48 protein-coding genes and 1 tRNA gene (2 of these 49 cut by a window edge) are annotated in these 56,938 nt (G+C 62.9%); 31 read left to right on the top strand and 18 right to left on the bottom strand.

Translation table 11 applies throughout. The features are described from left to right. The 7 genes from yfcF to PF66_RS03720 all read left to right on the top strand — a co-directional run. Positions 1 to 647: the 3' portion of a glutathione transferase gene (gene yfcF / locus PF66_RS03750; RefSeq protein ID WP_081009784.1), read on the top strand. It extends 7 nt beyond the left edge of the window; only the last 647 of its 654 coding nucleotides appear in the window; its start codon lies off the left edge, out of view; it ends in the stop codon at positions 645 to 647. Positions 648 to 894: 247 nt separating this feature from the next. Next, positions 895 to 2,241, top strand: a complete 1,347-nt coding sequence (locus PF66_RS03745) for a KamA family radical SAM protein (protein WP_054060151.1) — start codon at positions 895 to 897, stop codon at positions 2,239 to 2,241. 29 nt (positions 2,242 to 2,270) lie between these two features. Next, complete coding sequence (locus PF66_RS03740; RefSeq protein ID WP_239688068.1) at positions 2,271 to 3,335, top strand: Ldh family oxidoreductase; 1,065 nt, start codon at positions 2,271 to 2,273, stop codon at positions 3,333 to 3,335. Further along, positions 3,332 to 4,213, top strand: coding sequence for a branched-chain amino acid aminotransferase (locus PF66_RS03735; RefSeq protein ID WP_054061920.1), 882 nt, complete (start codon positions 3,332 to 3,334; stop codon positions 4,211 to 4,213). Before PF66_RS03740 ends, PF66_RS03735 begins: the two co-directional genes overlap by 4 nt. A 20-nt stretch (positions 4,214 to 4,233) precedes the next feature. After that, the gene (locus tag PF66_RS03730) at positions 4,234 to 4,983 is read left to right on the top strand and encodes a TauD/TfdA family dioxygenase (RefSeq protein WP_054060148.1); all 750 of its coding nucleotides are present in this window, start codon (positions 4,234 to 4,236) and stop codon (positions 4,981 to 4,983) included. A 71-nt stretch (positions 4,984 to 5,054) separates the two neighbouring features. After that, the gene (locus PF66_RS03725) at positions 5,055 to 6,023 is read left to right on the top strand and encodes a diiron oxygenase (RefSeq protein ID WP_054060147.1); all 969 of its coding nucleotides are present in this window, start codon (positions 5,055 to 5,057) and stop codon (positions 6,021 to 6,023) included. A gap of 13 nt (positions 6,024 to 6,036) precedes the next feature. Then, a complete protein-coding gene (locus PF66_RS03720; RefSeq protein ID WP_054060146.1) occupies positions 6,037 to 6,858 on the top strand; it encodes an N-acyl homoserine lactonase family protein in 822 nt (273 codons plus the stop codon). A 47-nt stretch (positions 6,859 to 6,905) separates the two neighbouring features. On the opposite strand, the gene PF66_RS03715 is transcribed toward PF66_RS03720, so the two are convergent. Then, on the bottom strand, positions 6,906 to 8,339 hold the full coding sequence (locus PF66_RS03715; protein ID WP_054060166.1) for a PLP-dependent aminotransferase family protein: 1,434 nt from the start codon (positions 8,337 to 8,339) through the stop codon (positions 6,906 to 6,908). Between the two features lie 700 nt (positions 8,340 to 9,039). Here PF66_RS03715 and PF66_RS03710 point away from each other — a divergent pair. Further along, positions 9,040 to 10,665, top strand: a complete 1,626-nt coding sequence (locus PF66_RS03710) for a methyl-accepting chemotaxis protein (protein WP_054061919.1) — start codon at positions 9,040 to 9,042, stop codon at positions 10,663 to 10,665. On the opposite strand, the gene PF66_RS03705 is transcribed toward PF66_RS03710, so the two are convergent. Together PF66_RS03705 and PF66_RS03700 are read right to left on the bottom strand one after the other, a co-directional pair. Next, positions 10,630 to 11,241, bottom strand: coding sequence for a DedA family protein (locus tag PF66_RS03705; RefSeq protein WP_054061918.1), 612 nt, complete (start codon positions 11,239 to 11,241; stop codon positions 10,630 to 10,632). The two genes, PF66_RS03710 and PF66_RS03705, sit on opposite strands and share 36 nt — an antisense overlap. A gap of 121 nt (positions 11,242 to 11,362) precedes the next feature. Beyond that, positions 11,363 to 12,211 carry an AraC family transcriptional regulator gene (locus tag PF66_RS03700; RefSeq protein WP_054061917.1) on the bottom strand — a complete coding sequence of 283 codons (849 nt, stop codon included), beginning with the start codon at positions 12,209 to 12,211 and terminating at the stop codon, positions 11,363 to 11,365. A gap of 147 nt (positions 12,212 to 12,358) precedes the next feature. Here PF66_RS03700 and PF66_RS03695 point away from each other — a divergent pair, with 147 nt between their 5' ends. Beyond that, positions 12,359 to 13,180 (top strand): alpha/beta fold hydrolase, encoded by an 822-nt coding sequence (locus PF66_RS03695; RefSeq protein WP_054060142.1) that lies wholly within the window; start codon positions 12,359 to 12,361, stop codon positions 13,178 to 13,180. A gap of 24 nt (positions 13,181 to 13,204) precedes the next feature. Here PF66_RS03695 and PF66_RS03690 read toward each other — a convergent pair whose 3' ends face one another. Further along, positions 13,205 to 14,110: a LysR family transcriptional regulator gene (locus tag PF66_RS03690; protein WP_054060141.1), complete on the bottom strand. Its 906-nt coding sequence runs from the start codon at positions 14,108 to 14,110 to the stop codon at positions 13,205 to 13,207. Positions 14,111 to 14,212: 102 nt separating this feature from the next. Between PF66_RS03690 and PF66_RS03685 the strand changes: the two genes are divergently transcribed. Further along, on the top strand, positions 14,213 to 15,421 hold the full coding sequence (locus PF66_RS03685; protein ID WP_054060140.1) for an aspartate aminotransferase family protein: 1,209 nt from the start codon (positions 14,213 to 14,215) through the stop codon (positions 15,419 to 15,421). Between the two features lie 276 nt (positions 15,422 to 15,697). On the opposite strand, the gene PF66_RS03680 is transcribed toward PF66_RS03685, so the two are convergent. After that, positions 15,698 to 16,402, bottom strand: coding sequence for a hypothetical protein (locus PF66_RS03680; RefSeq protein WP_054061916.1), 705 nt, complete (start codon positions 16,400 to 16,402; stop codon positions 15,698 to 15,700). Between the two features lie 350 nt (positions 16,403 to 16,752). On the opposite strand from PF66_RS03680, the gene bcsQ reads away from it, so the two are divergent. From bcsQ to PF66_RS03635, 9 genes are all read left to right on the top strand, one after another. Beyond that, complete coding sequence (gene bcsQ / locus PF66_RS03675) at positions 16,753 to 17,937, top strand: cellulose biosynthesis protein BcsQ (protein WP_054061915.1); 1,185 nt, start codon at positions 16,753 to 16,755, stop codon at positions 17,935 to 17,937. Then, positions 17,934 to 20,159, top strand: coding sequence for a UDP-forming cellulose synthase catalytic subunit (gene bcsA, locus PF66_RS03670; protein ID WP_054061914.1), 2,226 nt, complete (start codon positions 17,934 to 17,936; stop codon positions 20,157 to 20,159). Before bcsQ ends, bcsA begins: the two co-directional genes overlap by 4 nt. Further along, a complete protein-coding gene (gene bcsB, locus PF66_RS03665; RefSeq protein WP_054061913.1) occupies positions 20,156 to 22,492 on the top strand; it encodes a cellulose biosynthesis cyclic di-GMP-binding regulatory protein BcsB in 2,337 nt (778 codons plus the stop codon). The genes bcsA and bcsB overlap by 4 nt, the downstream gene beginning before the upstream one ends. Before the next feature lie 104 nt (positions 22,493 to 22,596). Then, complete coding sequence (bcsZ, locus tag PF66_RS03660) at positions 22,597 to 23,787, top strand: cellulose synthase complex periplasmic endoglucanase BcsZ (RefSeq protein ID WP_054061949.1); 1,191 nt, start codon at positions 22,597 to 22,599, stop codon at positions 23,785 to 23,787. Then, positions 23,769 to 27,686 carry a cellulose biosynthesis protein BcsC gene (locus PF66_RS03655; protein WP_054061912.1) on the top strand — a complete coding sequence of 1,306 codons (3,918 nt, stop codon included), beginning with the start codon at positions 23,769 to 23,771 and terminating at the stop codon, positions 27,684 to 27,686. The genes bcsZ and PF66_RS03655 overlap by 19 nt, the downstream gene beginning before the upstream one ends. Positions 27,687 to 27,704: 18 nt before the next feature. After that, positions 27,705 to 28,388 (top strand): SGNH/GDSL hydrolase family protein, encoded by a 684-nt coding sequence (locus PF66_RS03650; RefSeq protein ID WP_054057307.1) that lies wholly within the window; start codon positions 27,705 to 27,707, stop codon positions 28,386 to 28,388. After that, entirely contained in the window at positions 28,389 to 29,066 is a 678-nt protein-coding gene (locus PF66_RS03645; RefSeq protein ID WP_054061911.1) for a cell division protein FtsQ, read from the top strand. A gap of 19 nt (positions 29,067 to 29,085) precedes the next feature. After that, complete coding sequence (locus tag PF66_RS03640) at positions 29,086 to 30,501, top strand: MBOAT family O-acyltransferase (RefSeq protein ID WP_054061910.1); 1,416 nt, start codon at positions 29,086 to 29,088, stop codon at positions 30,499 to 30,501. Further along, positions 30,501 to 31,649, top strand: a complete 1,149-nt coding sequence (locus PF66_RS03635) for an alginate O-acetyltransferase AlgX-related protein (RefSeq protein ID WP_054061909.1) — start codon at positions 30,501 to 30,503, stop codon at positions 31,647 to 31,649. Before PF66_RS03640 ends, PF66_RS03635 begins: the two co-directional genes overlap by 1 nt. A gap of 16 nt (positions 31,650 to 31,665) precedes the next feature. On the opposite strand, the gene PF66_RS03630 is transcribed toward PF66_RS03635, so the two are convergent. After that, complete coding sequence (locus PF66_RS03630; protein ID WP_054061908.1) at positions 31,666 to 33,264, bottom strand: alkaline phosphatase D family protein; 1,599 nt, start codon at positions 33,262 to 33,264, stop codon at positions 31,666 to 31,668. Between the two features lie 326 nt (positions 33,265 to 33,590). On the opposite strand from PF66_RS03630, the gene PF66_RS03625 reads away from it, so the two are divergent. From PF66_RS03625 to PF66_RS03605, 5 genes are all read left to right on the top strand, one after another. Next, the gene (locus tag PF66_RS03625) at positions 33,591 to 33,998 is read left to right on the top strand and encodes an ExbD/TolR family protein (protein WP_054057302.1); all 408 of its coding nucleotides are present in this window, start codon (positions 33,591 to 33,593) and stop codon (positions 33,996 to 33,998) included. Positions 33,999 to 34,000: 2 nt separating this feature from the next. Then, on the top strand, positions 34,001 to 34,738 hold the full coding sequence (locus PF66_RS03620; RefSeq protein WP_054061907.1) for an energy transducer TonB family protein: 738 nt from the start codon (positions 34,001 to 34,003) through the stop codon (positions 34,736 to 34,738). Between the two features lie 24 nt (positions 34,739 to 34,762). Next, entirely contained in the window at positions 34,763 to 37,042 is a 2,280-nt protein-coding gene (locus tag PF66_RS03615; RefSeq protein ID WP_054057300.1) for a TonB-dependent receptor, read from the top strand. 34 nt (positions 37,043 to 37,076) lie between these two features. Then, positions 37,077 to 37,724: a MotA/TolQ/ExbB proton channel family protein gene (locus PF66_RS03610; RefSeq protein ID WP_054061906.1), complete on the top strand. Its 648-nt coding sequence runs from the start codon at positions 37,077 to 37,079 to the stop codon at positions 37,722 to 37,724. Between the two features lie 175 nt (positions 37,725 to 37,899). Then, positions 37,900 to 39,114 carry a phospholipase D-like domain-containing protein gene (locus PF66_RS03605; RefSeq protein ID WP_152972959.1) on the top strand — a complete coding sequence of 405 codons (1,215 nt, stop codon included), beginning with the start codon at positions 37,900 to 37,902 and terminating at the stop codon, positions 39,112 to 39,114. Positions 39,115 to 39,206: 92 nt separating this feature from the next. Here the strand turns inward: PF66_RS03605 and PF66_RS03600 are convergent, their stop codons facing one another. Beyond that, positions 39,207 to 40,604 (bottom strand): amino acid permease, encoded by a 1,398-nt coding sequence (locus PF66_RS03600; RefSeq protein ID WP_054057297.1) that lies wholly within the window; start codon positions 40,602 to 40,604, stop codon positions 39,207 to 39,209. Between the two features lie 368 nt (positions 40,605 to 40,972). On the opposite strand from PF66_RS03600, the gene PF66_RS03595 reads away from it, so the two are divergent. Beyond that, the gene (locus tag PF66_RS03595; RefSeq protein WP_054057296.1) at positions 40,973 to 41,758 is read left to right on the top strand and encodes a DeoR/GlpR family DNA-binding transcription regulator; all 786 of its coding nucleotides are present in this window, start codon (positions 40,973 to 40,975) and stop codon (positions 41,756 to 41,758) included. Positions 41,759 to 41,859: 101 nt separating this feature from the next. Further along, on the top strand, positions 41,860 to 42,408 hold the full coding sequence (locus tag PF66_RS03590) for a sterol desaturase family protein (RefSeq protein ID WP_054057295.1): 549 nt from the start codon (positions 41,860 to 41,862) through the stop codon (positions 42,406 to 42,408). Positions 42,409 to 42,461: 53 nt separating this feature from the next. Here PF66_RS03590 and PF66_RS03585 read toward each other — a convergent pair whose 3' ends face one another. The 5 genes from PF66_RS03585 to PF66_RS03565 form a co-directional block, all read right to left on the bottom strand. Further along, on the bottom strand, positions 42,462 to 42,683 hold the full coding sequence (locus PF66_RS03585; RefSeq protein WP_017904898.1) for a formate dehydrogenase subunit delta: 222 nt from the start codon (positions 42,681 to 42,683) through the stop codon (positions 42,462 to 42,464). Beyond that, complete coding sequence (gene fdhF / locus PF66_RS03580) at positions 42,680 to 45,568, bottom strand: formate dehydrogenase subunit alpha (protein WP_054061904.1); 2,889 nt, start codon at positions 45,566 to 45,568, stop codon at positions 42,680 to 42,682. Before fdhF ends, PF66_RS03585 begins: the two co-directional genes overlap by 4 nt. Beyond that, on the bottom strand, positions 45,565 to 47,127 hold the full coding sequence (locus PF66_RS03575) for a formate dehydrogenase beta subunit (RefSeq protein WP_193394185.1): 1,563 nt from the start codon (positions 47,125 to 47,127) through the stop codon (positions 45,565 to 45,567). Before PF66_RS03575 ends, fdhF begins: the two co-directional genes overlap by 4 nt. After that, positions 47,124 to 47,600, bottom strand: coding sequence for a formate dehydrogenase subunit gamma (locus tag PF66_RS03570; protein WP_054061902.1), 477 nt, complete (start codon positions 47,598 to 47,600; stop codon positions 47,124 to 47,126). Before PF66_RS03570 ends, PF66_RS03575 begins: the two co-directional genes overlap by 4 nt. Positions 47,601 to 48,029: 429 nt before the next feature. Beyond that, on the bottom strand, positions 48,030 to 49,097 hold the full coding sequence (locus PF66_RS03565) for a hypothetical protein (RefSeq protein ID WP_054057292.1): 1,068 nt from the start codon (positions 49,095 to 49,097) through the stop codon (positions 48,030 to 48,032). 859 nt (positions 49,098 to 49,956) lie between these two features. Between PF66_RS03565 and PF66_RS03560 the strand changes: the two genes are divergently transcribed. After that, positions 49,957 to 50,229, top strand: coding sequence for a DUF3077 domain-containing protein (locus PF66_RS03560; protein ID WP_054057291.1), 273 nt, complete (start codon positions 49,957 to 49,959; stop codon positions 50,227 to 50,229). Between the two features lie 418 nt (positions 50,230 to 50,647). On the opposite strand, the gene PF66_RS32585 is transcribed toward PF66_RS03560, so the two are convergent. From PF66_RS32585 to PF66_RS03540, 4 genes are all read right to left on the bottom strand, one after another. Next, on the bottom strand, positions 50,648 to 51,373 hold the full coding sequence (locus tag PF66_RS32585) for a hypothetical protein (RefSeq protein WP_152972958.1): 726 nt from the start codon (positions 51,371 to 51,373) through the stop codon (positions 50,648 to 50,650). A gap of 4 nt (positions 51,374 to 51,377) precedes the next feature. Continuing rightward, the gene (locus PF66_RS03550) at positions 51,378 to 52,160 is read right to left on the bottom strand and encodes a hypothetical protein (protein WP_054061900.1); all 783 of its coding nucleotides are present in this window, start codon (positions 52,158 to 52,160) and stop codon (positions 51,378 to 51,380) included. A gap of 327 nt (positions 52,161 to 52,487) precedes the next feature. Next, positions 52,488 to 52,889 (bottom strand): type II toxin-antitoxin system MqsA family antitoxin, encoded by a 402-nt coding sequence (locus tag PF66_RS03545; RefSeq protein ID WP_054057290.1) that lies wholly within the window; start codon positions 52,887 to 52,889, stop codon positions 52,488 to 52,490. Positions 52,890 to 52,891: 2 nt separating this feature from the next. Further along, positions 52,892 to 53,188, bottom strand: coding sequence for a type II toxin-antitoxin system MqsR family toxin (locus PF66_RS03540; protein ID WP_054061899.1), 297 nt, complete (start codon positions 53,186 to 53,188; stop codon positions 52,892 to 52,894). Positions 53,189 to 53,459: 271 nt separating this feature from the next. Here PF66_RS03540 and PF66_RS03535 point away from each other — a divergent pair, with 271 nt between their 5' ends. Together PF66_RS03535 and PF66_RS03530 are read left to right on the top strand one after the other, a co-directional pair. Then, complete coding sequence (locus tag PF66_RS03535) at positions 53,460 to 54,068, top strand: DUF6036 family nucleotidyltransferase (protein ID WP_054061898.1); 609 nt, start codon at positions 53,460 to 53,462, stop codon at positions 54,066 to 54,068. Next, on the top strand, positions 54,049 to 54,567 hold the full coding sequence (locus tag PF66_RS03530) for a hypothetical protein (RefSeq protein ID WP_054061897.1): 519 nt from the start codon (positions 54,049 to 54,051) through the stop codon (positions 54,565 to 54,567). The genes PF66_RS03535 and PF66_RS03530 overlap by 20 nt, the downstream gene beginning before the upstream one ends. Before the next feature lie 184 nt (positions 54,568 to 54,751). Here the strand turns inward: PF66_RS03530 and PF66_RS03525 are convergent, their stop codons facing one another. Together PF66_RS03525 and PF66_RS03520 are read right to left on the bottom strand one after the other, a co-directional pair. After that, complete coding sequence (locus PF66_RS03525; protein WP_054061896.1) at positions 54,752 to 55,081, bottom strand: hypothetical protein; 330 nt, start codon at positions 55,079 to 55,081, stop codon at positions 54,752 to 54,754. A 94-nt stretch (positions 55,082 to 55,175) separates the two neighbouring features. Further along, positions 55,176 to 55,260: transfer RNA gene (locus tag PF66_RS03520), tRNA-Leu, on the bottom strand. Between the two features lie 109 nt (positions 55,261 to 55,369). On the opposite strand from PF66_RS03520, the gene queA reads away from it, so the two are divergent. Both queA and tgt read left to right on the top strand, forming a co-directional pair. Next, positions 55,370 to 56,434 carry a tRNA preQ1(34) S-adenosylmethionine ribosyltransferase-isomerase QueA gene (queA, locus tag PF66_RS03515; RefSeq protein WP_054057287.1) on the top strand — a complete coding sequence of 355 codons (1,065 nt, stop codon included), beginning with the start codon at positions 55,370 to 55,372 and terminating at the stop codon, positions 56,432 to 56,434. 14 nt (positions 56,435 to 56,448) lie between these two features. Further along, positions 56,449 to 56,938 carry the start of a tRNA guanosine(34) transglycosylase Tgt gene (gene tgt / locus PF66_RS03510; RefSeq protein ID WP_162491332.1) on the top strand. It continues 626 nt past the right edge of the window, so the window shows 490 of its 1,116 coding nt (coding positions 1–490); it begins with the start codon at positions 56,449 to 56,451; its stop codon lies off the right edge, out of view.

Here is a 56,938-nt window from a genome sequence, read left to right as displayed (position 1 = left end):
AACAAAAATTAACTCTTCATGTCGGCGCCGATTTTGTCAGTGCTTTTGCCTTGTCGGCTTTTGTTGCACTGAAAGAAAAGGAACTTGCGTTTGATATCGTTACTGTCGATCTCAAGAAACGCGATAATTATCTGCCGGCCTATCGTGACCTGTCGCTGACCTGCAAGGTGCCGACCCTGGTGCACAACGGTTTCGCCCTGACCGAGTCGTCGGCCATCGCCGAGTATCTCGACGAGGCGTTTGCCGGCGCCGGCCATAAACAGGTTCTGCCCCGTGGTCTGCAGGAACGTGCCCGGGCCCGTCAACTGCAGGCCTGGCTGCGCAGCGACCTGCTGGTGATCCGCCAGGAGCGGCCGGCGGACCTGATCTACTTCGGTAAGCGCGATCAGCCTCTGTCCGACGCGGCAAAGGCCGCCGTAGAGCGCCTGTACCGGGTAGCAAGTACCTTCCTGGGCGACAGCGACGGCCATCTGTTCGGCGACTGGAGCATTGCCGATACCGACCTGGCGATCATGCTCAATCGCCTGCTGGCCAATGGTGACGAGATGCCCGAGCAACTGGCGGCCTATGTCCGTCGGCAATGGAGTCGCGCCAGTGTCCAGGCCTGGATCGGGCAGGAGCGCGTGGCGCCGTTGCCAGCGAACTGAACACGACCTGATCGATCCGTTGGGGACAATGATCGATCTTGCTCAATGCCGTGAAGATCCCAATAGGCACGAAGTTGCTGGCAGTGGCCAAAGACCTCTAATCAATAAAAACAAGTTGCCGCGTCATATGGCGCCAAGGGCAATGGGATTTGTTTTGTCTGTGATGGCTGGAGATATATCCGGCAAATCTGTCTGGTTCAAATTGATACATAGCTGAACTCATAACAGAATCTTCAGGAGCGCTGTCATGCAGGGACTGTCCGAACCGCAAAAGTATAAACCTTATAATTCAAGAACTATTCGCGATACGGTGTATTGGCAAAGACTGACTCCAGAATTGCAGGAAGCAATGACGGTCGTCTCCAAGGTCATGCCATTTCGCACCAACGATTATGTGCTCAGCACCCTGATCGACTGGAACAACATTCCGGATGATCCGATTTTCCGCATGACCTTTCCTCATCGCGACATGCTTCATCCCCATGAGTACGAGGCGCTCAAGGCCCTGATCGACGGTGATGACAGCGCGGCGGTCAAGCGCCAGGTGGAACAGGTGTGGCAGCGGATGAACCCGCATCCGGCAGGGCAACTGACCCACAACACCGTGACCCTGGACGGCAAGCCGTTGTCGGGTATCCAGCACAAGTATCGGGAAACCGTACTGTTCTTCCCCGGTGCCGGCCAGACCTGCCACGCCTACTGCACCTTCTGTTTCCGCTGGGCGCAGTTCATCGGCGAGGACGAACTCAAGTTCAACGCCCGCGAATCCCAGGAACTGGCGGCGTACCTGCGGGTGCATACCGAGGTGACGGACGTGCTGATCACCGGTGGTGACCCGCTGATCATGAACACCCGTTCCCTGGCCGAGTACATCGAGCCGCTGCTGGCACCGGACATGGCGCACATCAGAAGTATCCGACTGGGCACCAAGTCGGTGGCCTACTGGCCGCAGCGCTTTGTCACGGACAAGGATGCCGACGCGCTGATCGACCTGTTCAAGCGGGTGGTGGCCAGTGGCAAGAACCTGTCGGTGATGGGGCACTACAACCATCCGGTGGAGATCCGGCAGGACATGGCCCGTCAGGCCATCCAGCGGATCCGTTCGTCCGGAGCGACTCTGCGGATCCAGGCACCGCTGATTCGCCACATCAACGAAGACCCGGCCGACTGGGCGGCACTGTGGACCGAGGGGGTTCGCCTGGGCGCCATTCCCTACTACTTCTTCGTCGAGCGGGATACCGGCCCCAGCCACTACTTCGCGATGCCGCTGTATCGCGCCTTCGAGATCTACCAGTCGGCCTATCGCACGGTCTCCGGTCTGGCGCGCACGGTACGCGGGCCGTCGATGAGCACCTTCTACGGCAAGGTGGTGATCAACGGGATCGAGACCGTCGCGGGTGAGAAAGTCTTCGTCCTGCAGTTTCTCCAGGCCCGCAACCCGCAGTGGGTATTGCGCACCTTCTACGCCAAGTTCGACCCGCAGGCGACCTGGTTCGACGAACTGGTCCCGGCCTTCGGCGAAGAGTTCTTCTTCTTCCAGAACGACAGTGCCGCGCCACCGAAACTGATTCCCGTCGCGCTGGAAGCCGTTTGATCCCAAACCTATTCGATGGAATGAACACCATGATCTATCTGAATCCGCACACTGCCCGCCAGGTCTGTGCACAGGCGGTCAAGCGCCGTGGCGTGTCGACGGAGCACGCCAACTGGTTCGCCAATGCCCTGGTGGACACTTCGCTGATGGGTGTCGACACCCACGGCCTGCGCCTGTTCCCGCTGTACCTGCGGGAGCTGGACGAAGGCCGCAGCCATGCGATCCCGAACATCCAGGTGCAACGACGCAATGGTAACGTGATCATTCTCGATGCCGACCAGGCGCTGGGCACCGTGGCCGGCATGTATGCCGCCAAGCTGGCCGTGCAGGAGGCCCGCAGCAGTGGCATCGCCGCGGTGGGCGTCGGCAATTCCAACCACTTCGGCGCGGCGTCGGTCTACGGGCTGGAGATCGCCAACAGCGGCATGATCGGTATCGTCACCACCAGCGCTGCCGCGCGCATGGCACCGTTCAAGGGCAAGCAGCCAATGTTCGGTACCAACCCGATCTGCTTCACCGCACCGGCGGACGGACAACCGTTCGTGCTCGACATGGCAACCAGCCAGATCTCCTATTCCCAGGTCAAGCACTACCGCAAGCTCGGTCTGTCGCTGCCGCTGGGATGGGCGCTGGACAAGGACGGCAATGACACCGCCGAGCCCGATGAAGTGGTCTCTCTGTCGCCCCTGGGCGGCTACAAGGGTCAGGGCCTGGCGATGATGGTGCAGGTGCTCAGTTGCCTGCTGACCGGCATGCCACTGGATCACCAGCTGGATCATCTGGATACCGGCTCCTTCAGCAAGGGACGTCAGATCGGTCACTTCATGATCGCCCTGGATATCTCCGCCTTCACTGACCTGCGCAGCTTCCAGGCCAGCCTTGCCGGCTTGATGGAAACCATCCGCTCGACTCCGGCCCAGGCCGGCGAGCGTGTCCACGTGGCCGGTGATCCCCAGGCCCACACCCGGCGCAATCGTCTGATTGCCGGGATCCCTGCCTCCCAGGAGGAGGCGAGCGCATTGATGGCCGAGGCTCGGCTGTGTGGGCTGGAAGTGACCAGCGTCCTGATGAACACCGCGGAGGTGACGGTATGAGTGGCCCGGCAGCGATTCCTTTCGATCAACGCGACGGCTATATCTGGCTCGACGGCGAGTTCGTCGAGTGGAAGGCCGCGAAGATCCATGTGCTCACCCATGGGCTGCACTACGCCAGTACGGTCTACGAGGGCGAGCGCGTCTATGGCGGCAAGATTTTCCAGCTGCGTGCGCACTCCGAGCGCTTGTATCGCTCCGCGCAATTGATGGACTTCACCATTCCCTATGATCTGCAGACGCTGGAGGAGGCCAGTCATGCCCTGCTCGAACGCAACGGCGTGACCGATGGCTACCTGCGTCCGGTGGCCTGGCGCGGCAGTGAAATGATCTCGACGTCGGCCCGTTTCAACCGCGTGCACCTGGCGATTGCCTGCTGGCAGTGGCCGAGTTACTTCGACCCGGCGGCACGCATGGCCGGGATCAGGCTCAAGACGGCGCTCTGGCGGCGTCCGCCACCGAGCAGCAGCCCGTTCGAGGCCAAGGCCTCGGGGCAGTACATGATCGCGACCCTGAGCAAGCACGATGCCGAGAACAACGGCTACCACGACGCGTTGATGCTCGACTGGCGCGGGCATGTGGCCGAGGCCACCAGTGCGAATATCTTCTTCGTCAGGGGGCGGCAACTGCATACCCCGGTGCCGGACTGCTTCCTCAACGGCATCACCCGCCAGACGGTGATCCGCCTGGCACGTGAACTGGACTACGAAGTGATCGAGCGCACGCTGTTGCCACAGGAACTGGGTGACTTCGAGGAGTGCTTCCTGACCGGAACCGCCGCCGAGATCACTCCGGTACGCAGCATCGACGAGCATCAGTACCAGCCCGGGCAGGCCTGTCGCGACCTGATCGCCGCCTACTCCGCCGCCGTCATCGCCTGATTCAGAAAAGGACTTTCGCCATGTTGGAAGAAATCGCTGCAAGCGTGGTTCCGCAACGCGCCTTGAGCCATCACCACCGTGAACTCGCCGAGCAGGGCTGGACCCTGCTGCAGCCCGAGGAACTGAGTGCCGATCTGTACGAAACGCTGGCACCGTTCGGCCGGGTGATCCCGCAGTTCAATGGCCTGTACACCTTCGAGGTGACCCTGAAGCCGGGCTTCGACGACCTGCCGTACTCCCAGAGCATGAACGGCATCGGTCCGCATACCGAAGCGCCGGTCTACGATCCGCCGCCGCGCTACCTGGTACTGCACTGTCACCACCAGGCGACCTGTGGTGGCGGGCATACGCAACTGGCCGATGGCCTGGCGTTTCTCAAGACGCTGCCTGCCGACCTGAAGGACTGGATCGAGCGCAACCCGGTGGCCTTCAACGCCACCGCCAAGCCCGGGGAGACGACCCGGCGGGTGCTCGAAGAGTACATCTTCAGGGAAAACGCCGAGGGCGACATCTTTCGCTTCAGCTACAACCAGTTCCATTACGGCGACGTGAATCCGTCCCGCGACGATCTGAGCGCTCCCGAGGGCCGCAACAGTGGTACGCCTCTGGGTCGAATCGCCGCATTGGGCGAGCAGTTCTTCCTGGAGCACTGCACGCCGTTGCTGATTCCCGATGGTTGCGTGCTGATCTGGGACAACTGGCGCCTGATGCATGCGCGCAGCCAGTACCGCGATCCCAAGCGGCACCTGACCCGCTACTGGCTCGCCTGAGCCCGGCAGCCCCCGCGATTTCCCTTTTTTCCCGCGCACGGACCCCGTGCGCGTTCTACAGGTATCACGTCATGCAACAAGCCATCGTCATCGCCAAGGTCGACCACAAGCTGGTCGTGCAACTCAACAAGGCCTGGACCAGGCGCGCAACGGTCTGCGCCGGCGACAAGTTTCCGCTGACCGAGGAGTTCGACCCGAGCAAGCCGGATTATCCGATTGCCATGGTCCCGTTCTACCATCATCCCAAATTCCAGGCGCTGGACGAGGAACTCAAAAGTGCCGTCCTGACCTGGGGCTGGATCGGCTACAACCTGCGTACCGTCACGGCCGAGGAGTGCGTGGTCAACCCGGCCCTGAGCGTCATCGCCAACCAGTATCTGGGCAAGGATGACTGGCACTTTCGCGAAGCCATGCAGCAGACCCTGATCGACGAGCACTATCACACCCTGATGCACCTGCGGGCGATTCAGCGCAGCAAGGCCGATCGCAAGCTGGAACGGGATCTGGACCTGCCACCCTCGGTGACCTACCTGCGTTTGCAGGCCCTGTGCGCGCAACTGCCCCATGCCTGGCAGCGGGACCTGGCCGCGATCACCTTTGCGGTGGTCGCCGAGATCAGCGTCAATGCCTACCTGGACATGCTGGCCGATGACCAGAGCATCCAGCCGCAGAACCGCCGTGTCGCCGAGTTGCACAACCGTGACGAGTACGCCCACAGCAAGGTGCTGGCCGAAGTGGCGAAGGTGATGTACGAGCACATGGACGCCGAGAAGCGCCGTTTCTTCGTGCAGACACTGCCGCAGGCGCTGCACGCGTTCGTCGCCCAGGACTATTCGATGTGGGAGGCGATCCTGACGCAGCTCGGCGTGGCCGATGTCGACGTCATCATCGGCGACACCCGCGAAGCCAGCCGTGGCAGCGCGATCATGCGCGACTACAGCGGCCTGTATCGTCTGGCCGAGGACCTGGGGATCACCGCGCAGATGAACTTCGATTTCAGTTCGACCGTCAAGGCGGCGCCTGCCGCGCAACCGGCCTGAGGAGGGTGCCCGCATGTCGAATCCAGCGCTGTCTCCGGTCTATGAGGTGTTTGCCATTCGTGTCGGGGCGAACTCCCAGCGTACCGCCAGGGAGAACTTTCTCTACGATGCCTGCTGCGGCGATCCCAATGCGCCGATGCCGCTCGACTATTACTTCTGGGTGATTCGCAACGATCGGCACGTGGTGGTCGTGGACACCTGTTTCCAGCCGGCCACGGCGGATCGTCGCAACCGCGAGATGTACCGTTTGCCGCAGGAGTCGCTGCAGCGGTTGGGAATCGATCCGGCCGAGGTCGAGACCCTGATCCTGACGCACCTGCATTGGGACCATGCCGGCAACCTGGGCCTGTTTCCCAAGGCCACCATCCACTTGCAGGAGGAGGAACTGCGGTTCTGCACCGGGCCGAAGATGAGCCATCGGGCGATCAGCAAGACCTACGAGGTGGATGACGTGATGTCGGCGATCCCGCCACTGTTCGAAGGGCGCCTGCGCCTGCACCACGGCACCGCGGAGATCGTTCCGGGGGTAACGATTCACGCGGTGGGCGGGCACACGCCGGGCAGCCAGGTGGTCCGTGTGCCGACCCGGCGTGGGTGGGTGGTGCTGGCCTCGGATTCGGCGCACCTGTGGGCCAATATCCGCCTGCGCAGCCCGTTCCCGATTCTCGATGACATGGCCCAGACCCTCGAGGCCTTTGCCACCATCGACTCGTTGGTGGATGGCGAGGATCACGTCATTCCGGGGCATGATCCGCAGGTGGCCCAGCGTTTCCCGCGCTGGCAGGGCGACCCGCACATCATCTGCCTGCACGAGCATCCGCTGGATCGGGTGTAGCGATCAGGGGGAAGCTCCATCGGCAGGCTTCCCCCTGCATCGGCGTTTCAGCCCTGGCGCGCAATCAATCGCCCGAGGGTCTGCACCGCGTTTTCGATACGTGGCGAGTAGGGCGTTCCACAACCGATGCGGATGAAGTGATCGAAGCTGCGCGAGTTGGAAAAGATCATCCCTGGCGAGATGTAGATACCTTGCCGCAACGCCTGGTGAAACAGCTCCAGCGATGAATGCCCCCGGGGCAGTTCCACCCAGAGCAGGGTTCCGCCCTTGGGACTGGTGATGCGCGTACCTTCCGGAAAGTGCTGCAGGATCGCGGCGCTCATCTGCTTTCTCTGTTCCGTCAGTTGCCCGCGCAGCCTGCGCAGGTAGCGCTCGTAGGACGGTGTCTTCATGAAGGCGTCGACCGCCAGTTGCGGCAGCATTTCACAGTTGCGCGACTGGGTGTGCTTGAGCATTTCGACCCGGTCGTGCCATTTCCCCGCAGCGATCCAGCCCAGCCGCAGGCCCGGGGCGAGCGTCTTGTTCAGGGAGGCGCAGTAGATCAGGTTGCCGTGGCGGTCCCAGCTTTTCAGGGCGGACAGCGGCTGTTCGGTATCGGCCAGATCCGAGTAGGTGTCATCCTCGATCAGTACCGTGTCGTAGTCCGCGCACAGTTGCACCAGCAGCGCCTTGTGCGCATCGGGCATCACACTGCCCAGGGGATTGTGCAGGTTGGGGATGACGATCAGCGCCTTGATCCGCTCCGGGCCCTGGAGCAGCTGCTCGAGGGCGAACAGGTTGATGCCGGTCTTGGGCTGGGTCGGCACTTCCAGCACCCGCAGATTCAGGCTTTCGAGAATCTGCAGCAGGCCATAGAAGGTCGGTGACTCCACCGCCACGATGTCTCCCGGTTGAGTCACGGCGCGCAAGGCCAGGTTGATGGCCTCGGTGGCCCCGTTGGTGATGACGATCTTGTCGGCGGTGATGCTGATCTTCGAACCCAGCGCCCGCCGGGCCAGCAGATCGCGCAGCGGGCGCGCCCCACTGGCCGGCGAGGGGCTGCCGATCAGGTGCGGGTCCTGGCGCAAGGCCTTGACCATGTGATCCTGGAGCGTTTTCAGCGGATAGATCTGGGCGCCACAGTAGGCACTGGCGAGATTGACCTGGATCGAGGCCTGCTGGCTGGCCTTGACTACGGCGGAGACCTGCTCGTGGATACCGACGTAATGACTGGTATCCAGTGGCAGTATCGCTTCGTTGGCGGTCGAGATCGCCAGGGGCTTGGCGGGTTGGCGGATGAAGTTGCCGGAACGTGGGCGTGCCTCCAACACGCCGTAGTCCTCCAATTGACGACAGACCTGGACGGCGGTGGAGAGGCTGATGGCATGTTTTTCCATCATCAGGCGAATGGATGGAAAACGTTCACCGGTCTTGAGTGTTCCGTTCTGGATCGCGTTGAGGTAGTGGTTGGCGAGTTGGCGATAGAGGGGAGGCGAGTTCATATTGACCATCGAAATCGCATCACTGAAGTCGTGACTGTAAAGCGAATGACGTATTGCAGGCGGACCCGTGATGCTTGAGGGTGGGAGGGAGGTTCTTGGCACATAACCGTCGGGCATCCCCTGTCCATGGAGCGGCCCTCCTGTCAGGTATGCAGGGAGTCTCTGCTGGATTGCAGGGTGTTGCGCTCTCCAGGGTCTTTGCAAGTTCGCTGGCTATCCGGTGCGACGGTCTGCCTGTGCGCTGTTGAGCGCTTGCGGGGACGAGTGGCGATCGGCGGAAGCTTGCGGGGCCGGCGTGGGCTCGGTCGAGGTATGGCGAAAGGCTTACATGGGGACACCGAGATCTCCTCTGTCGGAGCTTGCTGCGGGCGCTTATTCTTTACCCACTGCTGCTACGCAAGGATGTGTACAGCGTCATGGAAGACAGACCCCAGGCCAGGATGGCCGACGACAGGAGTCGTGATGGTCGGCAAAGAACCCGCTTCGGCGGGTTTTTTGTGTCCGCTGGAAAAGTGAGGGTTCCTGTCCCGCTGTGCGAATTCTCCCTGATTGATTCTGGCCGCTCCTGTGCGAGCGGTACGGGTCCCTCTTTTTTAAAAGCCCCTTCAAGTTGTCGTATGACTTGCCGATAGCCTGCCAATCGTCGGCAGTCATGCCTGCGCTATTTCACTTCGCATCCTCCCCGGAAAAGGCCGCCGTCATGCTTCTTCGCCAAATGAATATCGCGCCGCGCGCAGCGCTCGGATTTGCCCTGATCGCGGTCCTCGTGGCCTTCCTCGGACTGTTTGCCCTGGAGAAGATGTCGAGTATCCGCGACAGTGAAGTGGCGGTGGAAACCCAATGGCTGCCGAGCATTCGCGGGGGTGACGAGATTCGCGAGCTCATGTTGCGCATCCGCACGATCTCCCTGCGCATGGCCCTGGACCCGGATCCGAAAAACGTCGCCACGTACCGCTCGCAGATGGACACACGCGACAGGGAACTGAGCGAAAAGATCGTCGCCTACGACAAGCTGGTGACCACACCGGAATCCCGTGAGTTGTATGACCAGTTCAAGTCGAGCTTAGCCACGTACCGTTCCGGTATCGCCCAATCGTTCACCCTGGCCGAACAGGGGCGGCGCGATGAACTGATCAAGCTGCTGCTGGTGGACATGAAGACCGTGGTCGATGGTTCCGGCAAGCAGCTCAACGATCTGGCCGGCCTGTTCAGCAAGCGGGTCGAGGCCGAGAGCGTGAAGTCCGAGGCGCACTACAGCAATTCGCGGACCGTCGTCATCCTGTTCATCGTACTGGCGGCCCTGGCCACCGTGGCCCTGGCGATGCTGCTCACCCGCAGTATCGTCAAGCCGCTGGGCGAGGCGCTGAATGCCGCGCAGCATGTCGCCCGTGGCGACCTGAGCCAGAACATCGAGGCCCGTGGCAACGACGAGGTGACTCAACTGCTCGAGGCGCTGGCGACCATGCAGCAGACGCTGCGCAATACCCTGCAGGGTATCAGCGGCTCATCGGTGCAACTGGCGACCGCCGCGGACGAGCTGAACGCGGTAACGCTTGGCAGCACCCGTGACCTGCAGCAGCAGAACAACGAAATCGAACAGGCGGCCACCGCCGTCAATGAAATGACCGCCGCGGTGGAAGAGGTGGCGCGCAATGCGGTGTCCACTTCCGAAGCCACGCGCGAGTCCAGCGAATCGGCCCGGTTGGGGCAGGAGCGTGTCAGCGAAACCGCCGAGGCGATCAACGCCCTGGCCGGCGAGGTGGAGCAGACCGGCGAACTGGTGCAGTCACTGGCTGTTCAGTCCCAGGACATCGGCAAGGTGCTCGATGTGATTCGGGCGATTGCCGAGCAGACCAACCTGCTGGCCCTCAACGCGGCCATCGAGGCGGCCCGGGCCGGTGAGAGCGGGCGCGGTTTTGCGGTAGTGGCCGACGAGGTCCGCGCCCTGGCCTACCGCACGCAGCAATCGACCCAGGAAATCGAGCAGATGGTGCAGGGCATGCGCAGCAGCTCGACCCAGGCCCTGGACTCGATGCAGGCCAGTTCCCGGCGTGCCGCCAGTACCCTGGTGCTGGCCGAGCGCGCGGGCGATGCCTTGAAGACCATCACCGCCTCGGTGAGCCAGATCCATGAGCGCAACCTGGTGATCGCCAGCGCCGCCGAGGAGCAGGCCCAGGTGGCCCGCGAGGTCGACCGCAACCTGGTGAATATCCGCGACCTGTCGTTGCGCTCGGCGGCCGGTGCCGACCAGACCAGCGCTTCCAGCCATGAGCTGGCGCAACTGGCCAACTCACTGCGCGCGATGGTCGGGCAGTTTCGCCTCTGACCGGCCAGCCTTGCGTCGGGCCCGATGACGGCGGAGCAGGGCGATACCGGCCATCAACAGCACCACGCAGATGGCGATGGGCAGGCGATAGGGCTTGAGGTTGCCGAACAACTCTTCGAGGAACTCGCCGGCCCAATAGCCACCCGAGGCGAACAGGGTGGCCCAGACCACCGCCCCGAACAGGTTGATCACACTGAAGCGCAGCGGCGACAGGCCGCTGGCGCCGATCACCAGCGGGCCGACCAGGCGCATGCCGTAGAGAAAACGCACGGAAAACACCGATGCCAGCGGATAGCGCACGATCAGTCCGCTCACCCGTTCGATCGCCGCCTGCTGGCGGTGCAGGCGCGGCAGCAGGCGGGCACCGAAGAAGCGGCCGGCCCAGAACAGCAACTGGTCGCCGAGCATGCCGCCGAGGCTGGCCCAGAAGATCACCGTCCACAGTTGCAGGACCTGCTGATGCGCCGCCACCCCGCCGAGAACCAGGATGGTTTCGCCCTCCAGCAGGCAGCCGATGAAGATGGCCCAGTAGCCATAGGTGGCGAGCAGGTAGTTGAAGTCGATGTGTTCGAACATGAGTGTGGGTCGATCCGTCTATCGGTCCGTGGGCGGTTTTGCCTGCGCGCCGGCCTGCGGGCAGGCGATGCCCGTGTAGGGTCTGATCGGTTGGCGGGGCGAAAGTGCCCTGGCAACCGTCTCAAAGCGGCAGGACGGTGCCTTTGAGCTCGCTCGACTGGCGCCCCAGCCATTCCCTCGGGCTTTCGCCGATCTTGCGGCGAAAGGCCCGGGCCAATGCCGACGGGCTTTCGTAGCCGACCTCATCGGCGATCAGGGCGATCGGCCGACCTTCGCGCAGGCGTTTCTGGGCCAGGCTGACCCGCCAACTGAGTACGTAGTCCGCCGGCGTCTGGCCGACCACCTTGTGAAAGTGCGCGGCGAAACTGGCCCGCGACATGTTCGCTTCCCGGGCCAGTTCGGCGACGGTCCAGGGCCGCTCCGGATGGTTGTGCATCATGGTCATGGCCCGTGCCAGACGCAGGTCGGCCAGGCCGGACATCATTCCGGTGGTCATGCTGTGGTAGGCCATCATGTGCCGCAGGAACTGGATCACCATCAGTTCGAACAGACGGTTCATCACCGCTTCGCGCCCACAGTGTTCGGCGAAGGCTTCGCCGAACAGCCAGTCCAGCGTGCCCTCGATCATCGGCACGGCCTCGAGCGGCATCACGATGGTGTCGGACAGGGCCACGGACAGCGGGTTGTCGATTCCGCCATCGAAACGCAGCGAGGCGCAGACCAGCTCCGCCGCGTCGGCTTCGCTGGCGAGCAGCCGATGGGGCAGGGGGCGGGGAATGAGGATCAGGCTCGGCTCTTCGATACGGACTGTCCTGCCGCCGGCCTCCAGGCTGAGCCTGCCGCTCTGGAGCAGATGCACATGGCCGCTGGGCTGCGCGGCGTCGATCGCGATCTGGCCCTGCAAGCGGCCGCTGTGAAAGGTATTGGCGGTGATGCCGAAGTGGCTGAGCAGTGTCGAGAGGCGGTCCATGGAGGGGGTTCCGTGGCAGGTTTTAGACGATCTGCCGTATATCATCGACAAAAAGGCGCCATTCGTAAACGTGTTTTTGCCATCATGGCTCCACGTTCACACCGCCGCTGTCGGCGGGCCAGTCACTTCAAACGAAAGGAATTACCGATGAAAACCTCCCGTCTTTCCACTGTCTCGAAACTGTTCGCTGCCGTTGCCCTGGCGGCCGGAGCACTGTCCCTGGGCTGGAGCGGCTCGGCCGCGGCCGCGCAACCGGCCGGGAAGGCAACCGTGGTGCTGGTGCATGGTGCCTTCGCCGAGTCGTCCAGCTGGAACGGGGTGATCGCCCGCCTGCAGGCCAAGGGGTACCCGGTGGTCGCTGTCGCCAACCCGCTGCACAGCGTGAAGAGTGACTCCGACTATGTGGCCGATATCGTCGAACACACGCCGGGGCCGGTGATCCTGGTGGGGCATTCCTACGGTGGCGCGGTCATTTCCAACGCGGTCCACGGGCAGTCCAACGTCAAGGCACTGGTCTACGTCGCGGCCTTCGCTCCGGAAAAGGGCGAGACCGCCATCGAGCTGTCCGGCCGGTTCCCGGGCGGTACCCTGGGCCCGACCCTGGCACCACCGGTCCAGTTGAAGAATGGCACCGTCGACCTGTTCATCCAGCAGGACAAGTTCCCGGCGCAGTTCGCCGCCGATGTACCGGCGAAAGAGGCGGCGCTGATGGCGGCGACCCAACGGCCGATCGCCGAGGCGGCGTTGAAGGAAGCTTCCGGCGAGCCGGCCTGGAAGACTTTGCCGTCCTGGTTCATCTACGGCTCGGCGGACAAGAACATCCCCGAGGCGGCGCTGAAGTTCATGGCTGACCGGGCCGGTTCCCGGGAGACCGTGGACATCAAGGGCGCGTCCCATGTGGTGATGGTCTCCCATCCGGACAAGGTGGCGGCGATCATCGAGGATGCGGCCAAGGCCACCGCCAGGTAAGCCTGCGCGGGAATGGGTGAAGCCTCAGGGCTTTGCCCATTTCTCCAGGGCGAACTCGACGAAGCTGCGCAGCTTGGGCAGGCGATAGCGGTCCTGGGCGTACAGCAGGTTCATCGGCCGCGATGGCAGCTTGTAGTCCGCCAGCAGTGGCACCAGCCGCCCTTCGCGCAGATCGTCGCGCAGCAGGGCATCCGGCACCATCACGATGCCCATGCCGGCCAGTGCCGCCTGGTACAGCGCCGAGGAACTGTTGATGGTCATCGGGCCGCTGACCGGCACCTGTATCTCCCCCTCCGGGCCGCTCAGGCTCCATTGTTTTTCCACCATCCGCCAGTCGTCTCCCGCCGGGTAGGCGAAGGCCAGGCAGTCGTGATGCTCCAGATCCTGAGGAACCTTGGGTGTGCCGCGTCGCTCGAGGTAGTCGGGTGAGGCGCAGACCGTCAGCGCATAGTTTTCCAGTGGCCGGGCAATCAGCGCCGAAGGTTCGGGAACACCCAGGCGGATCGCCACGTCGAAACCGCTGTCGATCAGGTCTTCGCGCTGGTTGCTGAGCATCACATCGAGCTTGATCCGTGGATAGCGCCGCACGAACTCGCTCAATGCCGGAGCCAGGCGCTCGGACCCGAAAGTCAGCGGCGCGGTGATCCGCAGGGTACCGCTCGGTTCGCCCTGAACCTGTTCCGCCAGGCGTTCGGAGTCGGCCACCAGGCCCAGTACCTCCAGGCAGCGCTGGTAATAGGTCGCACCGAACTCGGTCAGGCGCTGGCGACGGGTGGTGCGGTTGAGCAGGCTGACACCCAGGCGCTGTTCCAGCGAACGCAGGTGGTTGCCCACCATGGTGGTGGAGATACCGCATTCCAGGGCGGCGGCGGTCATGCTGCCGCTTTCCACCACCTTCACGTACACCTGCATGGCCTGGAACAGATCCATTATCAATTCCTGCTTCAAAATGAATGAAGTTTTGCAGAGTTTATCCAGCTCAGGTGGCTAACGATACTGCCCGCACCACCTCATTGCCTGGAGCCCGCCGCCATGACCGCCGCTTGCCTGATGACCACCTATCAACCGCTCGACCTGGGGTTCGTCAAGGGCCTGGGTACGCGCCTGTGGGACCAGGGCGGCCGCGAGTACCTGGATGCCGTGGCAGGGGTAGCGGTGACCAACGTCGGTCACTCCCATCCGCGGCTGGTCAGTGCGATCAGCGAGCAGGCCGGCCTGCTGCTGCACACCTCGAACCTCTACACCATCGACTGGCAGCAGCGGCTGGCGCAGCGCCTGGCCGGGTTGTCGGGGATGGAGCGGGTGTTTTTCAACAATTCCGGCGCCGAGGCCAATGAAACCGCGTTGAAGCTGGCCCGTCTGCATGCCTGGCACCGGGGCATCGAGCAGCCGCTGGTGGTGGTCATGGAGAACGCCTTCCACGGTCGCACCCTGGGCACCCTGTCGGCCAGTGATGGTCCGGCGGTGCGGCTGGGCTACCACGCCTTGCCGGGGGACTTCATCAAGGTACCGTTCGGTGACCTGCCACTGCTGCACAGCCTGGCCCGCAGCCATGGCCAGCGTATCTGCGCGGTGCTGATGGAGCCGATCCAGGGCGAGGGTGGAGTGCAACTGCCGCCGCCGGGTTACCTGAAGGCCGTGCGCGACCTGTGCAAGCGGCGCTCCTGGTTGCTGATGCTCGACGAAATCCAGACCGGTGTCGGCCGTACCGGCCAGTGGTTCGCCTTCCAGCACGAAGGCATCGTCCCGGATGTGATGACCCTGGCCAAAGGCCTGGGCAATGGCATTCCCATCGGTGCCTGCCTGGCGCGGGGCAAGGCAGCGCAGTTGTTCACTCCGGGCAGCCATGGCAGCACCTTTGGCGGCAATCCGCTGGCCTGCCGGGTGGGCTGTACCGTGCTCGATATCATCGAGGAGCAGGGCCTGGTCGCCAATGCCCGGCAACAGGGCGAGCGGCTGCTGACGCGTTTGCAGGAAGAACTGGGCCAACACCCGCAGGTGCTGGCGATCCGTGGGCGGGGCTTGATGATCGGTATCGAGCTCAAACAGCCGATCCGCGACCTGGCGCTGATCGCCGCCCGCGAGCAGGGCGTGCTGATCAACGTCACGCGGGGTAGGACTATCCGCCTGCTGCCGCCGTTGACGATCGATGCGGCGGAGGTGGAAATGATCGTCGCCGGTGTGCGGGGTGCGCTGGCGGCCGCCTGCGTCAATGCCGGGGGCGACGCGGTGGCGGTATAGCCAAAGGCTTACACGACGCACTGGCGATCACGTCTTTGCCCACCCCCGTCGTTGCCCTAATCTACACCCATCACTGCTGCATACGGATGTGCGCAGGATCAAGGAAGATCGACCTGGCCAGGATGGCTACCGACAGGATGTTGGGCAGGTCAAAAAAAGAACCCGCTTCGGCGGGTTTTTTTGTGCCTGGGCGAAAGTCCTGGCGGAACTGAAGTGCTGCCAGCCCAGGCGCAGTGGGCTTTGGGCTCCTGCCCCACGCTGGCGAGCGAGTCTTCCTTACTGCTGAACCACGCTGTAGCCGGCAAACGCGGTCTGCTGCTGAATCGCGGTGACGATGTTCCTGCGGGTCGCCGGCTGTTCGTTGCCCTCGTTATCCACAAAGGTTTCGTTCAGCAGTTCGGCCAGGTCGCCATGGCCGGCGAAGGCGAAGCCGAGGAATTCGAACGCTTCACGGTCGGCGTTGGCCTTGGTGCGCGGGGTGCGCAACGGGAAATTGACGCTGGTGCCGTCCTTGCTGATGACGAACACTTCGGCTTCCTTCTTCGCCCGCGACGATTTGCCCTTGCCGGCGTTCGGGTTGGTGATCGCCTGGTGGGTCTGGTTCAGGACCTTCAGGGCCAGGCCATAGACCAGTTGCTGGAAGGCCGGGTCGTCCTTGTAGCTGGACAGGATCCGGCTGATCGGATATTTCGTGCCCAGGTCTTCCAGCGCGGCGAGGTCCGCGGCTTCGGCATCCTTGAGCTGCTTGAGCTGGCCCATGAGTTCGTAGGCTCTGTCGTCCTCGAAACGGTCGTGCGCCTGGCGGATCTGGGCGCGCAACTCGCGGATTTCCTCGCTTTCCTTGGACGTCTGGAAGGCGTCGAGCACCATTTCACTGATGGTCTTGGCCTGGGCCACATGCTGGGAAAGGTTGATCGCGTTTTCGTATTCGTGCTTGGCGGACAAGGAGGTTACGGCTTCATCGGTATGAGAGTCAGGCATCGAAATTTCGCTATTTCACTTAACAGGGGGTAAGGCTCAAAATGCCGCGGCATTTTCGGGCGCTTAATCTATTGGACCGGCGCGCCATTGTCACGGATCAACAGGCGAGCGGACGGCTCAACGGCAAGGTTTGCAGGTTGTTCGACATGTTTCAAAGTTGTTCGCCAAAATATTGGCTGACCACCTGGTCGTACTGAATAAAATCAATTAGACAGCAAAATAATGACACCATCATATTGCTACTACCTGTAGGGGAAGCAGTCGGGAATAATGGACGCTGTACAACCAGGGTGGGTGCTTGTCCCTTTGGATGCTGGTTTTGAATTCTTATTGCGCAAAGGGACACCTGCATGCATCGTTCTGACGATATCGCGAATCTATTCAAGAGATTCGGGGGCAGTGCGGAAAGCTATCTCGAAATCGAGCCGTCCTATGATTATGCCGAGGAGACGGCGAGCCAACTGATCGCGGCCCTGGACACATTGCAGCCGGTGGCCCCGGTAACCCCGATCAGGCCTTCGCTCCCCGTTCCCGACGAGACGCAAGGTGCCACCCCGGTTGCGGCCGATGACGTGCCGTCGGCGGACCCCGTTCCGGCTCCGGCCGTGCCGCCGGCCGCCGTTGCGGCACCGATTCCGGTTGCCGCCGCCGCCGCGGCAACCGCGACCTCCCTGAGCCGCCTGCTGGCGGAAATCGAGCAGCAGCGCCAGGCAAGTGCCACCCATGCCCCTGCCCAGGCCGGCGGGCAGCCGGTGCTGAAAGCCAAGGTCATTGCCGTGGTCTCGGCCAAGGGCGGCGTCGGCAAGAGTACCCTGGCCGCGGCCCTGGCGAGTGCGATCAAGCGTGCCGATGGCCGTACCCTGGCCCTCGACCTCGACCCGCAGAATGCCCTGTGCCTGCACCTGGGCGGCAACGACCAGTGGCCGGGCGTTGCCCAGGACTATCAGCAGCAGGACTGGCGGCGTGTGTTGCGTGACGGTTTCTCGGCCTGCCACTGCCTGGCCTACGGCCTGGTGAGTGAAGAGGAGCGGGTGAATTTCGAAAGCGGCCTGCGCGCCGATCCCACCTGGCTGGCCCGGCACCTGGCCGAACTGGGGTTGGGCGAACAGGACACCGTGATCATCGATACCCCCTCCGGGGCGACGGCCTACCTGGCCCAGGCGCTGGCGATTGCCGATGTCGCCGTGGTGGTCACGCTCGCCGATGCCGCGTCCTATGCCAGCCTGGAGCAGATGAACCGCCTGCTGGCGCCCTACCGGCAACGGCAGATCCCGCTGCAGTGCAGGTATGTCATCAACCAGTTGGATACTTCGCGCCAGTTCAGCCTCGATGTGTGTGAAGTATTGAAAAGAAAAGCCGATAAACAGTTGTTGGGCGTGATCCGTCAGGACCACTGCCTCGGCGAAGCGTTGGCTTACGAGCGTAATCCGCTGGCGCACATCCCGACGACCCGAGGCTGTCAGGACATTCTCGACGTGGCCGGTTCGTTGTGTGAACTGCTCGTACAAGGTACGCAAGAGTCCCATCTGTCATGACCATCGATCCCAATTTCACGCCCCAGATTCCGGGGCGCTCAGAGTTGCGCCTCAACGCCTGGCTGGCCCGTGTCAAGCAGTGGCCGAGCGCCTTGCGTCGTACGCTGATCGGGGTTGGGGCGCTCAGTGCCTGCCTGTTGCTGGTGGGCATCATCAGTGCCCCGCTGGACCTGTATACGCAGTGCCTGTTCGCGTCGCTGTGCTTCGGTTCGGCCCTGCTGATCAAGCGGGTGCCCGGTCGCTTGCCGGTCCTGGCACTGATCGTGCTGTCGCTGGTGGCCTCCCTGCGCTACCTGTACTGGCGCCTGACCGACACCCTGGGTTTCGAAGGCTGGCTGGACACCGTTTTCGGCTACGGCCTGGTCCTGGCCGAGTTCTATGCGCTGGTGGTGCTGATCTTCGGCTACGTGCAGACCGCCTGGCCGCTGCGTCGTCGCCCGGTGCTGCTGGCCGGCGATCCGAGCGACTGGCCGACGGTGGATGTGTTCATCCCCACCTACAACGAAGCGCTGAACATCGTGAAGCTGAGCATCTTCGCCGCCCAGGCGATGGACTGGCCGAAGGACAAGCTGCGCGTCCACGTGCTCGACGATGGTCGTCGCGAGGAGTTCCGCCGGTTCTGCTCCAGCATCGGGGTCAACTACATCACCCGTGACAACAACTTCCACGCCAAGGCCGGCAACCTCAACGAAGCGCTCAAGGTGACCGACGGCGAATACATCGCCATGTTCGACGCCGACCATGTGCCGACCCGTTCCTTCCTGCAGATCGGCATGGGCTGGTTCCTCAAGGATTCGAAGCTGGCGATGCTGCAGACGCCGCATTTCTTCTTTTCCCCGGACCCGTTCGAGAAGAACCTCAACACCTTCCGCGCCGTGCCCAACGAGGGCGAGCTGTTCTATGGCCTGGTGCAGGACGGCAACGACCTGTGGAACGCCACCTTCTTCTGCGGTTCCTGCGCGATTCTGCGGCGCAAGCCGCTGGAGGAGATCGGCGGGGTGGCGGTCGAGACCGTCACCGAGGACGCCCACACCGCCCTCAAGCTCAACCGTGCCGGCTACAACACCGCCTACCTGGCGATTCCCCAGGCGGCGGGGCTGGCGACCGAGAGCCTGTCGCGCCACATCAGCCAACGGATCCGTTGGGCACGCGGCATGGCGCAGATCTTCCGGGTCGACAACCCGCTGATGGGCAAGGGCCTGAACCTGGGCCAGCGCATCTGCTATGCCAACGCCATGCTGCACTTCTTCTACGGCCTGCCGCGGCTGGTGTTCCTCACCGCGCCGCTGGCCTACCTGATTTTCGGCGCACAGATCTTCCACGCCTCGGCATTGATGATCACCGCCTACGCCTTGCCGCACCTGTTCCATTCCAACCTGACCAACTCCTGCATCCAGGGGCGCTTCCGGCATTCGTTCTGGAACGAGGTGTACGAGACGGTACTGGCCTGGTACATCATGCCGCCGGTGCTGATGGCGCTGGTCAACCCCAGGTTCGGTGGCTTCAACGTCACCGACAAGGGCGGCATCATCGACAAGGAATATTTCGACTGGAAATTGGCACGGCCGTACATCGTGCTGCTGGCGCTGAACCTGATCGGGCTGCTGTGCGGCATCTGGCAGCTCATCTGGGGCGAGCCCGACACCGAGATCACCGTGCTGATCAACTGCGTCTGGACGCTCTACAACCTGATCATCACCAGCGCCGCGGTCGCGGTGGCCTCCGAAACCCGCCAGGTCCGTTCCGAACCGCGGGTCCGTGCCGAACTGCCAGTCAAGATCGGGCTGGCCGATGGCACCGAGGTCTACGGCATGACCCAGGACTTCTCCCAGCGCGGCCTCGGCCTCAAATTGCCGGAGGGCACCACGGTGGCCGCCGGTGAACGCATTCGCGTGTCGCTGTTCCGCAATTCGCAAACCAGCCAATTCGATACTACGGTGGTGTTCAGCAAGGGCCAGTACCTCGGGGCGCTGTTCGACCCGTTGACCCTGCGCCAGCAAAGCGAACTGGTGCGCATGACCTTCTCCCGCGCCGACACCTGGGCCGCCAGTTGGGGCACCGGCAAGGTCGATACGCCACTTTCGGCCCTGCGCGAGGTCAGTGCCATCGGTGTGGTCGGCATGGGCGCCCTGATCAAGGCCACTGTGTTGCAGGTTCGTGATCGCCTGGCTGCAAGATCTGCCAATTCGAAATCGCTCGACCCTCTTATGGACAAGTCATGACCATGAAATCCTCGTATCGCAGCACCACCTGCTGCCCACGTCACCCACTCATGCGCCTGGCTTCGTCGGTGCTGTGCCTGGGTGCAATGATTCACATGGCTTACGCCGACGCGGCTGCGACGGCCAACACGGCCGTGGCCAGCCCGGCGGCAACCCCGGCCGTCGCGCCCGCTGTCGCGGAGCAGCCACCAGCCGACAGCTACACCCGTGAACTGACCCTCAAGCAATTGGGGCGCCTGGACACCATGAACCTGCAGGGGGTCGAGGCCTCCGACGCGGTGAACTTCAACATCCGCGCCGATGAGGTGGTCAATGGCGCGCAACTGGTGCTCAGCTACAGCTATTCGCCGGCTCTGCTGGCCGACCTGTCGCAGATCAACGTGCTGGTCAACGACGAAGTCGCCGCCAGCCTGGCGCTGCCCAAGGAAGGTGCCGGCCAGCCGCAGCAGCAGGTGGTGAATATCCCGCCGCACCTGATCACCGAGTTCAACCGTCTGCGCCTGCAATTCATCGGGCACTACACCATGCAGTGCGAGGACCCCCAGCACAGCAGCCTGTGGGCCAAGATCAACGTCGGTTCCGAGCTCAAGCTCAGCGTTTCGCCGATCCCGCTCAAGGACGACCTGTCGATCCTGCCGTTGCCGTTCTTCGACCGTCGCGATGCGAGCCAGCTCAACCTGCCTTTCGTGTTTGCCCGGCAACCGGATAACGCCACCCTCGAAGCCGCGGGCGCGCTGTCGTCGTGGATGGGCGCACTGGCGTCCTACCGTGGGGCCAGCTTCACCAGCGTCCTGGGCCAGATTCCCCAGCAGGGCAACGCCATCGTCCTGGTCGAAAGCAAGGAAGCCGTGCAACTGGGCAGCCTGCAGATCCCGGAACTGAAAGGGGCGACCGTCACCCTGCAGGCCAACCCGAACGACCCGCGTGGCAAGCTGCTGATCGTTGCCGGTCGCGATGCCGCCGAACTCAAGCTGGCCGCCAATGCGGTGGCCATGGGCAGCAAGGCGCTGGTAGGCAGCAGCGTGGTGATCGATCACCTCGATCCGCTGAGCCCACGCCAGCCCTACGACGCACCGAACTGGCTGCCGTCCGATCGCCCGGTACGCCTGGGTGAGCTGGTCGACATCAAGCAGCTCAGCGTGTCCGGTTACAACCCCGGCAATATCACCATTCCCGTACGCCTGCCGCCGGACCTGTTCAACTGGCGCGAGGCCGGTGTGCCGCTGGACCTGAAGTACCGCTACACCCCGCAACAGGAGTCGGCGAATTCCTCGTTGCTGGTGAGCCTGAACAACAACTTCATGAAGTCGATGCCATTGCCGTCGCTCAAGAGCCTCGACGGCGGCGACAACCTGCTGGCGATGCTCAAGAAGGATGAGAGCCTGCCGCGCGAAGCCCGCGTGCTGCTGCCGCTGGGCGTGGCGTCGCCGCGCTCGCAACTGCAACTGCGCTTCATGTTCGACTACATCAAGCAGGGTGAATGCCGCGACATCATCATCGACAACATGCGCGGCCTGATCGACCCGGATTCGAGCCTCGACCTGCGCGGTTTCAACCACTACATCGCCTTGCCGAACCTGGGCGTGTTCAACGACAGCGGCTTCCCGTTCACCCGCCTGGCGGATCTGTCGCAGAGCGCCGTGGTACTGCCGGACGGCAGTGGCCAGCAGGAGTGGGGCGCGTACCTGACGGTGCTCGGCCGGTTCGGCGAGTCCACCGGCTACCCGGCGACCGCGGTCACCGTGGTGCAGCCCAAGGACGTGCTGACGGTCAGCGACAAGGACCTGCTGGTGTTCGCCTCGGGAGCCAACCAGCCGTTGCTGGAGCAGTGGGCCAGCCATCTGCCAGCCGGTTTCGAAGGCACGGGCCATCGTTTCAGCCTGTCCGACCTGACCCTGCGCGTGCGTGACTGGATCAGCCCCGACCCGCAGGCCAACCAGCGCAAGCCGCGGCTGCAGGTGACCTACAGCGGCGCCAACAGCAGCACCTACCTGGCCGGTTTCGAGTCGCCGCTCAAGTCCGGGCGCAGCGTGGTGGTGATCGCCAGCGGCAAACCCGAAGGCCTGGCCGATGCCACGGCCGCGCTGATCGGTGGTGACCAGTACAAGGACACCATTCAGGGCAGCCTGGCGGTGGTGCAGGACAAGCGCATCACCTCGCTGGTGGCCGATGAGCAGTACTACGTCGGTGACCTGAGCCTGTTCAAGCGGATGCAGTGGATGCTGTCGCAGAACCTGTTGTGGATGCTGCTGGTGACCGTCTGCGGGCTGGCGCTGGTGAGCTTCCTGCTGTTCGTGTTCCTGCGTTCCCGGGCACGGAAGCGTTTGTCATGAGTTTGGGCAAGGCGATGGATGTGGGTGTGATACGCAGCAGGTTTTTCAGTGAAAGGGCGGTACAGGCTGCTGGCGCTACCGCCGCCAGGCCGGCTTCGACGGGCATGGGGCGTCTGTTGGGTCGTGGGCTGCTGTCCCTGGCGCTGCTGGCGCCGGTGGCGGTGCAGGCCGCCGAGAGCTGCAGCGTGCAGAACTGGCCGTTGTGGAAGAACTATGCCGAGCGTTTCGTGCAGAAAGACGGGCGCATGCTAGGCTCGAGCATGGACCCCAACCAGAGCAGTTCCGAGGGCCAGTCCTACGGTATGTTCTTCGCACTGATCGCCAATGATCCCGAAACTTTCGATGCCCTGTGGCGCTGGACCCGGGACAACATGGCCGGTGCCAACATCGCGCAGAACCTGCCCGGCTGGTTGTGGGGGCCGACGCCTGCCGGCACCTGGGGCATCATCGACAGGAACTCCGCCAGCGATGCCGACCTGTGGTTCGCCTACGCGCTGCTGGAGGCCGATCGGCTGTGGAAAAAGCCGGCCTACCGGGCCGATGCGCAGCGCATCCTGGACAATGTGCAAAAGACCCTGATCCGCGATATCCCCGGGCTCGGCAAGATGCTCCTGCCGGGGCCGGTGGGCTATGAACACCCCGATCAGCTGTGGCGCTTCAACGCCAGCTACACGCCGATTCCGCTGCTGCGCCGCTTCAGCAGGGAACTGCCGTCGAGCCCCTGGAAGGAAGTGGCCGACAGCACCGCGAAGATGATCGCCGACAAGAACATGAACCGCTTCGGGTTTGTGCCGGACTGGGTCGGCTATCGCGGTACGGACGTCAACAAGGGCATGTTCGTGGTGGACAAGTTCACCAATGCGCTGGGCAGCTATGATGCGATCCGTACCTACCTGTGGGCCGGCCTGACTTCGCCGGCCGACCCGCTGGCCAAGCCGATTCTCGACAACCTCGACGGCATGGCGCAGTCCACCGCGTCCACCGGTGTGCCGCCGGAGAAGGTCCAGGTGCTGACCGGTGTCACCGAAGGCATCGGCCCCTACGGTTTCTCGGCGTCGCTGGTGCCGTACCTGCGGGCCAAGGGCCTGCCGCTGCTGGCGGACCAGCAACAGCGGCTGGTCGACCAGGCGATTGCGCATTTCACCAACCCGGCTGACCCGGCCTATCAGCAGCATCAGTATTATCATGTGATGTTGAGCCTGTTTTCTCTCGGTTGGAGCGAGAACCGCTATCAGTTCAACAAGGACGGCACTGTGAAAGTATCCTGGGAGGACGCATGCGCCAGCAAACCCTAGCCCTGGCGGTCTGTGCCGCCCTGGCTTCCGGCGGCGGCTTCGCTGCTGAAAGCGGCAGCCCGCAATCGTTGCTGATCCAGCAGGGCTACTACTGGCAGTCCAAGGAAAAACCCGATCGTGCGGCCGAGGCCTGGACCCGGCTGCTGAACCTGGACGCCGAACAGCCCGATGCGCTGTACGGCCTGGGCCTGATCGAGGTGCAACGCCAGCGTATCGCCAATGCGCAGAACTACCTGGCCCGCCTGCAGGCGATCAAGCCGCAGCCGCGCCTGGCGTTGCAGCTCGAGCAGGACATCGCCCTGAGCCCGCCGGAAAAAAAGCAGTTGCTGGAAAAGGCCCGCGAACTGAGCGATGCCGGTGAGCGCGACCAGGCCGTCGCGGTCTATCGGCAGCTGTTCGAGGGCCGCCAGCCGCAGGGCCTGATCGCCCGCGAGTACTACAACACCCTGGGGTTCTCCACCGGCGGCTGGCCCGAGGCCCGTGTCGGCCTGGAGCGCCTGCGCCGCGAGCGTCCGGACGACGCGATTCTCGACCTGTGGCTGGCGCTGCACCTGGCGCGCAACCCCGAGAGCCGGCCGGAAGGCATCCGTGCCCTGGCGCGGCTGTCGCACAACCCGGACATCGGCGGCAACGCCGACGAGACCTGGCGCTTCGCCCTGGTCTGGCTTGGGCCCCCGTCGCGGGACCAGGTGTCGCTGTTCGAGCAGTACCTGCAGGCGCACCCGGACGACAGCGAGATCCGTGCGCTGATGAACAAGGGCATCGCCCAGGGCCGCACGGGTTCCGGCTGGCAGCGCGACCCCCATGTCGCCCGTGGCCTCAAGGCGCTCGATGCCGGCGACCTGGCGACCGCCGAACAGGAATTGCAGGCACGCCTCAAGGACAAGCCCGACGACTACGACGCCCTGGGGGGCATGGGCATCCTGCGCCAGCAGCAGAAGCGCCTCGGCGAGGCGGAAAACTACTTGGTGCAGGCGACCCGGACCGGCGCCGGTGCGCAGTGGAAAAGTGCCCTTGAGGACGTGCGTTACTGGATCCTCCTCGACCGCGCCAACGAGGCCCAGCGCAGCGGCCGCCAGGCCCAGGCGCGGGAGCTGATCGAACAGGCCATCGCCCGGGATTCGGTCGAGCCCGCCGGGCCGACGGCACTGGCCGGCTGGTATGCCCAGGCTGGCGAGTTTGACGCCGCCGAGGCCGGCTATCGCCAGGTGCTGGCGAGAAATCCGAACTACCCCGATGCCCTGAGCGGGCTGATCGGCGTGTTGTCGCGGGCCGGCAAGTCCGACGAAGCGTTGCAACTGATCGACCGCCTGTCGCCGGCCGAGCAGGCCCGCCTGGCGTCGAGCGTGCGTATTCGTGCCTTGCGTGCCACCCAGGTGGCGAAGCTGGCCGAGCGCCGCGGCGATCTGAACGGCGCGCAGAGGGCCTACAAGGAAGCCCTGGCCGACGATCCGAAAAACCCCTGGATCCGCTTCGCCCTGGCGCGGGTCTACCTGCGCCAGGGGCAGGCCCAGGTCGCTCGCGACCTGATCGACGAACTGCTCAAGCAGCAACCCGACCAGCCGGACGCGCTCTACACCAGCACCCTGCTGTCGGCCGAGCTGGGCGAATGGAGCAAGGCCCAGCGCACCCTGTCGCGGATTCCGGCGGCCAGGCGCAGCGCCGACATGAACGAGATGGACCTGGACATCCGCCTGCACGTGCAGACCGAGATGGCGGTGGACGTCGCCCGGCGTGGCCAGCGCCAGGAAGCCTGGGGCCTGCTGGGGCGGTGCGAGCCGCTGACCCGCGGCAAGCCCGAGCGCGTGGCGATACTGGCCAGCGCCTATGCCGAAGCCGGCAACCCGGACCAGGCCATCAGCCTGATGCGGGATCTGCTGGACAAGTCCGCCCCGAGCCCGGACCTGCAGTTGCTGTATGCGGGCGTGCTGCTCAAGGCCGACCAGGATGCCGAGGTCAGCGAGATCCTGCGCCAGTTGCAGGGCAAGCCGATGAGCGAGACCGCCAGCAAGCGCTACGAGGACCTGGTGTTTCTCTACCGGGTCAAGCAGGCCGACGAACTGCGCCAGAAGAACGACCTGGTCGCCGCCTACGACATGCTCTCGCCGGCCCTGCAGCAGCGTCCGAATGACAGCCTGGCGATTTCCTCACTGGCGCGCATGTATGCCGCCAGCGGCAATGTCGACAAGGCGCGCAATCTCTATGAGCCGCTGATCAAGGCCGACCCCGGCAATGCCAAGCTGCAGCTGGGCCTGGCCGATATCGCCATGCAGGGCCGTGACTATTCGCTGGCCGAACGCTCGGTGGAGAAGGCCCTGGCGCTCGAACCCGGCGTGCCGCAGACCCTCACCGCCTCGGCGCGGATCTACCGCGAGATGGGCAAGACCGGCGAGGCCAGCCGCCTGCTGCGCAAGGCCATCGAGATCGAGAACGGCCAGCGGGTCGACACCTATGTCGCCGGCGTCGCCAGTGGCAGCGCCGCATCGTCCAACCCCTTCGTCGGCTTGGCCGGACAGCGGCGCCAGGGCACCTCGCTGGCCGAGGCTTCACTGATCCCGCCACCGGTGGACGGTTCGTCGAGTGGCCTGAGCGCCGGTGATCCGCAACTGATTCCGGAGCCGGTCACACGCAAGGCCCAGGCCGTCCCGGCCGCTTCGGTCGGCGGCCGCAGTACCAATCCGTTCAGCGATCCGTACTCGCGCGACACCTACGCCCGTGATACGGCACCGAGCACCGGCCTGAGCCCGGCCCAGGTCGCGCTCAACGACATTCTCCAGGACCGCACGGGTTATGTGGTCCAGGGCCTCACCGTGCGCAGCAACAACAGCGAGAAGGGCCTGGGCAAGCTGACGGATGTCGAGGCGCCGTTCGAGGCCAGTTTCCCCGTCGGCTCGAACCTGGCGAGCATCGCGCTGCAGGTCACGCCCGTCTACCTGTACTCGGGCAGCCCCGGCACCAACGGTTCGCCCCGCTTCGGCACCAGTGGCACCGCGCTCGTCGGCAGCCAGAAGGACAGCGGGGTCGGCCTGGCCGTGGCCTATCGCGACAAGGACAACGGGTTCAAGGCCGATATCGGCATGAGTCCGATCGGTTTCACCTACAGCACGCCGATCGGTGGTGCCAGCCTCAACCGGCCGTTCGCCGCCAACCCCAACTTCAGCTATGGCGTCAGCGCCTCGCGGCGTGTGGTCACCGACAGCGTGACCTCGTTCGCCGGCTCGCGCGACCCGCGTACCGGCGAGAAGTGGGGCGGCGTCACCGCCAACGGCGTGCGCGGTGAACTGGGCTACGACAACCAGAAGTTCGGGGCCTACGGCTACGGCTCGGCGCATCGGCTGATGGGCAACAATGTCGACGACAACAATCGCTTCGAGCTGGGCAGCGGTGTCTACTGGTACCTGCGCAACACGCCGGGCAGCATTCTCACCCTCGGCCTCAGCGGTTCGGCCCTGAGCTACTCCGAGAACCAGGATTTCTACACCTACGGTCATGGCGGCTACTTCAGTCCGCAGACCTTCTTCGCCCTGGGCGTGCCGGTCAGCTGGTCGCAGCGCACCGAGCGCTTCACCTACCGGATCAAGTCCTCGATCGGTGTCCAGCATATCGGCCAGGACAGCGCCGACGTCTTCCCCGGCCACAGCGAGTACCAGGCCAATGCCACGGCAGTCGGCCTGGGGCGCTATTCCGGCGAGAACAAGACCGGCATCGGCTACAGCCTGAACGCGGCCGGCGAATACAAGTTCGGTTCGAACTTCTTCCTCGGCGGTACGCTTGGCGTGGACAATGCCAGCGATTACCGCCAGGTCGCCGGTGGCGTGTATCTGCGTTACACCTTCGAGGACATGAACGGCCCCATGGACCTGCCGGTCAGTCCCTTCGGTTCCCCCTATTCGAATTGATTCAACGAGGAAAGTTTGATGGCTTCTTCCGTGCTCGCTGGTTTGACCCTGCTCGTGATTGGCGAAAGCCACATGAGTTTTCCCGACTCGCTGATGAACCCGCTGTATGACAACCTGACCCAGCAGGGTGCCCAGGTGCATGCGATCGGCGCCTGTGGTGCCAACCCGGCGGACTGGGTCACGCCGAAACTCAAGCTCGACTGCGGCGCGACCCGCGACCCGGGCGAGAAGATCAAGGTGATGAGCCGTGGCACCATGGACACCCAGCCGATCAAGGACGTGATCGCCAAGGACAAGCCGGACCTGGTGGTGCTGATCATGGGTGACACCATGGCCTCCTACAAGACCACGCCGTTTCCCAAGGTCTGGGCCTACCAGAGCGTGACCGCGCTGACCAAGCAGATCGCCGACAGCGGCGCCAAGTGCGTCTGGGTCGGGCCCGCCTGGGGCAAGGCCAACGGCAGCAACACCAACGAGAACACCTACGGCAAGAACCAGGTGCGCACCCAACTGGTCGCCGGCACCCTGGCGAACATGGTCGCACCGTGCACCTACATCGACTCGACCAAGTTCTCCAAGCCGGGCGAGTGGATCACCTCCGACGGCCAGCATTTCACCATCGCCGGCTACAAGGCCTGGGCGGCGGCGATCGGCAAATCCATCAGCGAACTGCCGGCCAGTGCCGTGAAGGGAGCCAAATAAGTGAAACGGACTTTCGGTCTTGTCGGCGGTCTGCTCGGGGCCGCGCTGATTGCGCCGGCGTTCGCTGCGCAGATTGCGCTGTACCCCACCGGTCCTTCCCAGGACTCGGCCTACCTGCGTTTCGTCAACGTCTCCGCCAGCCCCCTGGAACTGACGCCGGATGGCGCCAGGACCAGCCTGAAACTTGAAGGCGACAAGGTCGTCAGTGACTTCATCCCGGTGCCCGGTGGCCAGGCGATCAAGGGCACCCTGAGCCGTGACGGCCACAAGGCTGCACTGGAGGCGAAGGTCGCGGCTGGCGATTTCGCCACGGTGTTCGCCCTGGACGATGGCCACCAGGGCATTCGCCAACTGGTGGTCAACGAAGCCTTCGACATTCCCAACCAGCTCAAGGCTTCGCTGGCGCTGTTCGATGCCGAGTCCGGCTGCGCCGAGGCCAAGGTCAACCTGGCCGGACGCGATGTCGACCTGTTCCAGAAGGCGCCGGCGGGCAACCCGCGGCGCCAGGAGCTCAACCCACGGGGCTCGCTGGCGGTCCAGCTGATCTGTGCCGGCAAGCCGGTCGGTGCGGCGGTCGAACTGGGCGCGCTGGAAGCCAACAAGCGCTACAGTCTGTTGATACTGCCTTCGTCGACGGGGCCGCGTCTCATTACCGCCACGGACAGCGTGTCCAACTGAATCGGAAGCACCCGTCGCCATGGTTTTCGCCTCGCTCGAGTTCCTGACGCTGTTCCTGCCTGCGTTCCTGCTGGTCTATGCCCTGGCAAGACCGGCCTGGCGCAACGTGATCCTGCTGATCGGCAGTTGGCTGTTCTATGGCTGGCTGAGTCCGTTGTTCCTGTTCCTGCACATGGTGCTGACCGTGCTCGCCTGGGTCGGTGGCCTGCTGGTCGACCGCTCGCGGGAGGACGGCCGCGGGCGGATGCGCCTACTGGTGGCGTTGATCGTGATCAACACCGCCGTGCTCTGCTGGTACAAGTACGCCAACATCCTGGCCGCCACCTGGAACGAGCTGATCACCTGGTACGGGGCCATGCCCATGGAATGGCAGAAGGTGGCGCTGCCGGCGGGGCTGTCGTTCATCGTGCTGCAGGCGATTTCCTATCTGGTCGACGTGCATCGGCACGTGGTGCCGGTAGAGCGCAGTTTCATCAACTACGCGACCTACATCTCCATGTTCGGCCACTCGATCGCCGGTCCCATCATTCGTTATGACTGGGTCCGCCGGGAGCTCAACCAGCGCTATTTCAACTGGCTGAATTTCTCCCTGGGCGCGCGCCGGTTCATGATCGGCATGTGCATGAAGGTGCTGGTGGCGGACACCCTGTCACCTCTGGTCGATGTGGCCTTTCACCTGGAAAATCCGTCGTTCGTCGATGCCTGGATCGGCTGCCTGGCGTACTCGCTGCAGCTGTTCTTCGACTTCGCCGGCTACAGCGCCATGGCCATTGGCCTGGGGCTGATGCTGGGCTTTCACTTCCCGGAAAACTTCAACCGTCCGTACCTGGCCTACAGCATCCAGGACTTCTGGCGGCGCTGGCACCTGTCGTTGTCCAGCTGGTTGCGCGATTACCTGTACATCTCGCTGGGTGGCAATCGCAAGGGCACCTGGAATACCTATCGCAACCTGTTCCTGACCATGGCGATCGCCGGCCTGTGGCACGGAGGCGACAGCTGGAACTACCTGTTGTGGGGCTCGGCCCATGGTGTGGCGCTGTGTATCGACCGCGCCTGGTCGCGATCGAATCTGCCGGGCCTGCCGCTGTGGGCTTCGCACACCGCGACGCTGTTGTTCGTCTGCCTGGCCTGGACACTGTTCCGTTCCCCGGATTTCGCCACGGCGCTGAGCATGTACGGCGGGCAGTTCGGCCAGCACGGTTTTGCCCTCGGCGACGCGTTGGCGGTGACCCTGCGGCCGGTGCACGGCCTGGCGGCGTTGCTCGGGGTGGTGTGTATTCTCGCGCCGTTGTTGCAGACGCGTTGTGAAAGACGATTCGCCGGCAGTGCGTGGTTTGCGCTGGCTGCGGCCCTCTGGCCCGTGCTCGGGTTCATGCTGTCGTTCGCTCTGATCGCCAGCCGTGAAGCCGTGCCTTTTCTGTACTTCCAGTTCTGATGACCAAGCCAACGCAATCCCCGTCGACCGCACCCACGCCCCCCACGGAGCTGGCGCTACGCGTCAGCCCGTTGGCGGGGGTGATCTTCACGCTGTTTCTGGCGCTGGGCCTGGCGTCCTGTGTCTGGCTGATGGTCAGGGGCAAGCTCGAATTCCTGCCCAAGACCGTCACCCCGGACATGCTGTTGCACGGCGAGATCACCCACCGTTTCGCCAAGACCCTGTCCGATGCGCCCGCGCCGAAGCAGGCGGCCGACCTGGAGCGCGCTGGCAGCTGGCTGGCCTTCGGCGATCTTGGCCCACGGGTTCGCGAAGGCTGCCCGGGCTGGCTGTTCCTCACCGATGAGCTGCGCCTGAACCGCAATGCCGCGCTCAATGCCCGGGCCAAGGTCCAGGCGGTGAGCGAGTTGCAGCAGGCATTGGGCAGGCGCGGTATCCAGTTGGTGGTGGCGGTGGTGCCGGACAAGAGCCGGATCGTCGCCAGCCAACTGTGCAAGCTGAGTCGCCCGGCCGTGCTGGCGCCGCGCATCGATGAATGGCTGGGATCATTGCAGGGGGCGGGTGTCACCGCCCTGAACCTGACCCCGACCCTGCAGGCGGTCGGCGAGTCGGCCTACCTGCGCACCGATACCCACTGGAGCGAAGCCGGGGCGAAGGCGGCGGCGGAGCAGGTGGCCCGGATGATCGCCGGGTTGAAGTTCGAGCCGACGCCGCGCAAGCACTTCGACCTGACGACCCAGCCGAGTGCCGTGCGGCCGGGGGATCTGGTGCGTCTGGCGGGTATCGACTGGCTGCCGACGGCGTTGCAGCCGCGGATCGAGAACGTCGCGGCGACGCAGATCAAGGAACGGGCCGAGGAGGCCGCCGGTGGCGACAACCTCGACGATCTGTTCGGCGACGGCAACCTGCCGAATACCGCGCTGATCGGCACCTCGTTCTCGCGCAACTCGAACTTCGTCGGCTTTCTCGAAGCGGCACTCGGTGCCCCGGTGGGCAATTTCGCCAAGGATGGCGGCGAGTTCTCCGGGGCGGCCAAGGCCTACTTCGAGAGCCCGGCGTTCACCCAGACACCGCCGAAGCTGATCGTCTGGGAGATACCCGAGCGGGATCTGCAGACGCCCTATGATGGCAATGCGCGGCTGCCCTGAGGGCAGCACAAGCGCATCAGAGGATCATTGCCCCCGCCCGTCCAGACTCGACCACGAACTGCTTGAGCGTCGACACTGTCGCCCGCGGATCGGCCCGTTCGGAAATCGCCCGGAAGCTGGTGGTCATCCTTCCCGGCTCCAACTCGACCGACACATACCCATGCTGGCGGCTGTCGAAAAACCGTACATGGGGATTGAACGGCAGCACCGCGTTGAACAGCTCGAACGGCGGCCCGTCGGAGGTCACCGACGTGCCGATGAACTCGGTGGCGACGATCTTCGAATCCGGATTCTCGCCGTCGAGATGCAGGTCGGTGGTCCAGAACGAGTGGATATCGCCACCCCAGAACACCGGGTTGTTCACCTTCGTGCGTTCGATGGATTGCAGCACCCGGTCACGGGTGGCGGCGTAACCGTCCCAACCATCGGTCCAGTGCCCCAGTTCCTGGGTGGCCGGGTTGCGCTGCAGGATCGGGGCGACCAGCAGATCCTGGGCGATCACGTTCCAGCGTGCCGTCGAGCGGGCGAAGCCCTGGTCCAGCCAGGCTTCCTGTTCCCAACCGAGCATGGTGCGTTTCGGGTCGCGCAGGTCGACGCAGTCGGGCGCGGCGACATGCCCCTGGCGGCTGCGGCTGGGTGGGATGCACGGTTGCTCGGAGCGGTACTGGCGACCGTCGAGAATGTGGAACTGCGCCAGTTGACCATAGTCGAGCCGGCGGTAGATGCGCATGCCCGGGCCCCGGGGCAGGCTGCTGGCACGTAGCGGCATGTGTTCGTAGAACGCCTGGTAGGCCGCCGCCCTCTGCCTGAGGAATGCCTGTGGTGGGATGTTCGGGTCCTGCGACCACTGGTTGGCGTAGTCGTTTTGTACCTCGTGGTCGTCCCAGGTCGCCGCGCAGGGCGCGCAGGCATGCAGCACCTGCAGGTCCGGGTCGGTCCGGTACAGTGCGTAGCGGTTGCGGTAGTCCACCAGGGTCCTGGCGTTGCCGGCACCGTGAGAGCGGATGACCTTTCCGGGATCGGTATAGGAACTGTCGTAAATGTAATCGCCGAGGAAAAACACCAGGTCCGGTTGTTCGGCGGCGAGGTGGCGGTAGGCGCTGAAGTACCCGCGCTCCCAGTGGGAACAGGAGACGAAGCCCAGCCGCGCCGAGGTCAGCGCCTGCAGCGCCGGTGCTGTGCGCGACTGGCCTACCGGGCTCTGGGCGCCGAGGCTTTCGAACTGATACCAGTAGGGGCGGCCAGACTCCAATCCGGCGACCTCGACATGCACCGAATGGGCGAAGCGGCTGTCGGCCATCACCTCGCCGCGCCGGACGACCTGGCGCATGGCGGCGTCCGTCGCCACCTGCCAGCGCACCGGCACCGGCCGTTCCAGGCCGCCACGGCCGTCGACGGCATTGAACCGCGGGGCCAACCGCGTCCAGATGACGAAGCCGTCGGGCAATGGGTCGCCCGAGGCAACACCGAGGGTGAAGGGATAGTCGACCCCGGCACTGCGGGCGAACGGGCTGAGGATCGACAGCGCCGCTGCGCCGGCGATGCCGCCGAGCAGGCGCCGGCGGTCCAGGTCGATCGGCCCTGTGTCCTGTTGTTGCACAACACTATCGCTCATGGAAAAAACTCGCGGGTTCAGTCAAAGGGGTTGCCAATGGTCACGCAGGAGTCCGTGCCGAAGCATATGGTTATGTACCGTTTCAAACGGCGGTCACCGTTATCCCGGAGGCACCGGACGAGGTTGTCCGAGGCAGGTATCGGGGAGTCCATTTGAGAAAAGTTTTCAAGAGTGCCCCTCCCGGGTTTCAGTTTCATTACGCGTCGGAAATGCTCTGTAATGGTTTGTAATGTCCGTCCTAGAGCCTTCAAAACGTAAATTAAAGTTAACCGATCGGTCATTTTTCGTTGCTAGCTTGGCGCCCCTAATCAACAAGGGGCCGCCGAATGAGAACCTGGGACGAACCTAAAAAGCGCAAGGCGCACATCGAACTGATCCCGATGATCGACGTGATGATGTTCCTGCTGGTGTTCTTTGTGCTGGTCAGCCTGAACGTGATTCCGGCGCTCGGCATGAAGACCCAACTGCCGAGTGCCAGCAGTTCGCAGCAGCTCAAGCCGCAGAACAAATTCATCCTCACCCTGGGCGCGGACGGCCAGTTGCAACTGGACGGCAAGGACATGACCGTCGAGGCCCTGGTGCCGGCGCTCAAGGCCGCCGAGAAGCCCGACAGCAAGTCGACGATCATCGTCAACAGCGACAAGGGCGTGGAAGTCGCCCGCCTGGTGGAAGTCATGGACACCTTGCGTCTGGGTGGCTTCACGTCCGTCTCCATTGCCACGCGCAAGTCCTGATCATGTACATCCTGTTTCGTGCACGTCAGCTGCTGGGCAGTGTCCCGGCCCTGATCGCCCTGGCGCTGGTGGTCCTGGGGATCACGTCGCAGCCGTTGAAGGTCCAGCCGGTCTACGACGAGTCGGCGGTGGAACTGGCCCTGGTCGAGCCTGAGCCGCAAGGGGTTCCCGAGCCGGTGGTGGAAGAACCGCCACCGCCGCCGGTGATCGAGGACGAGGAGGCCGAACCCGCGCCTCCTCCGCCGCCGCCAAAGCCGCAACCCAAACCGTTGCCCAAGCCGGAACCCAAGCCCAGGCCAACGCCGAAACCGGTGGCCAAGCCGACGCCGACTCCGGTGCCGGCCAAACCGGTGGAAACCAAGCCGGCTGCCGAACCGGTCATCGCCAAGACCCCGACGCCGCCGGCTCCGCCCGCGCCGCCGAAGGTCGACAGCCAGGCCCTGGAAAGCGGCTACCTCAAGGGCCTGCGCAACGAGTTGGACACCTTCAAGCAGTACCCCACCGGACGCCAGGCCTCCCTCGAACGCCCCAGCGGCGACGTGGTGGTCTGGTTGCTGGTGGACCGGCAGGGCCGCGTTCTCGACTCGGGGATCCAGACCCCGGCCGCGAGCATGCTGCTCAACCGGGCCGCGACCAACAGCCTGCACCGCATCAGGCAGGTCAAGCCTTTCCCCGAGCAAGCCTTTGGCGGACGCAACGAGCAACGCTTCACCGCCACTTTCAATTACAGCGTGCAGTAGGCACCTATAACCAGGAATAGAGTGATGAGGTTTACAAGGATTCATCTGGCACTCGTTGCCGCGAGCATGGGCCACGGCATGGCCATGGCCGACACCACCGCCAGCGACGTCGGCGTGATCGGCGTGCAGGGCAAGGCGACCGCGGGTGGCGGTTACATGGTCCAGGAGGACAGCATCAAGGGGCGCTCCACCGTGACCAAGGAGGCGCTGGACAAGCAGACCGCCACCGGCAACGCCATCGACAAGCTCAAGTACACCCCGGGCCTGAACATCTCCAGTGAAGACGCCACCGGCCTGGGCAGCTTCCGCTTCACCATGCGCGGCCTCAACTCCGACCAGGTCGGCATGTCCATCGATGGCATGCCGATCAACGACTCCGGCAACTACGCGTTGTACGCCAACCTGCTGGGCGACCCGGAGAACATCGAACAGATCTTCGTCACCCAGGGCTCTTCCGAGGCCGACGGCCCGCACATCGGTTCCAGCGGCGGCAACATCGGCGTGGTGACCATTCGCCCGACCAAGGAAACCGGCGCCTTCGTCAAGCAGGTGGTCGGCAGCCATGCCACCACCAAGACCTTCGCCCGCCTGAACACCGGTGAAATCAACGGCCTGAGCAACTGGCTGTCGGTCTCCCACACCGAAGGCCAGAAGTGGCGCGGCGCAGGTGCCGAGCGTGCCGACAAGGTCGAGTGGAACAGCTTCTTCGACATGGGCGGCGGCAACACCGCGAACCTGATCCTCAAGTACCATGAGCAGGAAAACACCAGCTACAGCCAGCTGACCAAGGCGCAGTTCCAGAAGTACGGACGCAGCTACGACCCGTATCCGCAGACGCCGGCCTTGGGCAGCAACGGCAAGATCAACAGCTACTACGGCCTGGCACTGAACCCGTTCCAGACCTTCACCGGCGTGCTCAACACCCAGTTCAAGCTGGCCGACAATCTCTCGCTGTCGGTGATCCCGTACTACTACTGGGGTAACGGCAGTGGTGTCGGCAGTTCGGCCTATGCCCTCAACAGCGGTTCGAACGCCGGTGGCGTGTTCGACCTGAGCAACCTGCCCACTGGCGCCCAGTACAACGCTGACGGTACACCGAACAATGGCGTGTACTACCGGCCGTCGCGGACCCAGACCTGGCGTCCGGGCATCACCACCAAGCTGAACTGGGACCTGGGCGACCACAGTCTGCAGTTCGGCTACTGGTACGAGCGCGCCCGCCAGAGCCAGACCCAGCCGTTCATCCGCATCAAGTCCAACGGCAAGCCGGAGAGCATCTGGCCGGATTCCGACTACGTGGTCGATGCCAACGGCAACACCGTGCAGGGGCGCGACCGCTTCACCGTGACCCCGGCACAGAAGGTCTGGGCCCAGGACACCTGGTACTTCACCCCGGACTGGACCCTGGTCGCCGGCCTGGCCTACATGAACGTCAAGCGGGACGGCACCAACCATGGCAGCCTCACCGAGCAACCGGAAAAGCGCAACCAGACCTATACCAAGCTGCTGCCCAACGCCGGCCTGAAATATCAGCTCGATGAGTACGACCAGTTGTTCTACAGCCTGTCGCGCAACATGCGCGTACCGCAGAACTACGTGCTGTACGACAAGGGCGCCGGCTCCATCGACGCCAAGCCGGAAACCAGCTGGAACCACGAACTGGGCTGGCGCTACACCAAGGACGACATGACCGTCGCCGCGACCCTGTTCTACATGCAGTTCGAGAACCGCCAGGTGTCGTCCAAGGACATCAACGGCGACTTCGCCGACATCAACGCCGGCAACGTCGACAACAAGGGCCTGGAACTGGAGTGGAGCGGCCTGCTGCCCCATCACTTCAACTTCTACACCTCGTACACCTACACCCGGGCCGAGCAGAAGGACGACCTGACTGTCTACAACGCCGGCAAGGCGATCCTGCTGCCGACCGCTGGCAAGCAGTTCGCCAACGTGCCGAAGAACATGCTGGCGGCCAACATCGGTTACGACGACGGCCTGTTCTACGGCACCTTCGGCGGCAAGTACACCAGCAAGCTGTATGGCGACCTGACCAACGACGAGGCGATCTCCGGGCGCACCGTGTTCAACCTCGGCGCCGGTATCTACCTGCCGGTGGACAAGAAGGTGGTCAAGGACGCGACCCTGCGCCTGAACGTCGACAACCTGTTCGACAAGAAGTACCTGGACGGCGTGTACACCACCAAGACCAACTCGGCGACCTACGGCGGTTTCCGCGATGGCGACCCGGCCTACATCGTCGGCCTGGACCGCACCGTGACCGTCTCGCTGGAGGCGAATTTCTGATGTCTGTCCCATCCGCTACAGAGGTAACCCGCCAATGGACATGAACACGCTTCACGAGATCACGTTCTATGTGATGTACGCCGCCCTGGCGATCGCGATCTTCATCGCCATCGAGCGCGCCATCTACTTCGCCTATGTCCGCCGCCAGGCCCGCGGGCTGATGGAGTCCCTGGGCTCCCATGTGCACAGCGAGAAGGACCTGCCGCCGGAACTGACCCGCCGCGACAGCCTGCCGCTCGACATGGCCAGCGCCGTGCTGGCGCAGAAGGCCAGCCACGGTACGCGCAAGGACCTGGACGATGTGATCGACACCCAGTATCTGGCCAGCCGCGCACCGCTGGCCCGCAGCCTGTGGATCATCGAGACCATCACCACGGCGGCGCCGCTGCTGGGGCTGCTGGGCACGATCCTCGGCATCATCGATACCTTCAAGGCGCTGGCCAGTGCCGGCGTGTCCGACCCGGGGCAGATCTCCGGGGGCATCGGCACGGCACTGTTCGCCACCGGGCTGGGGATCGCCATCGCGCTGTTCTGCGTGGTGTTCCACAACTTCTTCCAGGACAGCCTGGAGCGCCTCAACGATCAGCTCAAGATGCTGCTGATCCGCGCGGCGACCGGTGCCCGTGTGCAGGATGAAGTGCCGCAGCGGGCCAGCAGCCCGGCGCAGCTGCAAAGGGCTTGAGCTCCCGGCATCCGGTGTCGATCGTTCCCGCGCTCCCGCGTGGGAACGCCTGCCCGGATGCCTCGCGTGCGCTTCTGCCGGCCAGGTATCGAATGACTGGCGGCTGCAGTCCTCAGGCACGCTGCGTCAGATCTTCCTGTACGAGGCCATCATGTCACTCACTCAGAATTATCCCATGACGCGCCTGCGCGTCGCCTTGGCCGCCACGCTCGGCCTGTTGCTCAGTCCGCTGGTCCAGGCGGATTTCTCCATTCCCGGTATCGAGCTGGTGCACACCGTGCCCTTGGCCACCGAACTCGCCAGCCCCGACCTGCGCCAGCCTGGCCCGGTATGGATCGAGTTGTTCGACGGTGCCAAAAGCCGCATCGATATCGGCCAGTTCTATGCCGCCGACCATCCCGGCTCGGTGATGGACAAGGTCATCGAAAGCCTCGAGGCCGCCGGCAAGCGCGGAGTGAAGATCCGCTTCCTGCTGGAAGAGAAGGGCCTCAGGCTCTCCGATCAGGCCACCCTGGAGCGGCTGCGCAAGATCCCCCACCTGACCTTCCGTGTGCTGCCCTATGCCCGCGTGGGCGGCGGCATCATCCACGCCAAATACATGGTGGTGGATGGCAGGCAGGCTTTCGTCGGCAGCCAGAATTTCGACTGGCGCTCGCTGGAGCACATTCATGAAACCGGCCTGCGTATCACTGATGAAACCCTCGTCGGCCAGGTTCAGGCGATCTTCGACCAGGACTGGAAGGCCCAGGCCGCGCTGAGCGAGAACAGACCGGTGCCGTTGCCCAAGGCCGGCAAGGAGCCAGTGCGCAGCGGCAATTACCTGGTCGCCAGCCCGCAGCGCTACAACCCGCCGGGTGTCGGCGATTCACAACAGGAACTGCCGCGCCTGCTGGCCGAGGCCCAGCATGAGGTACGGGTGCAACTGCTCGACTATGCGCCGCTGTCCTACGGGCCGGACAAGACCCGCCCGTACTATCCGGTGATCGATAACGCGCTGCGCGCTGCGGCGGCCCGGGGTGTTGCGATCAAGCTGATGGTCTCCGACTGGAACACCGGCGCGCCGGAAGTCGCCTACCTCAAGAGCCTGGCGGTACTGCCCAACGTCCAGGTCAAGATCGTGACCTTGCCCCAGGCCCCGCAGGGCTTCATTCCCTACGCGCGGGTCATCCACAGCAAGACCCTGGCGATCGACGGGCAGGTGGCCTGGGTCGGCACCAGCAACTGGCTGGGCGGCTACCTCGACAACTCGCGCAACCTCGAAGTGGTGATGCACGACAAGGCGATGGCCGAGCGCATCGGTGCCTTGCACGAGCAGTTGTGGGATGGGCCCTACGCTTGGCCGCTGGACGTGGCGCGGGATTATCCACCGCCGCATCCGGGGACGCCTTGAGTGCTGCTGTGGCGGCTGTCACAGGCTGCGCCGCCGGCTGGGCACGATCAAAAAAGGGGACCGTGTGGTCCCCTTGTTCTTCAGGCAGATGATCAGGCCGTGCGCGGCGAGCCCTTCGCCACCCGCAGGCGGTACAGCCCGTAGATGAACAGTACCCACACCGGCATCACGTAGACCGACACGGCGATGCCCGGGATCATCAGCATCACGCCGAGGATCAGCGCGACGAAGGCCAGGCACAGGTAGTTGCTCAGCGGCGTCCAGAACGCCTTGAAGCCAGGCACCACGCCCTGTTGCTCCATGGCCTTGCGGAATTTCAGGTGGGTCAGGCTGATCACGATCCAGTTGATGATCAGCGACGCGACCACCAGCGCCATCAGCAGCTCCAGCGCTTCATGGGGAGCGACGTAGTTGACCACCACGCAGAGCAGGGTGACCAGCGCCGAGACACCGATGGCACGAACCGGCACGCCCTGCTTGTTCAGCTTCAGCAGCGACTTCGGCGCATCGCCTTGCTCGGCCAGGCCGAACAGCATGCGGCTGTTGCAGTACACGCCGCTGTTGTACACCGACAGGGCGGCGGTCAGGACCACCACGTTGAGGATCTGCGCCGCGGTATCGCTGCCGATCAGGGCGAAGATCTGCACGAACGGGCTGCCGCTGTAGGCGTCGCCGGAAGCGCCGAGGGTGACCAGCAGTTGGTCCCACGGATACAGCGACAGCAGTACGGTCAGTGCGCCGACGTAGAAGATCAGGATGCGCAGGACCACCTGGTTGATCGCCTTGGGGATCACCTTGCGCGGCTCGCTGGCCTCGGCGGCGGTGATGCCCACCAACTCCAGGCCACCGAAGGAGAACATGATGAAACACAGCGCCATCAGCAGGCCGCTGACGCCGTTGGGGAAGAAACCGCCATGGCTCCACAGGTTGCTGACCGTGGCCTGCGGGCCGCCGGCGCCGCTGACCAGCAGGTAGCCGCCAAGGGCGATCATGCCGACGATGGCCACCACCTTGATGATCGCGAACCAGAACTCGGCTTCACCGAAGGTCTTCACGTTGGTCAGGTTGATCAGGTTGACCAGCACGAAGAACACTGCCGCGCTGACCCAGGACGGGATTTCGGGCCACCAGAACTGCACGTACTTGCCCACTGCGGTGAGTTCGGCCATGCCCACCAGCACGTAGAGCACCCAGTAGTTCCAGCCACAGAGAAAGCCCGCGTAACCGCCCCAGTACTTGTGGGCGAAGTGGCTGAAGGAGCCGGCGACCGGTTCCTCGACGATCATCTCGCCCAGCTGGCGCATGATCAGGAAAGCGATGAAACCGCAGATCGCGTAGCCCAGGATCATTGCCGGGCCCGCCGACTTGAGCACCCCGGCGGAGCCGAGGAACAGCCCGGTACCAATCGCCCCACCCAGGGAAATCAGCTGGATATGGCGGTTTTTCAAGCCGCGCTTGAGCAAACCCGGTGTCAGGTTTTCACCCGTCATTGCTTCACCTTCTCTAGTTTTTCTTCTCAGCGGGGCCCTGAGTGGATCAGGTCTGCAACCGGTACTGAGTGCTCGACATAAGCGGCGTGGATATTAAATCCCGAAGATGGGGGGCTCAAGTATTACGCGGGTTCGAGGGCAAATTAGGCACTGATTCGGAGGTTTCCGACAGCCAAATGGTACAGATGCTGAAAGTATTGACGATATTGGCTGCCGTATCCGGTAAATGCTGCAGGGATTGCCATGTGATTGGCTTTCTCCTGGTGTGAGTGCCTGCGCCGTCGTTGTCGTGTTTTTGCTTGATCGAATGGGGCGCTGATATATAGTTCTGTTGAATTCGGCATAAACATGCATAGTCAGGCGAAGTCATGCAAAACCACCATTCCTCCTCCGAATTGCCCCCTGTGCGGCGGCAGAAGATCCTGCTGTTGCTGGAGCGCGACGGCAAGGTCATGGCTTCGGACTTGAGTCTGCATTTCGCGGTGTCTGAAGACACCATCCGCCGGGACTTGGCCGAACTGTCCCAGGCCGGCCTGTTGCAACGGGTGCATGGCGGTGCCTTGCCCCGGCCCAAGGACACCGGCAAGGACTACTTCACCCGGATCGCCGAGACCAACGAGGTGAAACGGCATCTGGCCCAATTGGCGGTGCGACGGATCGAGGAGGGGCAGATCGTCCTGTTCGATTCCGGCAGTACCACCTTGCAGATCGCCCAGTCATTGCCGGCGGGCCTGTCCATCACCGCCGTCACCTGTTCGCCGATGATTGCCATGACCCTGGCCGAGCATCAGGGCGTCACGGTGATTCTTGCCGGTGGCACGCTGAACCCCGCCACCATGGCGGTCGACGGCCATGAGGCGGTGCGGCTGATCCAGGGGATCAAGGCGGACCTGCTGTTTACCGGCGTCTGCGCGATTCATCCGCAAGTCGGCATCAGCTGTGCGCGCTACGAGGAACTGGCGGTGAAGCAGGCGCTGCTCGACAGCGCCTCCCATGTGGTGGCCGTCACCACGGCGGACAAGCTCGGTGCGGTGGAGCCTTTTGTAGTGGGACCTTGTGCGCGATTGCAGACGATGATTACCGAGCAGCATCTGATGGACGATGTCGAGGCCTATCGACGGTTGGGGATCGAGGTGGTGCAGGCGCAGATCTGAGCGCTCGTCGTTCCAGCGCTCGATTTTCGTCTCCGGCAAGGTATGCTGGCGGCTTCTCACCCGCTTTGCATTCCGATGTTCCTGCGAGTCGACGGCGTTCCATGATGACCCACCTTGCCCTGTTCCTCTGCACCCTCGTCGCGATGGAAGGTGTCGGCTACCTGGCGCACCGGTACGTCATGCACGGCTGGGGCTGGTTCCTGCACCGCTCGCACCATGAGGAACACCTGGGGGCTTTCGAGACCAACGATATCTATCTGCTGGTGTTGGCGGCGGTGGCTGTGAGCCTGATCGTGGCGGGGAACAGCGGGCATGATCCCCTGCAGTGGATCGGTGCCGGTGTGGCAGCCTTCGGGATCATCTATGTGGTGGTGCATGACGGCATCGTGCATCGCTACTGGCCGTTTCGGCCGCGACCACGCAATCGTTACCTCAAGCGCCTGTATCAGGCGCACCTGCTGCATCATGCGGTGAAGGGGCGTGAGAACAGTGTGTCGTTCGGCTTTCTTTATGCGCCGCCGTTGCGAACGCTGAAACGGCAGTTGCGCGAGTCGCGACAGGCCGCGCGCATTCGTCTCGATCATGCCGCCAGCGATGAGGCCCGCCGCGTCCAGGCTGCTAGCCCGTTGCAGGCTGATGCCGAGATGTAATCTTGTGGAATGCCCCCTGGCCTGCTCTCACAGGCCAGGGGGCCAGTGCCTTCCTAGGCCTCCCAACCCGCCCCACTGACCGCTGCCCGCGCCAGCGGATGCAGCTCAGCACCCGGGTGCTCGATCTGCCAGGCCAGCAATTCCTTGCGCATGCCGGGTGTCCAGAACATCTGCAGGTGATTGCGCACGCCGAGCACGGCCTGTTGCGGATCCGGTTCGCTGGAGAAGTACTGGGCGATCTGGTTGGCCATCTTGATCAGGTTGTCGGTGCTCATCGGCGGACCTCCGCTCGGGTTCCGGTTTCGCGTGCCTGGCGGCGTTCCTCCAGCAGGCGCTGCTGCTCGTCGCTGAACGCCTGGTAGCGTTTCTGCCATTCCGAAGGCTGGTAGACGCGGCTGACCTCGACGGCAGTGACCTTGTATTCCGGGCAGTTGGTGGCCCAGTCGGAGTTGTCGGTGGTGATGACGTTGGCCCCCGACTCCGGGAAGTGGAAGGTGGTGTACACCACCCCCGGGGCAACCCGCTCGGTCACCCGTGCCCGCAGCACGGTCTGGCCTGCACGACTGCCGATGCCGACCCAGTCGCCTTCGCTGATGCCCCGGCTCTCGGCATCGGTGGGGTGGATTTCCAGGCGGTCCTCATCATGCCAGGCGACGTTTTCGGTGCGCCGGGTCTGGGCGCCGACGTTGTATTGGCTGAGGATGCGGCCGGTGGTCAGCAGCAGCGGGTAGCGGCTGTTGACCTTTTCCTCGGTGGGCACGTAGCCGGTGATCATGAAGCGCCCCTTGCCACGCACGAACTCTTCGATGTGCATGGTCGGTGTGCCGTTCGGTGCCGCGTCGTTGCACGGCCATTGCAGGCTGCCGTGGCGTTCCAGGGCCGCATAGCTGACGTGAGTGAAGGTCGGCGTCAGGCTGGCGATTTCATCCATGATCTGCGACGGGTGCTGATAGTTCATCGGGTAACCCAGGGCGTTGGCCAGGGCCACGGTGCCTTCCCAGTCGGCCTTGCCTCCCAGCGGTTCCATGACCTTGCGCACCCGCGAGATGCGGCGCTCGGCGTTGGTGAAGGTGCCGTCCTTTTCCAGGAACGAACTGCCCGGCAGGAACACGTGGGCGAACTTGGCGGTTTCGTTGAGGAAGATGTCCTGCACCACCACGCATTCCATGGCCGACAGCGCTGCGGTGACGTGCTGGGTATTCGGGTCGCTCTGGGCGATGTCCTCGCCTTGGCAGTACAGGCCCTTGAAGTGGCCGGCCAGGGCGGACTCGAACATGTTGGGGATGCGCAGGCCCGGATCGGGTTGCAAGGTGACGTTCCAGGCCTGTTCGAACTGGCTGCGCACCGCTGCGTTGGATATATGCCGGTAACCGGGCAGCTCATGGGGGAAGGAGCCCATGTCGCAGGAACCCTGCACGTTGTTCTGCCCGCGCAGCGGGTTCACGCCGACGCCCTCGCGGCCGATATTGCCGGTGGCCATGGCCAGGTTGGCGATGCCCATGACCGAGGTGCTGCCCTGGCTGTGTTCGGTCACGCCCAGGCCGTAGTAGATGGCTGCGTTGTCGGCGTTGGCGTAGAGGCGGGCGGCGGCGCGGATGTCGTCGGCAGCCACGCCGCAGATGACCCCGAGCACGTCCGGCGAGTTTTCCGCGCGGCTGACGAATTCTTTCCAGCGGGTGAAATCAGCGCCTTCGCAACGGGCGTCGATGAAGTCCTGGTCGAGCAGGCCCTCGGTGACGATGACATGGGCCAGCGCATTGAGCATGGCGACGTTGGTACCCGGGCGCAGGGCCAGGTGCAGTTCGGCACGCGCATGCACGGAGTCCACCAGGTCGATACGCCGGGGATCGATGACGATCAGCCGCGCGCCTTGGCGCAGGCTGCGCTTGAGCTGGGAGGCGAACACCGGGTGGGCGTCGCTGGGGTTGGCCCCCATCACGAGGATGACGTCGGCCTGCATCACCGAGTCGAAGCTTTGGGTCCCCGCCGACTCGCCCAGGGTCTGCTTCAGACCATAACCGGTGGGCGAATGGCAGACGCGTGCGCAGGTGTCGACGTTATTGTTGCCGAAGGCGGCCCGTACCAGTTTCTGCACCAGGTAGGTTTCTTCGTTGGTGCAGCGGCTGGAGGTGATGCCGCCGATGGCGTCGCGACCATATTTGTGTTGCAGGCGGCGGAACTCGCTGGCGGCGTAGGTGACCGCCTCATCCCAGCTGACTTCCTGCCAGGGGTCGTCGATGTGCTTGCGGATCATCGGTTTGGTGATGCGATCCGGGTGGGTGGCGTAGCCCCAGGCAAAGCGTCCCTTGACGCACGAATGGCCGTGGTTGGCCTGGCCGTTCTTGTCGGGAACCATGCGTACCAGTTGGTCGCCCTTCATCTCGGCGCGGAACGAGCAGCCGACGCCGCAGTAGGCGCAGGTGGTGATGACGGCATGCTCGGGCTGGCCCAGTTCGACCACGCTTTTTTCCATCAGGGTCGCAGTGGGGCAGGCCTGCACGCAGGCGCCGCAGGACACGCATTCCGAGTCGAGGAAATTCTCGCCGCCGGCGGCGGCGACCCGCGATTCGAAGCCGCGCCCGGTGATGGTCAGGGCAAAGGTACCCTGGGTTTCTTCACAGGCGCGAACACAACGGTTGCAGACGATGCACTTGCTCGGGTCGTAGTCGAAATAGGGGTTGGAGGTGTCCTTCGTGTCGGCCAGGTGATTGTCGCCTTCATAGCCGTAGCGCACTTCCCGCAGGCCGACCTGGCCGGCGACGGTCTGCAGTTCGCAGTTGCCGTTGGCCGAGCAGGTCAGGCAGTCCAGTGGGTGGTCGGAGATGTACAGTTCCATGACGTTGCGGCGCAGTGTCGCGAGTTTCGGCGTCTGGGTATGGACCACCATGCCCTCGCTGACGGGCGTCGTGCAGGACGCCGGGTAGCCGCGCATGCCGTCGATCTCCACCAGGCACAGGCGGCAGGAGCCGAAGGGTTCCAGGCTGTCGGTGGCACACAGCTTGGGAATGCTGGTGCCGAGCATGGCTGCCGCGCGCATCACCGAGGTGCCTTCGGGCACGCTGATGCTCTGGCCGTCGATGTTCAGGGTGACCTGCACCTGGCTGTCGCGGGCCGGGGTGCCCAGGTCCATATCGGTTTTCGGATCGAAGAGAGTGATCATTGATCGGCCTCCGAGGGCTGCAGACCGAAGTCGGCGGGGAAATACTTGAGGGCGCTGGCCACCGGATAGGAGGTCATGCCGCCCAATGCGCACAGCGAACCGTATTGCAGGGTGTCGCACAGGTCCTTGAGGATGATCGCCTGTTCATCGCGGCCTCCCTGGTCGGGGGCTGCCAGCAGCCGATCGATCACTTCCACGCCGCGCGTCGAGCCGATGCGGCAGGGTGTGCACTTGCCACAGGATTCCTCGGCGCAGAATTGCAGGGCGAAGCGCGCCATGCGGGCCATGTCCAGGCTGTCGTCCGCCACCACCACACCACCGTGACCGAGCATTGCGCCGATGGCGGCGAAGGCTTCGTAGTCCAGCGGTGTATCGAACTGCTCCGGGGGGACCCAGGCGCCAAGGGGGCCGCCTACCTGGGCCGCCTTCAGCGGCCGGCCACTGGCGGTACCGCCACCGTAGCCTTCCACCAGTTCGCGCAGCGTCAGGCCAAAGGCCCGCTCGACCAGGCCGCCATGACGGACATTGCCGGCCAGTTGGAAAGGCAGGGTGCCCAGGGAACGACCCATGCCGTAGTCGCGGTAGAACTGTGCGCCCTTGGCCAGAATCAGCGGGACCGACGCCAGGGTGAGCACGTTGTGCACCAGCGTCGGCTGGCCGAACAGTCCGCGCAGCGCCGGGATGGGAGGCTTGGCGCGGACGATGCCGCGCTTGCCTTCGAGGGAGTCGAGCAGGGCGGTTTCCTCGCCGCAGATGTAGGCGCCGGCGCCGACCCGGACCTCGAGGTCGAAGGCCTGGCCGCTACCGAGTACATCGGCACCGAGGTAGCCGGCCTCGCGGGCGATGTCCAGCGCCTGGCGCAGTGTCGACACCGCCTGTGGATATTCCGAGCGGACATAGAGGTAGCCCTGGCTGGCACCGACCGCGAGGCCGGCGATGGTCATGCCCTCGATCAACAGGAAGGGGTCGCCTTCCATCAGCATGCGGTCGGCGAAGGTACCGGAGTCGCCTTCGTCGGCGTTGCACACCACGTATTTTTGCGTCGCCTGGGCAGCGCGGACCGTGCGCCATTTGATCCCGGCGGGGAAGGCTGCGCCACCGCGGCCGCGCAGGCCCGAATCGAACACGGCGGTAGCGGTCTGCTCACCGCCGACGGCGATGGCCCGGGCCAGCCCTTCGAAGCCACCGTGGGCCCGGTAGTCTTCCACGGACAGGGGACGGGTGATACCGGCGCGGGCGAACAGCAGGCGCTGCTGGCTTTTCAGATAAGGCAATTCTTCCACCAGCCCGAGGGCCAGGGGGTGGGCCGACGGTTCGCCCTGTAGTGCGTCGAGCAGTGAGGGGACATCGGCGGCGGTCACGGGGCCGAAGCCGAGGCGGCCCTGCGGGCTGTCGACTTCCAGCAGCGGCTCCAGCCAGTAAAGGCCGCGCGAGCTGGTGCGCTGCAGATCCAACTGCAGATTGCCTGCACTGGCCCGGGCCTTGATGGCTGCGGCGGTTTCATCGGCGCCGACGGCGCGGGCCAGGGAGTCGGCGGGTAGATAGAGGTTAGGCATCATGCGTCCTCCCGGCAGCTATCGAGCAGCGCATCCAGGCGCTCGGCGTTGAGCCGTGCGTGCACCTGGCCATCGAGCTCCAGGGCCGGTGAACAGGCACAGGCGCCCAGGCAGTACACCGGACGCAGGCTGATGCGCCCGTCGGCGCTGCTGCCGTGGTCGTCCAGTTGCAGGCGCTCGCGCAGCTGTGCCGCGAGCTGTTCGGCACCACGGCTCTGACAGGATTCCGCCCGGCACAGGCGCAGTATGTGCCGGGCCGGGGGGGCGGTACGGAAGTCATGGTAGAAGCTGATCACCCCACGGATCTCGGCCTGGCTCTGGTTCAGGGCATGAGCGATTTCGGGGATGGCGACATCGGGGATATAGCCGATGCCTTCCTGGATTTCATGAAGAATCGGCAGCAGCGCGCCCGGGGAGCCCTTGTGGCGTTCCAGCAGGCGGTTGACCAGGGGCAGGTGCAACGTCTCATCAGGCATACGGCAATCCTCACGGCTACGGACATGCCACGAGGTCGTCGGCTGTCCGAAAGTGTCGGCTGCGGCATTCACACCACGTCACGGCATCGTGGCATGTCCGGTGGCCAGGCACCCTGAGCGGGCATCTTTTTGGCCCGGTGCGGTCTTTGCCGCACCTCTTCAGGGCATAAAGTCCAGATTGCCATGGCGCCCCGGCTTTATCGGCACCAAAGCGACTTGCACGGTTCTTTCCGCGACTGCCATTGAGTATAGAAGGGGGCGTTTCAGGCGGGTGTCATGGGCACAGGGGGCGGGCAGCCCCTGCAATGGGCCGGGGCTTCGTGGCCCGGCGCCGGTATCGACCGTTGCCGGGGCGGGGATTGGCCAGGGGCGTCGGCCGATCGAAATGACCCACCCAGTCGTTGTCCGGATGGGCCGCGACGTGTCTCGTCAGAAGCTTCTCCAGCATTCGCTGTAGCGCTCGCACACCCCGTAACGCTGGTCCATCTGCGCCATCCGGTCCAGGTGATGCTCGATGATCTCCAGCGTCACTTGCTTGCCGGCCTCGAAGTAGTAGAGCGTCATCGACTTGTACTGTTCGAACGCGGCCTTGTTGGTCGGTTTGGCCGACTTGTCTTCCGGCTTGGCCCACTCTTCCAGCTCCGCATCCTTCAACGGGCGCAGGCGCGACAGGTACTCATCCTTGTAGCGCTGCAGGGTCAGTGCCTTGCGCTGTGCGGATTCGGCGTCGAAGGCCTGGAGGTTCTGGCGATACAGGGCCCAGTAGTCGTCCGGCAGGGTGAAACCCAGCTTGGCCTTGCGCTCGGCGATCAGGTTGTCGACCTTGGCCATCGCCAGCGGCGTCTTGCTGGCATCTTCCGGGGAGGGCAGCATGCTCGGGATCAGGCTGCTGTCGATGATCCGGTTCATCAGTTCCAGGCGGTGTGGCGTGTCCGGCAGGGCCACCGGCGGCTTGGGGAATATCGGATTGCGTCCGGCACAGGCGGGCAGGCCCTTGCCCAGATGCAGCACAGGCGTGCGTTGTTCCTTGCCGTCGATGATCCGGACCCTTTGCAGGCGGGTACGGCATTGACCCTTGCCGGAGTCGAAGGTCAGCTCGTATTCGGCATTGGCCTCGGGCTTGAAGTTGATGCCGTTGCCACAGACCGAATAGCCCTCGTGGGTGTTGACCCGCAACAGGGTTTCCTGGCCGGGCTTGAGCTTGATTTCCAGGTAGCCCCGGGCGTCCTTCGGTGGTGTGCTGAGCATGCCGGCGCGACGCTTGGTGTCGCCCATCAGCATGTTGTTGAGGATGCCGGTGGTTTGCCCGTCGCAGTGTTCGGCGTCGAAGTAGTCGAGGGTGGCGTTCGAGGTGTTGGCGACGAAACGCAGCTTCGCGGCGTCCGGTTCCGTGGCATCCGGGTAGGTGCCGTTGACACTGCAGCCTGCCAGCAGGGCTGATAGCAGCAGGGTCGTGGTGGTCAACAGGCGTGAAGGGGCGGAGGCAAGAACCGGCATTGAGCATCCCTGGCTGGCGGATTGGAAGAGGGGCATGCTACTGAAGCGACATTATCGGGTCCAGTGTGGGCGTCGGAATGTCAGGAAGGTTGCCGACGTGTACGGCGGGCTATGCTCATGGCTGATACCTGGAAACGAGGCGAAAAAAAACCGCCTTAGTAGGGCGGTTTTTTTGCAAACTCGCCGTTGTAACGGTTTGCGTTGCTCATTGAGCCACTTCACACGGCATTCATCCTAATCACCTGAGCCTGAGTGCACAAGGGCTGAGAAGCGTCGTTCGTCGGAGGTCTGAGTCGCTCGCAATTTGTAAAACATATTGGAGCCAATATCGAGGAAGTATGGGTATTTGAGAGTGCCTCTCCTCGGCTAAAGCTCGTTACGATGCTTCTGCTCAGGGCGAATTACAGTGAATTATAGAGCGATTGTAGATTCGTCATGATTGCGGTGGTTTCGGGGTGAAGGGCACTGCAGAGGTGACGATTCTTTATCCTGAAATGTTTCGCTTCAAACGCTTTTTGAAGCACCCCGCGTATCCCGCTATGCTCGGAATGTCGTTGGAAATTCAGCGATCAGGCCTGGAAACCTGGGAGACAAAAGATAGGCGCATAGGCGCTACCATGGTTAGACTGTGGGCGCTTTTTTGTGTCCGCACGTCCGTGTCATGGCGGCTGTGCGCGGGAGGCCTTCGGGTCTGCCGGGTGCCTATCTTCCCGGTTTCCAGCCTGCGTACAGCTGCCACCCTTCGCCTGGAAACGAGTGGTGCAGCTCCTTCATCAAGGTAGGAGCAACGCATGAACGTGTCGACTCAAGAGTTTCAATTTCAAATCCCAAGCACCCAGGCATTCGCCGGAGGTGCCCAATGACCCCATTCCCCATCAAAACCCTCGGTGCCGTCACCTTTTCCACCTGCGGCTCCCAAGGCCGCGAGCTGTTCCGCGTCAATGCCGATGTGCCGATCCTGGAGGCCATGGAGCATGCTTCCCTGTTGCTGCAGTGCGCCAAGGCGTTGTCCCTCGATGCGGCATTGGATGCAAAGGAGGGCGAGCGATATGCCTGGGCGGCGCATTATCTGGGGGAGATGGGGAAGGCGGTGATCGATGATCTTACGCAGGGGATGTTGCTTGAGGCGTAGGCCTGTGCTGTTCAAGGCGTAGCGATTTGGCGGTGGGTGTTGGCAGGCTCACCGCGTTATCGTTCTTCGCGAGCAAGCTCAACTCAGGGTGCGTGAGGTTCGTCACTGAATGTCTTTTAGATACTCTCTGAGCAAGCCAAGCGGGGCCTTCAGGTCTTCGGTCGTCTGAGCCTGATCACAGCCATCTGCCAGTCGCTGTAGCTCTCGGCCCAGGGGCTTTTGCATTCCCTCCGTCACGCAAGTATTGAGCTTGCCCCGGATTGCCTCCAGATCACCCCTTCGCACCAATATCTCGATAAACCAGTCCGAAAGGACCTTTCAATGTCAATTTTTCGTTTTGTATTAGGAGCCATTCAGTCTATTAAATTCAGGTCATTTTCTTGACTTCAATTTTTTACCAAGCGAAGCGACCACCAGATCATGATGCAGTAGAATCATCGATTTTAGGCTTTGAAAAACAGAAATCATGACACTGGTCGGTAGCCATCTGATTAGCTTGTTTAATATCTTCATCAGTCATGATCCACGGTTTTTTACTTCTCGTACGTTTGCCGCATAGCAATATATTCGGCGATAGCGGTAGAATTAGAGAGTTTTTGTAACTATCTGCTGAAGTTAAATCACCGCTTTCAGCAATACCAACGGACCAATAAACACCTTCGTATTCTTTGCGGTAGCGATCAAGGCCCTCCCGAATTTTGAGGGTGGCGGCAAACATTCCGTCAATAGTCCCGTCGCCGTTGACATAAATTTTGCCGTTCCTATTGCACCAATCCTTGACCTCTTCCAGTGTGCCAAAGTCAAAATTTTCGTAGATTTTCGTCACTGGCATAGGATCAACGGCATAAGTATGTCGAAGCCGCCAAAAAATGTGATATTCAGAAATATCTTGATGATTACAAACACGCTGTGTATTAAAAATATGTGTTGCTTGACCTAAAAACCGTTTTTCGATCAAGGCACCGTATCGGGTTTCTGTCTCATCTGACCATGCGACGTGACCGTAAAAAGCCTTGTTTTCATAGCTCAAAAGGTCTGTGGTGCCATCTTTGCGGGAGATGTTGAGCATCTCACCATCAGCAAAATTTTTGAGAATCGCACGCATATGATAATGCTGGCGTTTCGTTAGATTTCTGTTATCCACCCCTCTACTCCATTTCACTAGCGTCGATTCTTGTGATGAGCATTTGATGCATGAAGTTAAAAGGCATAACTTTGTCTATTGAGTACTTTTGTTTTATATGTTCAATGAGTTCGTGCTCGTCGTTTCTATCAATGCTGGTCCGTACAGAATACGCCTTGCTTTCAGCTTCTTTGGTGGTTGGATCAACTACGCCGTTAGTGAAAGCTTTCACGAAGCTACTAGTTCTCACAGATTTATATCGGGGTGATAGGTCGTTTATGCAAAAGCGCAAGCTGTTTTCGCCTACTAATATCGCACCATCAATTATAGTTTTATGTTTGTAAAAATCGCTGTTTTGAAAATAGTAGCATTTCTTCAGTGGCTCGTTTTTTGGTTCAAACGTTATTAGCTCCACTGAACCATATGCCGAAGCTTCAAACTGAATCAGATGATATGAAGTAGATGGCCCGCTTGCGTGCAGTATGAGAAAGCAAAAATCTGCGCCGACGACTTTTTTCTTTGCATGAAATTGCTTGGCGGCTTTGTCAAATAATTTTGAGATTCTGTTGTTTCTATGTAGCGGTGTGTTTTTGGAGTAAATTTCACTGTTGTTTAAAATCTTGTCTCTTTCTTCCAGGGTTTCTTGGCTTTCATTTTTTGTCTTTAATTCCAGTAGTATCTTATATTGATCGTCCGATGTGATGAAGTCCGGGCTTTTTGTATCGCTTTCGCCTATCTTCTCTAGGTCGAATCCAAAGTGATTGAACACCCTTTTTATAAAACCTTCTTCCTTTGATTCCTTGATCATCGTGCTCTATCCATGTGGTATTGGGCAAAAATATAGCAGCATATCGATCGTTTCCCACGCGCCGCAGAGCCTTCGCATTCACCGTGGACGCAAAGGACGGCGAGCGATATGCCTGGGCGGCGCATTATCTGGGGAGATGGGCAAGGCGGTGATCGATGATCTTACGCAGGGGATGTTGCTTGAGGCGTAGGCCTGCGCGGTTCAGGAGGTAGCGCTTTGGCGGTGGGTGTTGGTAGGCTCACCGCGTTATCGTTCTTCGTCGGAACGCCGCCCGGAGCAAGCTCTGCTCCTACAGGGGGGGCGTGTTTCCCGATGCTTGAGAGTTCTTCAGGCGGTCCTGATTTCTTCCAGCAGCTCTGGGTGCCGGTCGAGTACTTTAAGCAGCTTGACCAAGGCCAGCGAGGGCTTGGTTTTGCCATTCTCGTACCGAGAGAAGGCATTGATGCCTCCGCCGAAGATTTCCGCCGCTTCTCGCTGATCAAGGGAAAGTTTCTTGCGCACGCTGGCAATGAATCCCGGATCGACAATGGCAGCGTTGACCTGTTTCGAGAACGCGCGCATTTCACGCATGACACGTTCTGATTCGATCATATCCAGAACGGACTCGGCGCATGCAGGGCAGAAGTCCCCCGTCACTGCCGTAATTACGGTGTTTTCCCCCTTGTAGGTATAGGGTAGGTCACGGGTGTCGTGGAGCAGTTCTGCCGCACCACAGGCAGGGCATTTCATGTTCATAGCTCCTTGAAGGATACGATCAGCACGTCATCGATAACCGTCAGTTTCAGATACACATCGCCGACCTGGGTTTTGGGACGGTATACGTCCTGCCAGATCGTGTGATCGGCGTCGGTGGTCATGCTTTTGTAAAAGTCCGATGCAGTCAGGTTCATCACAATACTCAGCATATCGGACGGTTCCAGCCCCAGCTCACTCGCACCCATTCGAGCAGAGTGTGTGGTGCGTACCTTCCCCGCCTCGACCAAGACTTTGATGATCGATAGCTTGCAATGAGGGATGCTTTTTTCCATGAGATTAGATATTAACCTACTAGGTTTTTATTTGGCAGCTTGGTGATTGCCTCGGAGCGCAGTCGCCACCGGTCCTGTGGGCTTGGTTGGAAAATCAGTTTGGCGTCACTTATGGTCGGCGCTGTGATTCGTATTTTGTCGGGACGACAATGCCCGTCCGAAGTGGGGCCAGTGTTTCCGGTGCATGGCTTTCGTTCCATGCACCAACCTTTGACCAGCTTCGCCGGCGTAGCCGGCTCGGTCTCGAGTTTTTGATTTTTAGGAGCATTGAATGTCCAACATCCAGCTCAGCACACCGCTGGGAGAGGCCGTAGCCAGGCTTTTTTCCCGAGCATTGCCTCTCTTGGAAGGCCAGGCTCCCGGGGCCATGAAGGTCTTCATCTTCGGTGGATGTGGGGTGCACCTGCTGACGCACGCCCGTGGCAGCGCCGACATTGACGCTGAGGTCGAGGCGACCAGAATGCTCCGCCGTGATGAGCTCGTCGCGGTGCTCGCTGATCCGGAGTTTTATGAGCAAGGTGACGAGGATCTCACGGTGGAGTTTGATCCGAACTTCAATACGTCGCTCGGTCCGCTGCATGAGGATTACCGCGATCGAGCAATCCCTCTGGATGGGTTCGCTGGGAACCAGCCCCTGCATGTATACGTGGCTGCCGGCGTGGATCTCGCGATTTCCAAGCTGGGCCGGTACACAGAGCAGGATAAAGCCGACATTGAAGCGCTCATCGACTGCGGCCGCGTAAATGTCGAGGAATTTGTTACACTTGCCCAAGAGGCAATCGATTACGCTGTCGGGAACCGTTCCGTCACGCTCAGCTACCTGGCTGATGCAACCGATCCGTACTTGGAGAATAGGCACAATGGCTCGCCAAAACCTTGAAGGTAGTTTCGGCAGGCTCCTGGAGGATGTCACCCGGGAAGAGCTTAGTCATGCCTCGACGGAAGCCCTTGCAGAATTGGCCAAGCAGCTCTGGTACGGTCAGGGCGATTTGATGCCATTGCTGGAGGAAGAGGTTTCCCGGCGCCTTCGTCAGGTCGATCAGAAGCAGCGAGCGCTGTACTTGGTCGATCGGCTGCGTCGTTTCCCCTGTGTTCCGCGAGATAAGGCAACGGTGCTGAAGGCGTTCGTGTCCTCCTGGTCTTCGCTTAAGCCCGCTGCGCGATCGACTCGGGCAAGTCAGCTTTTGGCTGCGCATCGCCTGGACAAACTCGCCTTCGAGTGGGGGTTGGAGGAGGATGTCAGCACTCAGATGAAAGAGGTGTTGCAGTATCAAACCCGACACTATGCCGCGACACAGGGCGTGCGTACCGGATATAGCGACGGTGCCTCGGCGCCGGCCGAGAGTCGCGAAATCGCCGCCGTGGGTTTAGTGCGGTGAGGGCAGGAGATAACTAGAAGGGCCGCACTTGCGGCCCTTTTCCGTTACGGCTGAGTCTTCTCCAGGGAAGTCGGCGGTGAAGAAGACGCCACCGGCGGGTGTCGGCAGGCTCACCGCGTTATCGTTCTTCGTCGGAACGCCGCCCGGTGCAAGCTCTGCTCCTACATGGAGTGCGTGTGGCTCATCACTGAATGTCTTTCAGGTAATCCTTCAGCAAACCAAGCGGTGCCGTCAGGTCTGCAGTGGTCTGTACCAGGTTGCAGTCATCGGCCAGTCGCCGCAGTTCACGCCCCAGGGGCTTGTCCGTCCCGCCCACGGCGTCCATCGCGACAGCGACGCAAGCATTGAGCTTGCCCCGGATCGCCTCGACGTCGCCCTGGCGCACCAGCAGCTCGAACACGTCCTTCTGGTACTCGCCCATCACCACGTCATCCCGCAAAAGCGGGCTCCCGCCGTCACGTTCGTGGGCCAGCTTGAGGGCAAACAGGGCGACGGTTTCCAGTTGCGATTCCATGAGGCGTTTTCCTCCGTCGAGCGCTGCGGCCGCCGGTGCTGACTTTTCTGCAGGCGAAAAAAAAGACCTTGATAATCAAGGTCTTTTTCAATCTTGGTGCCCCGAGGGAGACTCGAACTCCCACTCCTCTCGAAAACGGATTTTGAATCCGCCGCGTCTACCAATTCCGCCATCAGGGCTCAATGGCGGCGAAGTATAGAGACGCGACTACCGTTGGTCAATTGCCTTTCATGGTCAATTTTGGCGAATTCCGCTAAACTTTCCGGCCCTGCTGGACGAACCCCCATCATGCGCGTCGCTGACTTTACTTTCGAACTCCCCGATTCCCTGATCGCTCGCCATCCGCTGGCCGAGCGTCGCCACAGCCGCCTGCTGACCCTCGATGGGCCCAGCGGTGCCCTGGCTCATCGTCAATTCACCGATCTGCTCGAGTATCTGCACCCGGGCGACCTGATGGTGTTCAACAACACCCGGGTGATTCCGGCCCGTCTGTTCGGCCAGAAGGCCTCCGGCGGCAAGCTGGAGATCCTGGTGGAGCGGGTACTCGACAGCCATCGCGTGCTGGCCCACGTGCGTTCCAGCAAGTCGCCCAAGCCCGGTTCGAAGATTTTGATCGAGGGCGGTGGCGAGGCCGAGATGCTGGCCCGGCATGATGCGCTGTTCGAGTTGGGCTTCGCCGAGGAAGTGCTGCCATTGCTGGAGCGCGTCGGCCATATGCCTTTGCCTCCTTATATAGACCGTCCTGACGAGGGCGCCGACCGCGAGCGCTACCAGACGGTCTATGCCGAGCGCCTGGGCGCCGTCGCCGCGCCGACCGCCGGCCTGCATTTCGACCAGCCGCTGCTGGAGGCGATCGCCGCCAAGGGCGTCGAGACCGCGTTCGTCACCCTGCACGTCGGGGCCGGGACTTTCCAGCCGGTGCGGGTGGAGCGTATCGAAGACCACCATATGCACAGCGAATGGCTGGAAGTCGGCCAGGACGTGGTGGATGCCGTTGCCGCCTGCCGCGCCCGTGGTGGTCGGGTGATTGCCGTGGGCACCACCAGCGTACGTTCGCTGGAAAGCGCCGCCCGCGATGGAGTGCTCAAGCCGTTCAGTGGCGATACCGACATTTTCATCTACCCGGGTCGGCCGTTCCATGTGGTCGACGCCCTGGTCACCAACTTCCATCTGCCCGAATCCACGCTGCTGATGCTGGTTTCGGCCTTCGCCGGTTATCCCGAGACCATGGCCGCCTACCAGGCCGCCGTGGACAACGGTTACCGCTTCTTCAGTTACGGTGATGCCATGTTCATCACCCGCAACCCCGCGCCGACCGGACCCCAGGCATCGGCACCCGAGGATCAAGCATGAGTCGTACCTGTCGTATGTCGTTCGAGTTGCTGGCCACCGATGGCAAGGCCCGCCGCGGTCGCCTGACGTTCCCGCGCGGCACCGTCGAGACCCCGGCCTTCATGCCGGTGGGCACCTACGGCACGGTCAAGGGCATGCTGCCTCGGGATATCGTCGCCACCGGCGCCGAGATCATCCTCGGCAACACCTTCCACCTGTGGCTGCGCCCGGGCACCGAGGTGATCAAGGCGCATGGCGACCTGCACGATTTCATGCAGTGGAAGGGCCCGATCCTCACCGACTCGGGTGGTTTCCAGGTGTTCAGCCTGGGCGCCATGCGCAAGATCAAGGAGGAGGGCGTGACCTTCGCCTCGCCGGTCGACGGCGCCAAGGTGTTCATGGGCCCGGAAGAGTCGATGCAGGTGCAGCGCGACCTGGGCTCCGACATCGTGATGATCTTCGACGAGTGCACGCCGTATCCGGCCGATGAGGACGTCGCCCGGGTGTCGATGGAGCTGTCGCTGC

This window comes from Pseudomonas asplenii (genome assembly GCF_001293465.1).
In the GTDB taxonomy this organism is placed as follows: Bacteria; Pseudomonadota; Gammaproteobacteria; order Pseudomonadales; family Pseudomonadaceae; genus Aquipseudomonas; species Aquipseudomonas fuscovaginae_B.
This window is presented reverse-complemented; position numbering and strand designations above follow the sequence as displayed.

What these genes read in the sequence shown, in the direction of transcription:
- PF66_RS03720 (WP_054060146.1), top strand. Translation starts at nt 6,037, where the DNA reads ATGTCGAATCCAGCGCTGTCTCCGGTCTATGAGGTGTTTGCCATTCGT.
- PF66_RS03525 (WP_054061896.1), bottom strand. Translation starts at nt 55,081, where the DNA reads ATGGAATCGCAACTGGAAACCGTCGCCCTGTTTGCCCTCAAGCTGGCC.
- PF66_RS03530 (WP_054061897.1), top strand. Translation starts at nt 54,049, where the DNA reads ATGGCTCGCCAAAACCTTGAAGGTAGTTTCGGCAGGCTCCTGGAGGAT.
- PF66_RS03740 (WP_239688068.1), top strand. Translation starts at nt 2,271, where the DNA reads ATGATCTATCTGAATCCGCACACTGCCCGCCAGGTCTGTGCACAGGCG.
- PF66_RS03705 (WP_054061918.1), bottom strand. Translation starts at nt 11,241, where the DNA reads ATGTTCGAACACATCGACTTCAACTACCTGCTCGCCACCTATGGCTAC.
- PF66_RS03655 (WP_054061912.1), top strand. Translation starts at nt 23,769, where the DNA reads ATGCGCCAGCAAACCCTAGCCCTGGCGGTCTGTGCCGCCCTGGCTTCC.
- bcsQ (WP_054061915.1), top strand. Translation starts at nt 16,753, where the DNA reads ATGCATCGTTCTGACGATATCGCGAATCTATTCAAGAGATTCGGGGGC.
- PF66_RS03575 (WP_193394185.1), bottom strand. Translation starts at nt 47,127, where the DNA reads ATGATGCCTAACCTCTATCTACCCGCCGACTCCCTGGCCCGCGCCGTC.
- queA (WP_054057287.1), top strand. Translation starts at nt 55,370, where the DNA reads ATGCGCGTCGCTGACTTTACTTTCGAACTCCCCGATTCCCTGATCGCT.
- PF66_RS03715 (WP_054060166.1), bottom strand. Translation starts at nt 8,339, where the DNA reads ATGAACTCGCCTCCCCTCTATCGCCAACTCGCCAACCACTACCTCAAC.
- PF66_RS03545 (WP_054057290.1), bottom strand. Translation starts at nt 52,889, where the DNA reads ATGAAATGCCCTGCCTGTGGTGCGGCAGAACTGCTCCACGACACCCGT.
- PF66_RS03630 (WP_054061908.1), bottom strand. Translation starts at nt 33,264, where the DNA reads ATGAGCGATAGTGTTGTGCAACAACAGGACACAGGGCCGATCGACCTG.
- PF66_RS03685 (WP_054060140.1), top strand. Translation starts at nt 14,213, where the DNA reads ATGACCGCCGCTTGCCTGATGACCACCTATCAACCGCTCGACCTGGGG.
- PF66_RS03680 (WP_054061916.1), bottom strand. Translation starts at nt 16,402, where the DNA reads ATGCCTGACTCTCATACCGATGAAGCCGTAACCTCCTTGTCCGCCAAG.
- PF66_RS03730 (WP_054060148.1), top strand. Translation starts at nt 4,234, where the DNA reads ATGTTGGAAGAAATCGCTGCAAGCGTGGTTCCGCAACGCGCCTTGAGC.
- PF66_RS03695 (WP_054060142.1), top strand. Translation starts at nt 12,359, where the DNA reads ATGAAAACCTCCCGTCTTTCCACTGTCTCGAAACTGTTCGCTGCCGTT.
- PF66_RS03745 (WP_054060151.1), top strand. Translation starts at nt 895, where the DNA reads ATGCAGGGACTGTCCGAACCGCAAAAGTATAAACCTTATAATTCAAGA.
- PF66_RS03590 (WP_054057295.1), top strand. Translation starts at nt 41,860, where the DNA reads ATGATGACCCACCTTGCCCTGTTCCTCTGCACCCTCGTCGCGATGGAA.
- bcsB (WP_054061913.1), top strand. Translation starts at nt 20,156, where the DNA reads ATGACCATGAAATCCTCGTATCGCAGCACCACCTGCTGCCCACGTCAC.
- PF66_RS03540 (WP_054061899.1), bottom strand. Translation starts at nt 53,188, where the DNA reads ATGGAAAAAAGCATCCCTCATTGCAAGCTATCGATCATCAAAGTCTTG.
- PF66_RS03610 (WP_054061906.1), top strand. Translation starts at nt 37,077, where the DNA reads ATGGACATGAACACGCTTCACGAGATCACGTTCTATGTGATGTACGCC.
- PF66_RS03725 (WP_054060147.1), top strand. Translation starts at nt 5,055, where the DNA reads ATGCAACAAGCCATCGTCATCGCCAAGGTCGACCACAAGCTGGTCGTG.
- PF66_RS03605 (WP_152972959.1), top strand. Translation starts at nt 37,900, where the DNA reads ATGACGCGCCTGCGCGTCGCCTTGGCCGCCACGCTCGGCCTGTTGCTC.
- PF66_RS03635 (WP_054061909.1), top strand. Translation starts at nt 30,501, where the DNA reads ATGACCAAGCCAACGCAATCCCCGTCGACCGCACCCACGCCCCCCACG.
- PF66_RS03615 (WP_054057300.1), top strand. Translation starts at nt 34,763, where the DNA reads ATGAGGTTTACAAGGATTCATCTGGCACTCGTTGCCGCGAGCATGGGC.
- bcsZ (WP_054061949.1), top strand. Translation starts at nt 22,597, where the DNA reads ATGGGGCGTCTGTTGGGTCGTGGGCTGCTGTCCCTGGCGCTGCTGGCG.
- PF66_RS03625 (WP_054057302.1), top strand. Translation starts at nt 33,591, where the DNA reads ATGAGAACCTGGGACGAACCTAAAAAGCGCAAGGCGCACATCGAACTG.
- PF66_RS03600 (WP_054057297.1), bottom strand. Translation starts at nt 40,604, where the DNA reads ATGACGGGTGAAAACCTGACACCGGGTTTGCTCAAGCGCGGCTTGAAA.
- PF66_RS03690 (WP_054060141.1), bottom strand. Translation starts at nt 14,110, where the DNA reads ATGGATCTGTTCCAGGCCATGCAGGTGTACGTGAAGGTGGTGGAAAGC.
- PF66_RS03585 (WP_017904898.1), bottom strand. Translation starts at nt 42,683, where the DNA reads ATGAGCACCGACAACCTGATCAAGATGGCCAACCAGATCGCCCAGTAC.
- fdhF (WP_054061904.1), bottom strand. Translation starts at nt 45,568, where the DNA reads ATGATCACTCTCTTCGATCCGAAAACCGATATGGACCTGGGCACCCCG.
- PF66_RS03550 (WP_054061900.1), bottom strand. Translation starts at nt 52,160, where the DNA reads ATGATCAAGGAATCAAAGGAAGAAGGTTTTATAAAAAGGGTGTTCAAT.
- PF66_RS03640 (WP_054061910.1), top strand. Translation starts at nt 29,086, where the DNA reads ATGGTTTTCGCCTCGCTCGAGTTCCTGACGCTGTTCCTGCCTGCGTTC.
- PF66_RS03620 (WP_054061907.1), top strand. Translation starts at nt 34,001, where the DNA reads ATGTACATCCTGTTTCGTGCACGTCAGCTGCTGGGCAGTGTCCCGGCC.
- PF66_RS03700 (WP_054061917.1), bottom strand. Translation starts at nt 12,211, where the DNA reads ATGGACCGCCTCTCGACACTGCTCAGCCACTTCGGCATCACCGCCAAT.
- PF66_RS03565 (WP_054057292.1), bottom strand. Translation starts at nt 49,097, where the DNA reads ATGCCGGTTCTTGCCTCCGCCCCTTCACGCCTGTTGACCACCACGACC.
- PF66_RS03535 (WP_054061898.1), top strand. Translation starts at nt 53,460, where the DNA reads ATGTCCAACATCCAGCTCAGCACACCGCTGGGAGAGGCCGTAGCCAGG.
- PF66_RS03595 (WP_054057296.1), top strand. Translation starts at nt 40,973, where the DNA reads ATGCAAAACCACCATTCCTCCTCCGAATTGCCCCCTGTGCGGCGGCAG.
- PF66_RS03650 (WP_054057307.1), top strand. Translation starts at nt 27,705, where the DNA reads ATGGCTTCTTCCGTGCTCGCTGGTTTGACCCTGCTCGTGATTGGCGAA.
- bcsA (WP_054061914.1), top strand. Translation starts at nt 17,934, where the DNA reads ATGACCATCGATCCCAATTTCACGCCCCAGATTCCGGGGCGCTCAGAG.
- PF66_RS03710 (WP_054061919.1), top strand. Translation starts at nt 9,040, where the DNA reads ATGCTTCTTCGCCAAATGAATATCGCGCCGCGCGCAGCGCTCGGATTT.
- PF66_RS03735 (WP_054061920.1), top strand. Translation starts at nt 3,332, where the DNA reads ATGAGTGGCCCGGCAGCGATTCCTTTCGATCAACGCGACGGCTATATC.
- PF66_RS03570 (WP_054061902.1), bottom strand. Translation starts at nt 47,600, where the DNA reads ATGCCTGATGAGACGTTGCACCTGCCCCTGGTCAACCGCCTGCTGGAA.
- PF66_RS03560 (WP_054057291.1), top strand. Translation starts at nt 49,957, where the DNA reads ATGACCCCATTCCCCATCAAAACCCTCGGTGCCGTCACCTTTTCCACC.